This is a genomic window from Anoxybacteroides rupiense, from assembly GCF_014196195.1.
In the GTDB taxonomy this organism is placed as follows: Bacteria; Bacillota; Bacilli; order Bacillales; family Anoxybacillaceae; genus Anoxybacteroides; species Anoxybacteroides rupiense.
Window position 1 is genome coordinate 173,015 of sequence record NZ_JACIDF010000001.1, and the last position, 57,671, is coordinate 230,685.

At 43.3% G+C, this 57,671-nt stretch carries 53 protein-coding genes and 1 pseudogene; 23 read left to right on the plus strand and 31 right to left on the minus strand.

Translation table 11 applies throughout. The annotated features are described in order from the left end of the window. Positions 1 to 756: 756 nt before the first annotated feature. Both GGQ95_RS00790 and GGQ95_RS00795 read right to left on the minus strand, forming a co-directional pair. Positions 757 to 1,635, minus strand: a complete 879-nt coding sequence (locus GGQ95_RS00790; protein WP_044745422.1) for an AraC family transcriptional regulator — start codon at positions 1,633 to 1,635, stop codon at positions 757 to 759. 291 nt (positions 1,636 to 1,926) lie between these two features. Then, entirely contained in the window at positions 1,927 to 3,366 is a 1,440-nt protein-coding gene (locus GGQ95_RS00795; RefSeq protein WP_066147584.1) for an aldehyde dehydrogenase family protein, read from the minus strand. Positions 3,367 to 3,759: 393 nt separating this feature from the next. Between GGQ95_RS00795 and GGQ95_RS00800 the strand changes: the two genes are divergently transcribed. Continuing rightward, on the plus strand, positions 3,760 to 5,064 hold the full coding sequence (locus tag GGQ95_RS00800) for a globin-coupled sensor protein (protein ID WP_066147580.1): 1,305 nt from the start codon (positions 3,760 to 3,762) through the stop codon (positions 5,062 to 5,064). Positions 5,065 to 5,165: 101 nt separating this feature from the next. Here the strand turns inward: GGQ95_RS00800 and GGQ95_RS18670 are convergent, their stop codons facing one another. Together GGQ95_RS18670 and GGQ95_RS18675 are read right to left on the minus strand one after the other, a co-directional pair. Then, the gene (locus GGQ95_RS18670; protein WP_312856933.1) at positions 5,166 to 5,843 is read right to left on the minus strand and encodes a cache domain-containing protein; all 678 of its coding nucleotides are present in this window, start codon (positions 5,841 to 5,843) and stop codon (positions 5,166 to 5,168) included. After that, positions 5,840 to 6,517 carry a methyl-accepting chemotaxis protein gene (locus tag GGQ95_RS18675; RefSeq protein ID WP_312856934.1) on the minus strand — a complete coding sequence of 226 codons (678 nt, stop codon included), beginning with the start codon at positions 6,515 to 6,517 and terminating at the stop codon, positions 5,840 to 5,842. Before GGQ95_RS18675 ends, GGQ95_RS18670 begins: the two co-directional genes overlap by 4 nt. 251 nt (positions 6,518 to 6,768) lie before the next feature. Here GGQ95_RS18675 and GGQ95_RS00810 point away from each other — a divergent pair, with 251 nt between their 5' ends. Then, the gene (locus tag GGQ95_RS00810; protein ID WP_066147577.1) at positions 6,769 to 7,104 is read left to right on the plus strand and encodes a hypothetical protein; all 336 of its coding nucleotides are present in this window, start codon (positions 6,769 to 6,771) and stop codon (positions 7,102 to 7,104) included. 660 nt (positions 7,105 to 7,764) lie between these two features. Here the strand turns inward: GGQ95_RS00810 and GGQ95_RS00815 are convergent. Next, entirely contained in the window at positions 7,765 to 8,019 is a 255-nt protein-coding gene (locus GGQ95_RS00815) for a DUF1450 domain-containing protein (protein ID WP_080862000.1), read from the minus strand. A gap of 191 nt (positions 8,020 to 8,210) precedes the next feature. On the opposite strand from GGQ95_RS00815, the gene GGQ95_RS00820 reads away from it, so the two are divergent. The 6 genes from GGQ95_RS00820 to GGQ95_RS00845 all read left to right on the plus strand — a co-directional run bounded on the left by GGQ95_RS00820 (position 8,211) and on the right by GGQ95_RS00845 (position 13,964). Beyond that, complete coding sequence (locus GGQ95_RS00820) at positions 8,211 to 8,939, plus strand: amino acid ABC transporter ATP-binding protein (protein WP_044745428.1); 729 nt, start codon at positions 8,211 to 8,213, stop codon at positions 8,937 to 8,939. Positions 8,940 to 8,961: 22 nt separating this feature from the next. Continuing rightward, entirely contained in the window at positions 8,962 to 9,822 is an 861-nt protein-coding gene (locus tag GGQ95_RS00825) for a glutamate ABC transporter substrate-binding protein (protein WP_066147575.1), read from the plus strand. 207 nt (positions 9,823 to 10,029) lie between these two features. Then, entirely contained in the window at positions 10,030 to 10,683 is a 654-nt protein-coding gene (locus tag GGQ95_RS00830; protein WP_066147573.1) for an amino acid ABC transporter permease, read from the plus strand. A gap of 26 nt (positions 10,684 to 10,709) precedes the next feature. Continuing rightward, entirely contained in the window at positions 10,710 to 11,360 is a 651-nt protein-coding gene (locus GGQ95_RS00835) for an amino acid ABC transporter permease (RefSeq protein WP_066147571.1), read from the plus strand. Positions 11,361 to 11,763: 403 nt separating this feature from the next. Then, positions 11,764 to 13,035: a sensor histidine kinase gene (locus GGQ95_RS00840; protein WP_066147569.1), complete on the plus strand. Its 1,272-nt coding sequence runs from the start codon at positions 11,764 to 11,766 to the stop codon at positions 13,033 to 13,035. Continuing rightward, a complete protein-coding gene (locus GGQ95_RS00845) occupies positions 13,035 to 13,964 on the plus strand; it encodes a response regulator (protein ID WP_066147567.1) in 930 nt (309 codons plus the stop codon). Before GGQ95_RS00840 ends, GGQ95_RS00845 begins: the two co-directional genes overlap by 1 nt. A gap of 227 nt (positions 13,965 to 14,191) precedes the next feature. On the opposite strand, the gene GGQ95_RS00850 is transcribed toward GGQ95_RS00845, so the two are convergent. Genes GGQ95_RS00850 through kynU form a run of 4 tightly spaced genes read right to left on the minus strand, consistent with a single transcriptional unit; the run spans position 14,192 to position 17,632 of the window. Then, complete coding sequence (locus GGQ95_RS00850) at positions 14,192 to 14,818, minus strand: LysE family translocator (protein WP_159719688.1); 627 nt, start codon at positions 14,816 to 14,818, stop codon at positions 14,192 to 14,194. Positions 14,819 to 14,851: 33 nt separating this feature from the next. Beyond that, positions 14,852 to 15,703, minus strand: coding sequence for a tryptophan 2,3-dioxygenase (kynA, locus tag GGQ95_RS00855; protein WP_066147562.1), 852 nt, complete (start codon positions 15,701 to 15,703; stop codon positions 14,852 to 14,854). Positions 15,704 to 15,722: 19 nt separating this feature from the next. Next, positions 15,723 to 16,367 (minus strand): arylformamidase, encoded by a 645-nt coding sequence (gene kynB, locus GGQ95_RS00860; protein ID WP_044745436.1) that lies wholly within the window; start codon positions 16,365 to 16,367, stop codon positions 15,723 to 15,725. After that, a complete protein-coding gene (kynU, locus tag GGQ95_RS00865; RefSeq protein ID WP_066147558.1) occupies positions 16,364 to 17,632 on the minus strand; it encodes a kynureninase in 1,269 nt (422 codons plus the stop codon). The genes kynB and kynU overlap by 4 nt, the downstream gene beginning before the upstream one ends. A 118-nt stretch (positions 17,633 to 17,750) precedes the next feature. On the opposite strand from kynU, the gene GGQ95_RS00870 reads away from it, so the two are divergent. Together GGQ95_RS00870 and GGQ95_RS00875 are read left to right on the plus strand one after the other, a co-directional pair. After that, complete coding sequence (locus GGQ95_RS00870) at positions 17,751 to 18,356, plus strand: TetR/AcrR family transcriptional regulator (protein WP_159719687.1); 606 nt, start codon at positions 17,751 to 17,753, stop codon at positions 18,354 to 18,356. A 26-nt stretch (positions 18,357 to 18,382) separates the two neighbouring features. Next, positions 18,383 to 19,108: an NAD-dependent deacylase gene (locus GGQ95_RS00875; protein ID WP_183186231.1), complete on the plus strand. Its 726-nt coding sequence runs from the start codon at positions 18,383 to 18,385 to the stop codon at positions 19,106 to 19,108. Positions 19,109 to 19,543: 435 nt separating this feature from the next. Here GGQ95_RS00875 and GGQ95_RS00880 read toward each other — a convergent pair whose 3' ends face one another. The 10 genes and pseudogenes from GGQ95_RS00880 to GGQ95_RS00925 all read right to left on the minus strand — a co-directional run bounded on the left by GGQ95_RS00880 (position 19,544) and on the right by GGQ95_RS00925 (position 32,957). Then, positions 19,544 to 20,896: an aspartate aminotransferase family protein gene (locus GGQ95_RS00880; RefSeq protein ID WP_183186232.1), complete on the minus strand. Its 1,353-nt coding sequence runs from the start codon at positions 20,894 to 20,896 to the stop codon at positions 19,544 to 19,546. A 24-nt stretch (positions 20,897 to 20,920) separates the two neighbouring features. Further along, on the minus strand, positions 20,921 to 22,387 hold the full coding sequence (locus GGQ95_RS00885) for a CoA-acylating methylmalonate-semialdehyde dehydrogenase (RefSeq protein ID WP_183186233.1): 1,467 nt from the start codon (positions 22,385 to 22,387) through the stop codon (positions 20,921 to 20,923). 280 nt (positions 22,388 to 22,667) lie between these two features. After that, positions 22,668 to 24,251, minus strand: coding sequence for a PucR family transcriptional regulator (locus tag GGQ95_RS00890; protein ID WP_183186234.1), 1,584 nt, complete (start codon positions 24,249 to 24,251; stop codon positions 22,668 to 22,670). 249 nt (positions 24,252 to 24,500) lie between these two features. Beyond that, positions 24,501 to 24,677, minus strand: a pseudogene (locus GGQ95_RS00895) (zinc ribbon domain-containing protein); the annotation flags it as partial. 203 nt (positions 24,678 to 24,880) lie between these two features. Further along, positions 24,881 to 25,114, minus strand: coding sequence for a hypothetical protein (locus GGQ95_RS00900; RefSeq protein WP_183186235.1), 234 nt, complete (start codon positions 25,112 to 25,114; stop codon positions 24,881 to 24,883). Positions 25,115 to 25,188: 74 nt separating this feature from the next. Beyond that, positions 25,189 to 26,607, minus strand: coding sequence for a dihydropyrimidinase (gene hydA / locus GGQ95_RS00905; protein WP_159719682.1), 1,419 nt, complete (start codon positions 26,605 to 26,607; stop codon positions 25,189 to 25,191). Between the two features lie 24 nt (positions 26,608 to 26,631). Continuing rightward, entirely contained in the window at positions 26,632 to 27,915 is a 1,284-nt protein-coding gene (preA, locus tag GGQ95_RS00910; RefSeq protein ID WP_183186236.1) for an NAD-dependent dihydropyrimidine dehydrogenase subunit PreA, read from the minus strand. 19 nt (positions 27,916 to 27,934) lie between these two features. Then, positions 27,935 to 29,290 (minus strand): NAD(P)-dependent oxidoreductase, encoded by a 1,356-nt coding sequence (locus GGQ95_RS00915; RefSeq protein WP_183186237.1) that lies wholly within the window; start codon positions 29,288 to 29,290, stop codon positions 27,935 to 27,937. A 554-nt stretch (positions 29,291 to 29,844) separates the two neighbouring features. After that, positions 29,845 to 30,291: a DMT family transporter gene (locus tag GGQ95_RS00920; RefSeq protein WP_066147538.1), complete on the minus strand. Its 447-nt coding sequence runs from the start codon at positions 30,289 to 30,291 to the stop codon at positions 29,845 to 29,847. Positions 30,292 to 30,842: 551 nt separating this feature from the next. Beyond that, entirely contained in the window at positions 30,843 to 32,957 is a 2,115-nt protein-coding gene (locus tag GGQ95_RS00925; RefSeq protein ID WP_066147536.1) for a GDYXXLXY domain-containing protein, read from the minus strand. 381 nt (positions 32,958 to 33,338) lie between these two features. Here GGQ95_RS00925 and GGQ95_RS00930 point away from each other — a divergent pair, with 381 nt between their 5' ends. Then, positions 33,339 to 34,268: an NAD-dependent epimerase/dehydratase family protein gene (locus GGQ95_RS00930; RefSeq protein WP_044745449.1), complete on the plus strand. Its 930-nt coding sequence runs from the start codon at positions 33,339 to 33,341 to the stop codon at positions 34,266 to 34,268. A gap of 251 nt (positions 34,269 to 34,519) precedes the next feature. On the opposite strand, the gene GGQ95_RS00935 is transcribed toward GGQ95_RS00930, so the two are convergent. Together GGQ95_RS00935 and gltB are read right to left on the minus strand one after the other, a co-directional pair. Next, the gene (locus GGQ95_RS00935) at positions 34,520 to 36,001 is read right to left on the minus strand and encodes a glutamate synthase subunit beta (protein WP_159719679.1); all 1,482 of its coding nucleotides are present in this window, start codon (positions 35,999 to 36,001) and stop codon (positions 34,520 to 34,522) included. A 40-nt stretch (positions 36,002 to 36,041) separates the two neighbouring features. Continuing rightward, positions 36,042 to 40,604, minus strand: a complete 4,563-nt coding sequence (gltB, locus tag GGQ95_RS00940; protein WP_183186238.1) for a glutamate synthase large subunit — start codon at positions 40,602 to 40,604, stop codon at positions 36,042 to 36,044. 132 nt (positions 40,605 to 40,736) lie between these two features. On the opposite strand from gltB, the gene gltC reads away from it, so the two are divergent. From gltC to GGQ95_RS00955, 3 genes are all read left to right on the plus strand, one after another. Then, a complete protein-coding gene (gltC, locus tag GGQ95_RS00945; RefSeq protein ID WP_066147528.1) occupies positions 40,737 to 41,639 on the plus strand; it encodes a glutamate biosynthesis transcriptional regulator GltC in 903 nt (300 codons plus the stop codon). 50 nt (positions 41,640 to 41,689) lie between these two features. Next, the gene (locus GGQ95_RS00950) at positions 41,690 to 41,845 is read left to right on the plus strand and encodes a hypothetical protein (protein ID WP_156450500.1); all 156 of its coding nucleotides are present in this window, start codon (positions 41,690 to 41,692) and stop codon (positions 41,843 to 41,845) included. 823 nt (positions 41,846 to 42,668) lie between these two features. Next, entirely contained in the window at positions 42,669 to 44,048 is a 1,380-nt protein-coding gene (locus GGQ95_RS00955; protein WP_066147526.1) for an amino acid permease, read from the plus strand. 91 nt (positions 44,049 to 44,139) lie between these two features. Here the strand turns inward: GGQ95_RS00955 and GGQ95_RS00960 are convergent, their stop codons facing one another. The 3 genes from GGQ95_RS00960 to GGQ95_RS00970 form a co-directional block, all read right to left on the minus strand. Then, the gene (locus GGQ95_RS00960; protein ID WP_183186239.1) at positions 44,140 to 45,489 is read right to left on the minus strand and encodes a GntP family permease; all 1,350 of its coding nucleotides are present in this window, start codon (positions 45,487 to 45,489) and stop codon (positions 44,140 to 44,142) included. Positions 45,490 to 45,593: 104 nt separating this feature from the next. Further along, positions 45,594 to 47,144: a gluconokinase gene (locus tag GGQ95_RS00965; protein WP_183186240.1), complete on the minus strand. Its 1,551-nt coding sequence runs from the start codon at positions 47,142 to 47,144 to the stop codon at positions 45,594 to 45,596. Positions 47,145 to 47,412: 268 nt separating this feature from the next. Then, positions 47,413 to 48,435, minus strand: a complete 1,023-nt coding sequence (locus GGQ95_RS00970; protein ID WP_044745456.1) for a LacI family DNA-binding transcriptional regulator — start codon at positions 48,433 to 48,435, stop codon at positions 47,413 to 47,415. Positions 48,436 to 48,929: 494 nt separating this feature from the next. On the opposite strand from GGQ95_RS00970, the gene GGQ95_RS00975 reads away from it, so the two are divergent. Next, positions 48,930 to 49,856, plus strand: coding sequence for a bifunctional helix-turn-helix transcriptional regulator/GNAT family N-acetyltransferase (locus tag GGQ95_RS00975; protein WP_044745457.1), 927 nt, complete (start codon positions 48,930 to 48,932; stop codon positions 49,854 to 49,856). Between the two features lie 164 nt (positions 49,857 to 50,020). On the opposite strand, the gene GGQ95_RS18535 is transcribed toward GGQ95_RS00975, so the two are convergent. Next, positions 50,021 to 50,143, minus strand: a complete 123-nt coding sequence (locus GGQ95_RS18535) for a hypothetical protein (protein ID WP_255357496.1) — start codon at positions 50,141 to 50,143, stop codon at positions 50,021 to 50,023. Between the two features lie 87 nt (positions 50,144 to 50,230). Here GGQ95_RS18535 and GGQ95_RS00980 point away from each other — a divergent pair, with 87 nt between their 5' ends. From GGQ95_RS00980 to GGQ95_RS18765, 4 genes are all read left to right on the plus strand, one after another. Next, positions 50,231 to 51,208 carry a LacI family DNA-binding transcriptional regulator gene (locus GGQ95_RS00980; protein WP_044745458.1) on the plus strand — a complete coding sequence of 326 codons (978 nt, stop codon included), beginning with the start codon at positions 50,231 to 50,233 and terminating at the stop codon, positions 51,206 to 51,208. 374 nt (positions 51,209 to 51,582) lie between these two features. After that, positions 51,583 to 51,900, plus strand: a complete 318-nt coding sequence (locus GGQ95_RS00985) for a hypothetical protein (protein WP_183186241.1) — start codon at positions 51,583 to 51,585, stop codon at positions 51,898 to 51,900. An 18-nt stretch (positions 51,901 to 51,918) separates the two neighbouring features. Further along, positions 51,919 to 52,239 carry a hypothetical protein gene (locus GGQ95_RS18760; protein ID WP_376768700.1) on the plus strand — a complete coding sequence of 107 codons (321 nt, stop codon included), beginning with the start codon at positions 51,919 to 51,921 and terminating at the stop codon, positions 52,237 to 52,239. After that, positions 52,215 to 52,571: a transposase gene (locus tag GGQ95_RS18765; RefSeq protein ID WP_376768701.1), complete on the plus strand. Its 357-nt coding sequence runs from the start codon at positions 52,215 to 52,217 to the stop codon at positions 52,569 to 52,571. The genes GGQ95_RS18760 and GGQ95_RS18765 overlap by 25 nt, the downstream gene beginning before the upstream one ends. Here GGQ95_RS18765 and GGQ95_RS00995 read toward each other — a convergent pair. Beyond that, positions 52,540 to 53,133 carry a hypothetical protein gene (locus GGQ95_RS00995; RefSeq protein WP_183186243.1) on the minus strand — a complete coding sequence of 198 codons (594 nt, stop codon included), beginning with the start codon at positions 53,131 to 53,133 and terminating at the stop codon, positions 52,540 to 52,542. The genes GGQ95_RS18765 and GGQ95_RS00995 overlap by 32 nt on opposite strands. A 37-nt stretch (positions 53,134 to 53,170) precedes the next feature. Continuing rightward, positions 53,171 to 53,704: a matrixin family metalloprotease gene (locus tag GGQ95_RS01000; protein WP_183186244.1), complete on the minus strand. Its 534-nt coding sequence runs from the start codon at positions 53,702 to 53,704 to the stop codon at positions 53,171 to 53,173. Between the two features lie 99 nt (positions 53,705 to 53,803). Here GGQ95_RS01000 and GGQ95_RS01005 point away from each other — a divergent pair, with 99 nt between their 5' ends. Next, entirely contained in the window at positions 53,804 to 54,169 is a 366-nt protein-coding gene (locus GGQ95_RS01005) for a hypothetical protein (RefSeq protein WP_066147516.1), read from the plus strand. Between the two features lie 322 nt (positions 54,170 to 54,491). On the opposite strand, the gene GGQ95_RS01010 is transcribed toward GGQ95_RS01005, so the two are convergent. Together GGQ95_RS01010 and GGQ95_RS01015 are read right to left on the minus strand one after the other, a co-directional pair. Continuing rightward, positions 54,492 to 54,713 carry a hypothetical protein gene (locus tag GGQ95_RS01010; protein ID WP_156450499.1) on the minus strand — a complete coding sequence of 74 codons (222 nt, stop codon included), beginning with the start codon at positions 54,711 to 54,713 and terminating at the stop codon, positions 54,492 to 54,494. After that, positions 54,692 to 54,970 carry a hypothetical protein gene (locus GGQ95_RS01015; protein ID WP_066147515.1) on the minus strand — a complete coding sequence of 93 codons (279 nt, stop codon included), beginning with the start codon at positions 54,968 to 54,970 and terminating at the stop codon, positions 54,692 to 54,694. The genes GGQ95_RS01010 and GGQ95_RS01015 overlap by 22 nt, the downstream gene beginning before the upstream one ends. Positions 54,971 to 55,180: 210 nt before the next feature. On the opposite strand from GGQ95_RS01015, the gene GGQ95_RS01020 reads away from it, so the two are divergent. Beyond that, positions 55,181 to 55,540, plus strand: coding sequence for a hypothetical protein (locus GGQ95_RS01020; RefSeq protein WP_044745462.1), 360 nt, complete (start codon positions 55,181 to 55,183; stop codon positions 55,538 to 55,540). Between the two features lie 16 nt (positions 55,541 to 55,556). Here the strand turns inward: GGQ95_RS01020 and GGQ95_RS01025 are convergent, their stop codons facing one another. Beyond that, positions 55,557 to 55,697, minus strand: coding sequence for a hypothetical protein (locus GGQ95_RS01025; RefSeq protein WP_172798639.1), 141 nt, complete (start codon positions 55,695 to 55,697; stop codon positions 55,557 to 55,559). Between the two features lie 164 nt (positions 55,698 to 55,861). Here GGQ95_RS01025 and GGQ95_RS01030 point away from each other — a divergent pair, with 164 nt between their 5' ends. Further along, positions 55,862 to 56,047, plus strand: a complete 186-nt coding sequence (locus GGQ95_RS01030) for a spore coat protein (RefSeq protein ID WP_044745463.1) — start codon at positions 55,862 to 55,864, stop codon at positions 56,045 to 56,047. A gap of 23 nt (positions 56,048 to 56,070) precedes the next feature. Beyond that, complete coding sequence (locus GGQ95_RS01035; protein ID WP_044745491.1) at positions 56,071 to 56,364, plus strand: spore coat protein; 294 nt, start codon at positions 56,071 to 56,073, stop codon at positions 56,362 to 56,364. A 381-nt stretch (positions 56,365 to 56,745) separates the two neighbouring features. Here the strand turns inward: GGQ95_RS01035 and GGQ95_RS01040 are convergent, their stop codons facing one another. Then, the gene (locus tag GGQ95_RS01040; protein WP_066147511.1) at positions 56,746 to 57,594 is read right to left on the minus strand and encodes an MBL fold metallo-hydrolase; all 849 of its coding nucleotides are present in this window, start codon (positions 57,592 to 57,594) and stop codon (positions 56,746 to 56,748) included. Positions 57,595 to 57,671 lie beyond the last annotated feature (77 nt).

A 57,671-nucleotide genomic window follows, 5' to 3' on the forward strand; every position in this document is an offset into this window, starting at 1 on the left:
TGAGCTTTTAATCTGATCTCCGGAATTCCTCCTCATATCGTTCAGATTGAAAAATCCAGATAAGTAAGGCGTTTCAATAAGGCAAAAGAGCCGTTGAAACGCTTTATAGTTGAAATTCCAAAAATATATGTATAGATAGGAAACTTTCGGTATATTTATATGGTCACAGGCTTTTATAAATGTAGCGATCAGGCGCTAAATAAACCCAAAGCAAAAATATGGTTTCGCATTCGCTTTAATTTGTACGCATCAATAAACAAAATAGAAAATTCGTCCCTTTCCGTCTCCTTATAAAACATAAAATCCACATATTTTTTGTTCGTACAATTTTATTGTACCATGAATAGAGAATAGTTAACTATTGAATTTCAAATCGTTTACGATGTAGCTTTAGGAAGAAACGTGAAGAATCCTTTTGATTTGGAGTGGCCATCTCTCAAGCAAACATATTCCGAATCAAAAAAATGAGCTGTTTAGGACAGCTCATTTTTTACATACAACTTACCGATAGGCCCAGGCGACGAAATGAAGAGAAGTTTGCGGGTTTTCCTTCATCATGCGAGTGGTAAAGGTTCGAATGCGCTGCTTTTCCACCGTATTGATGAGGCCGTTGTTTCGGCAGACGCCTGATTAAACTCCCAACGTTAACCTCAAAGCTCTGGAAATACTTTCGCTCATCAATAAAGAAAGCTGACACATTCAACGGTGATAAATTTTTCCTCATGAAAGTTTATATCGCTTATTCCCCCACTTCAATTATATGGATTTTTTTGAGATGGGAATCCATATTTCGCTCTTGAAAGTGGGCGAGTGGATATTTTTATTCTCATTCCACAAAATTTCCGGACCCTCAGCCGCTTCATAATGGGTTGAAGGAAACCATTCAGAATAAATACGTCCCCATCCTTCTTGCAATGCTTGGGGAAAAGGTCCCACTACTTCAAATACAGCCCATGTCGAGGCAGAAACCTCAAGCTTCGTTAGATGATCTGGGCATTCTTTCGTTGTCGCCACGCCAATATAATGGTCCAATTCTCCCTTCTCTTCCATTCTTCCCTCAGAAAAGTTCACAGAGGCGCTAAGCAGCCCTAAAGGTTCCACATTTGAAAGCCGCTTCAACTCATTGATTGTGTCATCATCTAAGCTTTTCCACATGGAGGCAATCTCCGGATTGACTCCATGAAAAATCAGCGGAACTCGTCTCATGATGCCAACGATGCGAAACGGTCCTTTTTCTTCAATGCGATAGTTCATTTCATTTCCTCCTCTTACAGATAACTGGAAGGTCATGGACGGATAAGCTTTCAATGAACAGCCGCCATTCCTAGCTTCCGATGGTGTGATCCCATGCAGCCCTTGAAATGCTCGGGCAAATGAATCCGGGGAGCTGTATCCATATTTCAGGGCTATATCAATAATCTTTGCCTTGCTCTCCTTGAGCTCCAAAGCGGCAAGCGTCAGACGTCGGCGCCGGATATATTCGGATAACGGAATCCCCGAAAGAAAAGAAAACATCCTTTTGAAATGGTATTCTGAGCAAAGTGCCAGCTTTGCTGCTTCTTTAAAATCAATTTCTGCCGTCAAATTGGCTTCAATGTACTTCATCGCTTCGTTCATATTCTTAAGCAAATCCATCTTGATGACCTCCTTGCCCATAGAATAACAGGAATGAAGGAACGCCGCCCGACATTTCGTGCCCAATCATGCAGGGAGCTTCCCGGATGGATCCATTGTCCCCTTTTCGCCGCAGACACGGCTGATCATGTTCAGAGCCGCCAAAATCGATCGAGCTTCGCTGCTTTTTTCCCATGTTTATAATATGGGAGCCAATACAAGCATTCATTCAAACCTGCTATCAAGCAAGCTGTCCTACCGCTTTTTAAGCAAAAAAACTGTGCCGTCTAAAAGAAACGGCACGGTTGCTCCTTACTGATTGCGATTGAAAATCACAAGTTTTAACTCTGTCATTTCTTCGATTGCATAGCGGATGCCTTCACGGCCAAATCCGCTTTCCTTGACGCCTCCATATGGCATATGATCCACCCGGAACGTCGGAATATCATTGACAAGCACTCCGCCGACATGCAGCTTTTCTGCTGCTTTCCACGCGACATGGACATTATCTGTATAGATGCCGGCTTGCAAACCGTAACGTGAATCATTGACCAATTCAATCGCTTCATCAATAGATGAAACTTTATTAATCAAAACAATCGGCGCAAACACTTCATAGCACGATACTTTCAACGTAGGCGCTGCATTTAAAATGACCGTCGGCAGCAAAATATTTCCTTGCCGCTCGCCGCCGATTGCTACTGTCGCACCGCTTTGTTTCGCTTCTTCAATCCACTGCAATGACCGCTCGACATCTTGAGGTGTAATCAATGCTGAGACATCTGTACTAGCATCAAGCGGATCGCCGATTTTTAACTGCTGAGCAGCTGCAATAAATTTTTCTACAAATTCGTCATATCGTTTTTCATGAACATAGATGCGCTGAAGGGAAATACACACTTGTCCTTGGAAAGAGAAAGCCCCAAAGACACAGCGCGGGATCATCCGGTCGATGTCTGTTTGTTCATCGACAATGACGGCCGAATTCGATCCAAGCTCCAGCGTCACACGCTTAAGCCCGGCTTTATTGCGAATGCCAATCCCTACCTCTGGGCTTCCCGTAAATGTCACCATACTGACGCGCGGATCCGTGACGATCTGATCGCCTACAGTTCGGCCGCTTCCCGTTACTACATTGAGCGCTCCTTTTGGCAGTCCCGCAGCTTCAAACAGCTCAGCAATCAAATAGGACGAAAGCGGAGTTTGGCTTGCCGGCTTTAATACGACCGTATTTCCGGAGGCAAAGGCCGGTCCGAGCTTGTGCGCAACAAGATTCATTGGGAAGTTAAAAGGAGTGATCGCCCCGATGACTCCAATCGGCTCTCTCGTCGTAAATGCGATTCGGTTTTCCCCACCCGGCGCCGCATCTAACGGAATGGTTTCACCATGAATACGCTTCGCTTCCTCCGCAGCAAATTTATAGGTTTGAATGGTGCGAGCCACTTCCGCTTTTGCTGTTGTCAGCGGCTTCGCAGCTTCTGTTGCGATGATTCGCGCTGCCACCTCTGAACGCTCCTGCAAAAGTGACGCCACCTTTTCTAAAATAGCCGCTCGTTGGTAGGCTGGCATTTGCTTCATCTTTCCCCGCGCTTCATATGCAGCCGCAATCGCTAAACGAACCTCTTCCTCCGTCGCAGCTGGAATTTCGGCAAGCGCCTCGCCAGAATAAGGAGACCGCAATGTCGTATACGCTCTTGCTTCCACCCACTCCCCATCAATATATAGCTTCTTTTTTTCAAAAGTCGTTTTCATCGTACTCCCACCCTTTCCTTTTGATTGCACAAACGACAGGTTGCCTCTAACACCCTTTCCGTTCTCCTCAATAGCCATAACATGCTAACACAACCACCATTATCTTTATTCGTCTTTTTGACGGAAAAGTCCTGCTGTTGATGATTCTCCACTTCTAAGGATATAGGCAATTTTTAACCTCACATTTTCTCTTTCATCTTTTTATTCACTATTTTCAATAGGTGTTGTACAATTACAATCGAAATAAGTAAACGTTTACTTCTCAAACATCCATTCACCAATCATTGAATTCACCGTCAGGAAGCCCCGTTTGCTTATTCCTTTTGGATCATGTTTTATAGCATATTTATACTATTTTTACATTTATTATAGTTGCAAAGGGAGCGAGCACACATGAGTTTTTCAATTTTTATGAGAAAAAAGGCGCAGCCCGCCAGCACAAGCCATATCGATCCAAACGTTCCAACTAGGCTGGTCCGTCTTCAGAATCCTTCCATTAACAAGCAAATCGAAATGATTGAGCTAACCGAACGGGATCTGGCCATACTTCAAACGTTAAAGCCGTTTATTGAAGAAAAAATCGATACCATTGTCACCCGCTTCTATGATGTGCTTCAAACAGAGCCTTCACTGCTCGCTATTATTCAACAGCACAGCTCTGTTGAACAATTAAAACAAACGTTAAAGGTCCATGTCATTGAAATGTTCAGCGGAAGAATTGATGATGAGTTCATCGCGAAACGCACGCGCATTGCGATCGCCCATTTGCGCATCCAACTTCTCCCAAAATGGTATATGTGCGCCTTTCAGCAATTGCTGTTGGCTCTATTAGACGTCATTTCTCCTCATATTTCTGAGCCGCATGCGCTAATGGAGGCCACTAAATCGATGACCAAAGTACTAAGCCTTGAACAGCAAATTGTGTTAGAGGAATATGAAAAAGCAAACGAAAGAAACCGCATGCAAATGGAGCAAATAAAAAATGAAATGAAAGAACAGCTTAAAGCGATGGTTCAAGAGCTTTCCACTGTATCAAGCGAAGTCAGCTCCTCGGCTGATGGATTAACAACTCAAGCCAAGGATATTTTGCAATTTGCTAAAGAAGCCGTTCAAATTGCGGATACGAGTGAACAACAATCGGTCAAAGGCCAAGAAAAACTACAGCGCCAGCAATCAACGATTCATAATTTTCAACAGATGATGAAAAAAATTCAGACGGAAGTACATAGCCTCCAACAATCAGCTGCGAAGATCGAAAATATCAACAGCCTTGTCACGGCCATCGCCGATCAAACCAATATGCTCTCGCTTAACGCTTCGATCGAGGCTGCCCGGGCTGGAGAGCACGGAAAAGGGTTTGCGGTCGTTGCCAACGAAGTTCGCAACCTCGCCTCGCAAACAAAACAGTCGGTTTCGAGTGTAGCGGACATTTTAAACGAGCTCAACTCAAAGGTTCATACGATCTCGCAATCATTGGATGCAATGGCTTCATTAATTGCGGAAGGTACAGATGATATGGAGAAAATCAATCAATTTTTCAATGAGTTCGGCTTGTCCTTAAAGCAAATTCGTGAACAAAATCAACGTATTGATCACGAAATGAAGCAATACGTTCATGTTGTGTCAGAAATGAGCCAAGCCATCGCCGATGTCGCTGCATCTGCTGAACAGGTGGAGAAAGTGGCCTATGATCTGTAGGGAAGCCAAATCGAGGCTACCGAAAGATATGGTGCGCTCCGCCATCCGGCAGCCAAAGCCCCGATTACCCGAACCCTCGCTTCGAATAACGGGGCTTTTTCCTATATGACCGACACTGATAAATCCACACCTACTACACCGACAATTTGCTGCTGATGCAAAATAGGCGCAGAAATCGTCAGGCACGGCTTCTTCGTTAACGCTGAAATATAAACGTCTGAAATAAACGTGTTTCCTTTGCTTGCCTCGATAAACCAAGGACGTGCCTTCGCGTTGACAAGCCCTGCGGGAGGACTGGAATAAACGAAGGTCCCGTCTAAACGATTCGACCAGACCGCTTCAATATTAGAATGAGAGCGCAAAAATTCGTTCAAATATTTTTGGTGCTGCCGCTCGTCCAGTTTATATAATGGGCACGTCTGCAAAAACGTAAACAGCCGTTTTTTCGCTTCTTCGATCATTTGTTCATCAAGAGAAGCAATCGTTATCGCATGATCTTTTTTCATCATGCCTTGTAATTCATTGGAGGTTTGCTCTAAAGCTTCATTGATTCGCATGATTTGCTGGACATTTTGGTGCTGATGATCCATATCCTTTGCTACTGTCTGAGCATATTCTTTATTTGCTACCGACATATTGGAGATTTCATCAAGCAATAACGCGATTTCTTGAATGCTTTCCGTTTGTGCCTCTACCGCTTGTGTCGAATCCGATACCATGCCTGTAATTCCGCTTATCTTCCCCTTAAATGTATCAAGAATGTAAAGCACATCCGTCATTTCTTTTGAGCCATGTCTGTCGATAAAGCAATTTCTTTTTGGATCAATGATAAAATTTCCCGCGTTTGTTCAACCGCTTTTGATGTTTGTCCAGCTAAATTTCCGACTTCATTGGCTACTACCGAAAACCCTTTGCCGTGCTCCCCTGCTCGCGCCGACTCAATGTTGGCGTTTAATGCCAAAATGCTCGTTCTTTGTGAAATAGCACCGATCGTTGAAAGAATTTGATTGATTTCCTGCGATCGATTGACGAGGCTATCCATTTGCCGCAGCAGCATTTGATGACTGCTCCGAAGTTCCGCCATTTCTTCCTGTAATTTTTTGAGCGACTCCCATGAACGGGCCAGCTCTTCATAAAACAATTGGCTGCTGAAATGAATTTCTTGAGAAACAGCGGAAATTTGCACAGCCGCCGCTTCGATTTTTTTTATTTTTTCCGCCACACTTAACACATCATTCACTGTTTTTTCAAGGTGCGCCGTTAATCCAACTGTGCTTTCCTTGCTTGACGAAGATGTTTCATCGAGAGAATGGGCAGCCAGCTTCATTTGTTCAATAATTCCTTTTAACTGATCAGCTGCTACTTGGATCTGCCCCATAACATGTCGATCATCCGCTTCACCGGAATGATGTAACAAATCGTTTTCTTTCAAACGCCGCTTTAATAAAAACATACAATCTCCCCTTCGATGTTATATTTTATAACAAAATTATAACATTGATTCAAAAAACAACTGAATATTTTTTTGAATATTCTTTATTTTTTTAGTATCCATTTTCCATCACTCGATGAGCCTTTCTGTCTCACTGATGATCCACTATTCTTTTCCATACATGATTTCTCTTGATTCGTACACATTAATAACTGTTTAAACCGATTCATTGAACCGTTTGTATATATTGACGAAAGAGGAGTGTAAACAAAATGAACCTGTTACGTCTATTTAATTTCGGACGTAATCGCATGATGTGGAAGCAAGCATTACGTCTAATGGGGCGGCGAAACAATAACCGCACAGCGACTTGGAGCATTCTGAGCTTCGGTTTAGGAATGGCGTTAACGGCTGTTTTGAATAGGAGAAAAGCTCGAATCTCTGCATTTTCCCTCAAACAGCCACTTCAACAAGCCATGAATAAAATGAACAGCTTAATGAACCGAAATCGAGGAATGAAACAGCCGAGTTTAGCAACGGTGGAGCTTTCACAGGAGCTTACGCAAAACCAAACGAGCACGACGCCGACAAATAACCAACCGTCTTAGCAATCCCTCTTATTCCGCGCAAAATCTCTCCTGCCTTTTATGAAAGAGGCGGGAGATTTTTCTATACGTTATTTGATTAACCATTTGCTTCTTAACCGTTGTGATACATGCCAAAATAACCGCTTGATGACGGGAATATACTAAAAACAAATCCCCCGTCTTTGCATGGTCTAAACTCCTTCTACCCCGAGGTTTGCTGACGTTTTTCTAACTGAATTCACATGATTTTATTAAATAAACCGTTCACAGGAATCCTTTTCGTTAATGGGTTCGCAAAATCCAATAAAAAGGCTTTTCCTCCCCACGGAACTCGTTAGCCACGACACGCAAGGTGCTGATAGATAAAACTTGTAATTCATCGATATTTGAAGCAAGGGCATGCCCCATTTTCTCCGGTCGAAAGGCACATGTACAGACTTGTGTTCTGACCATGAGTTTTTATACCTTTCTCCTATCGATTATCGCCTAAGGATAATCGATGGATCGATTGCATCGCCCACCAAGTCCAATCATAAAAAAAGAACCAATACATTGGTCCTGGTTTCCATCAGCGATTCATCCTCGATACAACGCCATATAAATATGACGCTTTTTCCATCCTTCTCTCTACCCTTTTTATCGCGCCACTGCCGTCAGCTTTTAAATGAAATAGCCAATCGATCATTGCGCGGATTTTGCACGAATTTTCCGCCAATCTTGAATCAGGCGCTGCTGAACTTCGCCGTACAATTCATCCACCGTGCTGCATCTTACCATTTCTTTATCAATTAATGCAAACGGACAGCGTTTGCATGTCTTGCATTTTCCTAAACAGTCTTTGCGCTTAATTTTAATGTTTTTATAGGTATCTTTTAAAAACACATAAAGCTGTTTTGATTCAAACTTATTTTTCTTACAAAAACAGATCTTCTTCATTTCTGCCTTCCAAACCTCCACAATGATAAAAATTATCATTTTCATCTACTCTAATAATACCAAAAAATTTTCATCGCGAAACAACAAAATTATTTTTTCTCGTTGTTTTTTGTAGATTTCAGTAGATTGTTCTTTATAGTTTATTCAGAAAAAAATAAATTTTTCAAAATCGTTTTAAAGGGGGGAAATCATTGATTCATTTTCGTCAAGTGAACAAACATTACGGCAGCTTCCACGTTCTAAAAGATATCAATCTTTCCATTGAACAAGGAGAAGTTGTCGTCATTATCGGTCCATCTGGCTCAGGAAAAAGCACCTTAGTCCGCTGCATTAATCGTCTTGAAACGATCACAAGCGGCGAATTAATCGTCGACGGTGTGAAGGTGAATGACAAGAATGTCGACATTAATAAGCTTCGCCGCAATATCGGCATGGTCTTCCAACATTTTAACTTATACCCGCATAAAACTGTATTGCAAAATATTACGCTCGCACCTATTAAAGTTTTAGGCGTTTCAGAAAAAGAAGCAAAAGAAACAGCTATGTATTATCTCGAAAAAGTGGGGATTCCAGATAAAGCAAACGCTTATCCCGCTGAATTATCCGGCGGTCAGCAGCAGCGGGTCGCCATTGCCAGGGGCCTCGCCATGAAGCCGAAAATTATGCTGTTTGACGAACCGACATCAGCGCTGGATCCCGAAACCATTGGCGAAGTGCTAGATGTAATGAAAACATTGGCTACAGAAGGAATGACCATGGTCGTTGTTACGCACGAGATGGGGTTTGCTCGTGAAGTGGCAGACCGAATTGTCTTTATGGACAAAGGACAAATTCTCGAAGAGGCCTCGCCGGGAGAATTCTTTGCCCACCCGCGCGAGGAGCGAGCCCGCTTGTTTCTGAGCCGTATTCTTAGTCATTAGATAACAAATAGGGGGAATTTTTATGAAAGCCAAAAGAATGTGGAAAAAAGGAATCGGACTTGTATTGGCAGCCATACTCTGTTTATTCGCTTTAGCCGGCTGCAACAGCAGTGAAACAGCATCCACAGACAGCAAAGGAGACGGATCGAAGCAAACAGAATCAGCTCAAAGCACCCTAGACAAGATTAAAGAAAGAGGAAAGCTCGTCGTCGGAGTAAAATATGATTTGAATCTTTTTGGGTTAAAAAATCCAGAAACTGGTGAAGTAGAAGGTTTTGATATTGACATCGCCAAGGGTCTCGCCAAAAAAATTCTCGGTGATGAAAATAAAATTGAATTAAAAGAAGTAACATCGAAAACGCGAATTCCGATGTTAAATAATGGAGAAATTGATGCCATCATCGCTACGATGACGATTACAGAAGACCGGAAAAAGGAAGTCGATTTTTCTGATGTTTATTTTATGGCTGGACAATCCTTGCTTGTCAAAAAGAACAGTAAGATTAATGGAATAAAAGATATCAAAAAAGGAGTTACCGTTTTAACCGCAAAAGGGTCCACTTCTGCGCAAAATATTCGCGCCAAGGCTCCAGAAGCAACCGTCTTAGAGTTTGAAAATTATGCGGAAGCCTTTACAGCATTAAAAGCTGGACAAGGCGATGCCCTCACAACCGATAATGCATTGCTTTTTGGCATGGCGAAACAGGATCCGAATTTCCGGGTTGTGGATGAGACATTTTCTGAAGAGCCTTACGGAATTGCTGTGCGCAAAGGAGACAAAGAGTTTGTCGATCTCATTAACGAATATTTGCGCGAAATTAAGGAGAATGGCGAATACGATAAAATCTATGAAAAATGGATTGGAGAAAAGCCAAAGCAATAATAGCCATTTGAACGGATGAGCGGGCATATTCCGCTCATCTGCTATTCTATAGAAAGACCATTGGGAAACGGAGCGAATGAAGACAACAACCAGAGGTAAGCCACAAACTCTCCTTCTGCCACGCGAATTGTGCGACAAAAGCCTAGCTTGCCATCTATTCGCATATCAAAAACAACCTTGTATCAAGCATAACGAGGAGGTGCAATCATGCCTGATTATTCAATTTTAATCGAACATTGGGATCTGTATATGCAAGGGTTTCTTCATACGATAAAATCCAGTGTTCTTGCCCTAATCGGCAGTTTACTTATTGGAACGGTGATGGCCATCTTTCGCATTGCGCCGGTGCGTCCATTGAATTGGATTGGAGCGGCATATGTTGAATTTATTCGCAATATCCCGCTCATTTTAATTGTATTTGTATTTTTCGTCGGGTTGCCGGCTCTTGGCATTCGTTTGGACTCCTTCACCGCCGGAACATTGGGATTAACCGTTTACACAGCTGCCTTTATCGCCGAAGTCATCCGTGCCGGGATTCTTTCTGTGCCAAAAGGACAGATGGAAGCCGCACGATCATCGGGATTAACTTATTTGCAAGCCATGTGGCATGTGATTTTGCCTCAAGCTATTAAAATTGTCATACCGCCTATGGGCAACCAATTTATCAATCTCGTTAAAAACTCTTCTGTTCTAGGCGTTATTGCAGGGTTAGATCTGATGTATTTTGGTGATTTAATTTCCTCCGAAACGTTTGTCACTTTTGACGTCTATATTTTTGTTGCCATGTTTTATCTAGTGTTAACCATTCCGCTTAGCTTAGGCGTTGGCGCGCTCGAACGCCGCTTAGCAAGAAGTCGATAAGATGATAGAAAAAGGTGGGGTGAGAAATGGACTTTATCGGCGCCTATTCTCCAGTTCATTTTAAATTTTTACTTGAAGGATTTGCCGTCACGCTTGAAGTAGCTTTTATTTCTATTGCGCTTAGCTTTGCGATCGGCATTATCGTTGGGATATTGCGTTATGGGCAGATTCCTGTCGTTTCCCACATTCTCGCAATCCTAGTTGAGGTCATCCGCAACTTGCCGTTATTATTGATTATTTTCTTTACTTATTTCGCTCTTCCTGAGATCGGCTTTAAGCTCGATAAGCTTTATGCCGCGATTTTGGCGCTTGTTATCTTCGAATCAGCTATGCTATCAGAAATTGTGAGAAGCGGATTAAATTCCATTGAAAAAGGGCAAATTGAGGCAGCGAGATCATCAGGGCTGACGTATTTGCAAACGCTATGGCATATTGTCCTTCCCCAAGCGTTAAGACGCATGGTGCCGCCCATTGTCGGACAATTTATTTCTTTATTGAAGGATACATCGCTAGCTGTTGTGATTGCCCTTCCTGAATTAATGAATCATGCTCAAATCATTAACGGAAGAAATGTCAATTATGTCATTCCGATCTTCTTGCTCGTCGCCATCATGTATTTTGTCGTGAATTATTCATTATCACTGCTTTCGCGAAAGCTTGAATATAAGCACCGATAAATAAAAGAAAGGATGAAGAATCAGGAGTGCTGATCATCCAGTAAAACTCAATGAACCGTACTGGATTCCTTGCTTTTTTGCTGAAGTAAACAAGCGGGTTTGCTTGCCTACCGGGCATGCTATAGGCATGCCCTTCAACCATAGATTCACAGACATCGTTCGTTCAATCTTTAAATTTATACGGCCGACTTCTCCACTCTTCTCCCATCGGAAACGTTTTCTGTCACTCGAAATGCTGAGCATAAAAAAGACGATTCTTCATCCTATGAAACAGATTGGAAAATCCATTTAGTTTTATATAAAATATAATGATAAGAAATCCATACATTTTCTTAATACCCTTTTATTGTATAATAATATGATAGAATGGGAGAAGATTTCCTGATAGACAGAGGGGAACACGATGCGTGAACGAATTTTAACCTTATTGCTTCTCATCTCTGCTACAGCTTTTCTTGGAGAGATGAAAGTAAATCCATTTTCCAGTTCTTTCCGATTTTCTTTAGGAAGTGTCGCTTTTTTCTTTGGACTTGTTTGGCTTCGTACGATTCCTCTATGTCTGACTGGCTTTTGTGTTGGGGTGTTTGTCACCGCCTTTCGCGTAATGATTGATTGGTTAACCAAACAGCAGCCATTGGCTGATAGTTTATTGATTCATTTGCCTGCAGGCATTTATTACATTTTCTTTGCTTGGCTTGTATATATGACAAAATTCCGCCAGCATCTGGACCACCCTATCCACGTCGGAGTGCTTGGGGCAGCGATTGATTTTACAGCTAATATCGTAGAACTGTTCATTCGTCAGCTGCTTGGTGAATCTTTCACCATCGCACACGAAACCGTTTTTATGCTGCTTTTGTTTGCAATTTTGCGAAGCTTCTGCGTAATAGGACTATATAACATTTTAACCATTCAGCATATGCGGGCTTTAGGGGAAGCGCGAAGACAAGAGCTGGAACGCCTTGTCATGATTAATACAAGCCTTTATGAAGAAGCATTCTATCTGCGAAAATCGATGAGCCATTTAGAGGAGATTACGCACAAAAGTTATGAGCTGTATACACAGTTGATGGAGTCTAAACAGGCCGAGCCAGGCACCGCCCTGTATATCGCTGAACATATTCACGAAGTTAAAAAGGACTCGCAGCGAATTTTGGCCGGATTGTCTGATCTGATTAGCCAAGAACAAGCAGAATTGAATTTGCCGATCAAGGAGCTTTGCCGCATGGTCATTCGCACTAACCAAAAATACGCAGAACTTCTCGGCAAATCGATTCATTTTCATGAAGCATGTGACATCGATTTACCGACCTATCATGTATACGCCCTTCTTTCTGTCCTAAACAATTTAGTCGCCAATGCCGTCGAGGCGGTGCCAGATTCCGGATGGGTCTCTCTTCATGTGCAATTTGAGCACAATGAACTGGTGTTTCGCGTAACTGACTCAGGTCCTGGAATTCCCGATGAGGATCGGGATTGGATTTTTCAGCCGGGATTTACGACAAAATATGATGAAAATGGCAACCCTTCCAACGGGATTGGATTGACCCACGCGCAAGAAATTGTTCATAGCTTTAAGGGGCACATACAACTGACATTTGACGAGCACAACCGAACACAATTTCAAGTCAGAATTCCAGGCAGTCAGCTGCTGCGAAAGGAGGAAGCCGTGTGATGTCCCTTCGTTTTTTTCTTATTGAAGATGATGCTGTTGTCCGAAAAATGCTAGAAAAAATAATTGTAGAAAGCGGACTTGGCGAAGTGGTAGGTCAAGCGGAGGATGGCTTGCATGTATCAATCGATCAGCTCTATGCCGTCGATGTTATTTTGATTGATCTTTTGATGCCGGGCTTAGATGGGATACAAACCATCAAAAAATTAAAAGCGCAAGGATTTACCGGTCCTTTTATTATGATTTCACAAGTAGAACATAAAGAAATGATCGGACAGGCTTATCTTTGCGGAATTGATACGTACATCCACAAGCCGATTAATCGATATGAGGTCATTTCGGTTCTCAGACGCGTAGCCGACTATATGGCGGCTGTTTCTTCCCTGAATTCGATCCGCCGTTTATTGCACACTTTGGATCAGAGCAAAAAACATGACATGTATCCTTCTCCGCCGCAGCATACGGCTCATTATGAAAAAGTGAGCTTGGAGCAAAAAATTGAACAACTCCTTTTAACATTAGGAATTGCTGGCGAATCGGGCGCAGCCGATTTGCTGCACATTATGCAATGGTTTGCTGAAGCGGAACATAAAGGAGCGACTATGCATGATTTGCCACCGTTAAAAGAGCTATATCGGCAAATTATCAAGCGGCTGCACGGCTCAGAAGAGGAGCCATCCCTTCAAAAAGAAATTAAAGCGATGGAGCAACGGGTTCGCCGAATGATTTTTCAAGCTTTTACCCATTTATCCTCACTCGGATTAACCGACTATACAAACCCTACCTTCGAGCATTTTGCGCCGCGTTTATTTGATTTCAAGCAAATTCGCCTTCGCATGAAGGAGCTGGAAGCCGGTAAAAAAACAACGAAATGCCGGATTAACGTAAAGAAATTTTTATCCGCTTTTTATATCGAAGTAAAAGGAGCATAGGCGTCTATGCTCCTAAGCAGATAGCCAAAACCCATTTTGACTTTAGCTATCATCCGAAGTTTCAAAAACGCTTGGCGGATAAGAAACGCAACTGAATGCAGGCACAAATGAAATGAAACCAAGACGTTCATAAACGATCGAGCGAGTTCAGTGACACAGGAAAAAGCAGTGATCCCCCCTTCCTCTAAAACTCTAAAGCAAATGCCATTTTAATAGTTAACATAATATTAATTATGTTTGCTAAATGCGATTTGTATTCCAATAGCCCCCAATAATACCGCCTTGACCCGATTGATTCGCTTGGCGATCGATGAATGGGCAAGCAACACATGCCGCAGTTTTTCAGCCCCCACACTGACAGCGACAAAAATAACAAGAGCTTGGATCAGAAAGATCAGCCCCAAGATGAACATTTGCAGCGCTGCATGCCCTATCGATTTATTGACGAACTGTGGCAACAGCGCTAAAAAGAATAGCGAGACCTTCGGGTTTAATAAATTCATCAAAATGCCCTTTTTGTATAGAGCTTTGTATTCTAAAGATTGCTGGTTATCTAAATGAAAGCCTTCTTGCTTTTCGCGCCACGCCTGCCACGCCAAATAGAGCAAATAAGCAGCACCGGCATATTTTACAACAGCGAATGCTAGAGCCGATTGATAAATCAATGCCGAAACGCCAAGCGTAGCGGCTGTTATATGGACAATGAGTCCCGAGCATAGACCAAACGCTGTGGCTATTCCCGCTTTCTTATTTTGTGAAAGGCTTTGAGCGATCACAAATAAAATATCCGGTCCCGGCATAAGCGTCAATAAAACGGCGAATCCTAAAAAAGATAGGATCAACGTCAAATCCACATTCCCCACTCCTTTTCTAATCGCTCCCCCTGCTTATAATTTTGTGCGAATATTCCATAATTCAGGGAAGAAGCGATGATCAAGCACTTTCTTTAAATACGTGACACCCGATGAACCTCCTGTCCCTATTTTGTGCCCGATAATGCGTTCCACTGTTTTCATATGCCGGAACCGCCATTGCTGAAGCCAATCTTCAATATCAACGAGCTTTTCAGCCAGCTGATATAATTCCCAATATTGGTCCACCTTTTTATATACATCTAACCAAGCGGCTTCCACCGTCGAATCTTCTTGATACGGCTCTGAATAATCCCGGTCCAAAAGGGATGGATTAATCGCAAATCCAGCGCGGGCCAGCGCCTTTAAGGCGACATCGTAGATGCTTGGAGCATATAGCGCTTCTTTTAGCTCCTCATACAAAACTGGATCCTTCTCGTAAATTTTTAAAATATAGTCCGTTTTGTAACCAAGAGCGAACTCAATCATGCGATATTGGTAAGACTGAAAGCCGGACGCCTGTCCTAATTGATCGCGAAACTCCATATATTCGGATGGAGTCAATGTCGCCAGTACGTCCCAGGCATGAATGATTTGCGACTGAATTTTCGACACTCTCGCCAGCATTTTAAAGGCTGGATCCATTTCATTCCGTTCAATGGCTTGAATCGCTGCTTTTAGTTCGTGAAGAATCAGTTTCATCCATAATTCACTCACTTGGTGAATGATAATAAATAACATTTCATCATGGTGATCGGACAGACGCTTTTGGCTTGATAGAAGCGCATTCAACTGCAAATAATCACCATAGGTCATTTTATTTAAAAAATCCGTATGAATGCCTTTTTCCGCCGCTAGCTTTTGATTTCTTTCTGATGAACTGTGCATGATAGAACCCCCTTCTTATCTATGTTGCCATCGGCTTAATAACTGCGCGCACCGGGCTTCCGTCAGCATCCTTTAACGGAAGCGGCAATGCGATAAGCTCATAGTCGCCGCATTCGACATGGTCAAGCATTACATTTTCTAAAATATGCACACCGTTTTTGGCAAATGAATGGTGCGTCTTAAGATCTTTGCTGTCAAGCGGATCGACTGACGGAACATCCACTCCAAGCAACACAATCCCTTTCTCTTTGAAAAACGGGCCTAAATCTGGATCAAGCAGCGGAATCGACTCAGGAAACCGCTCTGGCTGGTTCGGAACATTCGTTTTTAATAATAGACGCTGAACGCCGGAAAGATCGAAGGATTGCAGCACAGCACTATTAATAATGGAGAATGGTGATACATCAATCACACGCGCCGGTCCAATAAAAACATCGATCGCCAAATCGATTATTTTTTGACCATGATCGTCAAAATGAAACGGTGCATCGACATGTGTGCCAATATGGACGCTTGTTGTCATTTTTCCGATATTGACTGAACCCGTTTGTTCTTTTGTAAAAGATACCTCATACGCAAATGGTGTGTCCCCCGGCCAATGAGCAATCGAATGAGAAAGCGGCTGTGAAATATCGATCCATGAAGAGGAGGTTTTTTTTGTCATGCCACCACTCCCCGTTCGTTCGGAAATTTTTTATGCTTTTCTTTCTCCATAATCTCCTTTAAAATATGAACTGCTTGCCAAACATCTTCATACGTGTTGTATAATGCGACCGGAGCCAAACGAATCCCATTCGGCTTACGAAAATCAGGAATGACCCCTTCTGCCTTCAACGCTTGGCAAATTCTCGCCGCTTCTGGATGCTCTAAATAAACATGTCCTCCTCTGCGCTTATCTTCTCTTGGATTCCCTATCATAAATTCGTAGTTTGCCAATTCACGCTCGATCAGCGCCATCATATACTCGGTGAGACGCAATGATTTTTGGCGAATATTCTCCATCCCGACCTCGCAAAATAGAGAAAGAGAGCCAATCAGAGGAGCAGTGCTTAAAATATGCGGTGTGCCGATTTGAAAAGCGCCAGCATGCTCTTCAGGAGTCAGATCCGGCTCCATATCAAACTGCTTGTTTTTCTTTGAGCTAAACCAGCCGCTTAATCCAGGCTCTCTCCCAAAATGCCTTTCGTGAACATACAGAGCCGCCACACATCCTGGGCCGCCGTTCAAATATTTGTAATTGCACCAAAAAGCAAAGTCGACTCCCCAGTCATGGAGCTGATGCGGAATGGCGCCGACGGAATGACATAAATCAAATCCGATCATAATTCCACGTTTATGCGCTTCTTCTGTGAGCGTTTTCATGTCAAAAAGCTGGCCGCTGCGATAAAGAACACTTGGCAGTACAATGAGAGCAATCTCCTCTGTCATCGCTTCAATCAAATCGGCCTCCTCGATGGTTTTTCCATCCCTGCTTTTGACGAGCACGAGATGCTCCTTCGGGTCGTATCCTTTTAGCTTAAGTTGGCTCTTTAATGCATAAATATCCGATGGAAACGTCAGTTCATCGGCTAAAATTTTCGTTCTTGCAGCTGTCGGTTGATAAAATGTAGCCACAAGCTGATGAAGGTTAACCGTCGTGGAACCTGTAACCACCACTTCCTCCGGTTTGCAGCCAACAAGATAAGCCATGCGCTCTCCCAATGCTTCTGATAAATAAAACCATGGATGGTGTCCGTTTGTCCACCCGTCAATGCCGTATGATTTCCATGAATCTAGAATTTCCAGCAATGACCGTTCCGCGCGTTGTGAAAGCAAGCCAAGTGAATTGCCATCCAAATAGATCGTGCCTTCCTGAAGATAAAATTCCTTTCGATACGATGCCAACTTATCTAGTCGATCAAGCTGGCGTGCTTCCTCTCGTGAATACATTTTCCCACCGCCTTGTTTGTTGTGTTTGAATTTTCTATATTTTTAGTTAAAATATATAGGTAAGTTGACACAATGTCAATGACAGATTATCACCAACATACAGAAAGGAAGATAAGCGATGAAAAAGCTTTCTTCAAGACAGCTTCAAGCAATGGAAACAAGACAAAAAATTATCGCTGCATCCTACGACGTATTTTTAGAAAACGGATTTCAGAAAGCCACCATTTCGCAAATTATCCAAAAAGCAAATGTGGGCTATGGAACAGCGTATGTGTATTTTAAAAACAAGGATGACATTTTTGTTGAAATGATGGAAAAAACGATGAGAAAATTTTACGAAGTAGCGGAAATCCCGTTTGCTCCCCGAACAAAAGAAGAAGCCCGCCATCTCATTGAGCATCAAGTCCGCCTTTTTTTACAATTGGCCATCCAGGAGCAGCGGCTGCTTCAGCTAATGAAAGAAGCGATCGGCATTTCCGATTTAGTCGCGAAAAAATGGAAAGCAATCCGCGAACAATTTATCACCCGCATCGCACAGGATGTTGCCTATTCGCAGGCAAACGGACTAGCAAAATCACATTTGCAGCCAAGTTTGGTCGCACGAGGTTGGTTTTACGCTAACGAAATGTATATGTGGGAATTAACCGAACAAGAGGTTCCTTTTTCATTGGAAGATGCCGTTTATCATTTAACAGAAATGTACACAAACGGCATATACGAATAATACGTTTTCACAAGAAGGTGAAATAGATGCTTTTAGCAAAGCTAATGCTTGATTCAAAGCATACAGTCATATTGACCGGGGCAGGAATGTCAACAGAAAGCGGATTGCCCGATTTCCGCTCCGTACAGACAGGATTATGGCAACAAAAGGATCCACAGCGCTTAGCAAGTACGCATGCGCTTCAATATCACCGAGAGGACTTTATCTCCTTTTATCAATACCGCATTCGCACGCTCCGGCAATGTCAACCCCATGCTGGTCATCGTATTCTCGCTGACTGGGAAGCACGTGGGCTTATTCAAACTGTCATCACCCAAAATGTCGACGGATTTCATCAGCAGGCCGGCAGCCGAAAGGTCATCGAACTTCACGGTTCACTTCGGACGGTCCGTTGTGCGCGCTGTAATCAGTCTGATGAAAGCGAGGCTTATCTTGATGATACCTTTTCCTGCACATGCGGCGGCTTTTTGCGCCCCTCCGTCGTTCTGTTTGGCGAAGCGCTGCCGGCGGAAGCGGTAGAACAAGCATGGCGCGCCGCCGAGCAAGCCAAACTGTTCATCGTGCTCGGTTCTTCCTTGCAAGTATCGCCCGCTAATCAGTTGCCGCTCATCGCCAAACGAAACGGCGCCCAACTCGTCATCGTCAACCTAGAGCCGACCGAACTGGACGAATGGGCCGATCTTGTCATCCAAAATCGAAAAATCGGCGATGTACTGGCAGAGACGGATCGGGAGTTGGAACAAAGGATATAAACAACAGAGCGTGGCCTCTATTCTATAAAGAGGACACGTTCATCCTTTTCCTTTTGGCGATCGATGCCTAACTCCACTTTTCTCGTTCGAACTGCTAAGCAATCGTTTTGCCATTTCAATATATCAAAGCGATTAGTCATCGCGATCACTATTTTTCCTTCATGATAACACTCCATAATATTCATAGCATGAACCTATCCAAACCAACAACGGTATCGTCACCTTATAGCAATGTCTTTCAATCCATAGTTTTCTATACCAGTCTAAATCATCTGTCTTTTTGCAATATCACATGGTTAATTAATCGAGTATCATCATGATCCACATTCATCCACTACCCGGCTCACGGTAACCATATCGGTGATCAACAAAAAACATAGGGCCCATTCATATGAATGAGACCTGTGTGGATACACAATGAATCATATAGATAGACTACTTTATTTCTTCAAGCGCCTCTGTTAATGTTTGCACTAAAAAGGCAACATCTTCGCTTTCAATCGTCAAAGGAGGCGACAATGTTAACACATTATTAAAGCCAGCTACCGTCACACCGTTTTTGCCAATCAACAAGCCGTTGTTTTTGCAAATATTGATGGCTTGATTGACAAGCGACACATCCAGCGGTTCTTTTGTACCTTTATCTTTCACCAGCTCAATCCCAATCAGCAAGCCCCTGCCACGGACGTCGCCGACATAAGGATGGTTTTGCAGTTTATGCTTCAACTCATTCAACAGCTGCTCGCCAACTTCGCGGGATCGGTCAAATAAACGCTCCTTTTCCATAATTTCTAAATTTTTTAAGGCAAGGGCGCATGCGGCCGGATTTCCGCCAAACGTATTTATATGACGGAAATAATCATATTCCTCTTCCCCTTTGAATGCCTCATAAATTTCTTTGCGGACCGCAGTGGCCGATAGCGGCAAGTAAGCGCTTGTAATTCCTTTCGCCATGGTGATGATATCCGGTTTCACTCCATCATGCATAAAGCCAAACGGTTTGCCTGTTCGGCCGAACCCGCATATCACTTCATCGACAATCAGCAAAGCTCCGTGCTTTTCACACACTTCCTTCACCGCTTTCATATAGCCATCCGGCGGAATGAGCACTCCCCCGCCTGTGATCATCGGTTCCATGATGACGGCGGCGATGGTTTCACTTAATTCCCATGTCATCACTTGATCAATCGCTTGAACGGATTTTAAATTGCGCGGATTTTCCGCTGTCTCGTTATCACGGTAGCAATCGGGAGGAGCGACATGAATAAAGCCCGGTGCCAAAGGTTCGTATTTATATTTGCGCTGCGCCTGTCCAGTAGCCGCGAGTGCTCCCATCGAGTTTCCATGATACGCCCGATAACGGGAAATAATTTTATAGCGGCTATGCTCGCCTTTTTGCTGATGATATTGCCGTGCCATTTTAAAGGCGGTTTCATTGGCCTCGGAGCCGCTGTTAGAGAAGAAAATGACATATTCGTCTCCTAGCAGCTCGTTCAATTTCTCTCCCAGTTCAACTGCCGGTGCATGGCTTTGCGTCATCGGAAAATAAGCAAGCTTCTTTAGCTGCTCATAAGCGGCTTCTGCTAACTCCTCGCGACCGTAACCGACATTAACGCACCAAAGCCCGGCCATGGCATCTAAATATTTTTTTCCGGTATGATCGGTTACCCAGCATCCCTTTGCTTCCTCGACAATCAATGTTGACTTAGGATTGTACGGCTTCATGGCATGCCATATATATCGACCATCTTTTTCCAATAAATGTTGGCTTTGATCTGTTTGAACCATTCTGTTCCCTTCCTTCTGTGAAAATTAAAAATCAAATCGGGAGGTAATCATTTTTTTTCGTGTATAGAAATTCACGCCATCTTTTCCGTTGACATGAAGATCGCCATAAAATGAATCCTTCCATCCTGAAAATGGGAAAAAGGCCATCGTCGCTGGCACACCGACATTAATTCCTAACATTCCGGCATCTGCTTCTTCGCGAAATTGACGGACGGCTTTTGCATCCTTTGTATAAATGGTCGCTCCATTTCCATAGCGGGATTGGCGGATATATTCAAGCGCTTTATCTAAATCAGCCGCGCGCAGCAAGCTAAGGACAGGGGCAAAAATTTCTTCTTTGGCAATTGTCATTGTTGGCGTTACATGATCAAAAATCGTTGGCCCGAGGAAATTCCCTTCCGAAAGCTCCGCCATTTCTTTTCGTCCGTCGCGAATCAGCACAGCGCCTTCTTCCACTCCTTTTTCGATGTAACCAAGCACTTTCTCCCGATGTGATTGGCGAATGACCGGGGTCAGCAACACGTCCTCATCCATTCCATTGCCGATCACCAGTTCATCCGCTTGCTTTTTTAACGTTTGGACAAACCGTTCATTCTCTCCTACCACCACGACGGCACTGCACGCCATGCAGCGCTGGCCTGCACTTCCGAAAGCGGAGTTGATGATATGCTGCGCAGCAAGCTCAACATTGGCATCGGGCATCACAATATGGTGGTTTTTCGCCCCGGAAAGAGCCTGTACGCGTTTGCCTCTTGCAGCCGATTGCTCATACACATATTTGGCTACAGGCTGGGAACCGACAAAGGAAATAGCCCGAATATCTTCATGGGCAATCAGCGCGTTGACCACATCGTGGGCGCCGTGCACAATATTTAAAACCCCTTCTGGCGCACCGGCTTGCGTAAATAACTCGGCTAATTTATTCGCTAAAATGGGCGTGCGCTCGGAAGGCTTTAGCACAAATGTATTTCCGCAGGCAATCGCCAATGGAAACATCCAAAGCGGTACCATCATCGGAAAATTGAACGGTGTAATTCCCCCGACAACTCCTAACGGATAGCGAAGCATTTCCGAATCAATGTCTTCCGCAATTTCTGCAAGCGTCTCGCCCATCATTAAAGTCGGAGCCCCCGCGGCAAACTCGACGCATTCAATTCCGCGTTGAACCTCGCCATACGCTTCTTTATATGCTTTTCCGTTCTCTTGCACGATCAGCCTTGCCAATTCTTCATGATGCTCCGTCAACAAATGGTGGAACTTAAACATGATGCGCGCCCGTTTTGGAACAGGAGTGTTCTTCCATGAAGCAAACGCCTTTTTCGCCGCTTGTACGGCACGCTCCACATCTTCTTTTGTAGAAATCGGAACTCTAGCCAGCACTTCCCCTGTCGCCGGATTCGGTACTTCCAGCGTTTCCGCTCCGCTCGAATCTACCCACTTTCCATTAATGAAATTTTTTAAAACAGTGGTTTCGTTTCTAACCAAAGCCATGGCGTTCCCTCCTATTGATTGATGGTGCGAAATATTCATTGATCGCCGCGTTGATGAACCAAAAGATTCGTTGCGGTCGCTTAGCGGCTGGACTTCCTGCTTCCTTAAATAAAAGAGCGGATCATCAACACTCGTCATTCATTTCCATTATCGCTTAGTTCGTTGACGCATTCATTAGACATAATGTAAAAAGTGCGTTCGTTCCCATTCCACAATATGACAACTACTTAGACTTTATGACGCAAAATGAAAAACTCTCCTGCTGTTTCAGGAGAGTTTTTCATTCATTGCCGGCTGCCAAATATTCATAGGCCTGAATCATAAACTCGATAGCAAGCCGCTTCTCAGGATTCATAAAATCAGCTCCTAGTAGCGATTCTAGCTTTTGAATGCGATGATAAAGCGTTTGTCTGACGACATATAAACGTTTGGCCGTTTCTTTTTTCGAACCATTGCAGGCCAAATAAACTTTTAATGTTTCCATCAGCTTGCCATTATACTTTTTGTCATATTGAATCACCGGCTCCAGATATTCCATCATCATTTCATGCAGATCACCGTCCTTGTGGATAAGAGAAATAATTCTAGCTAAATGTAAATCTTCATAAAAACAGCTTTTTGTTTTTTGAGAAAGCTGCTGCTGGATTTTGCTTGTTTCAAGAGCGGTTTGATAGCTTTTATGAATAAGTGCAAGACTTTCCGTGAATTTTCCGACACTAAAAAAAAAGCACGGCATGTTTTTCATATTGGCAAATTCGGAGTCCATCAAGCGCTGAATTCCCGTTTGCATCCGCTGCTTCCATGTTTTCACGCTTCGTTTATCCACTAAAATAAACACGATGCTGCCGCGCATCTCAATCGGGAAGGATTGGAACCCCTGCTGTTCCAGCATCGTGCGAAAGAGCAACTTGAAATAAGTCATATCAAAAGCGGAATGCTGCTTTAATGATTTAAATTTACAAATACAGACACAGCCGCCTTTTGGCTTTAGCTCAACATCATGGTCAGCTAAATAATCCAAAATCGTTTGCACGCTATGTTCGCCCTCCAGCCACCCTTTTAGCCATTCTTGCTCCCTTGCTCTTTTCTTCTCTTCAACATATAAATCGCGCAGCAAATACTGGGCGAGCGCCGTCGCCGTTCGATCTAAAATCAGCAAGTCAAACTCGCTAATATCCCGGTCTGTAGAAATCATCGACAGCTCCGCATATTCATGGCTAAAAAGCTGGATCGACTGGGAGGCCGATTTTTTCGTTGGCTGAGCCACTTGTTTGAGCCATAGCTGTTTTTTTGCTTCACAGCACTCCGGAACAAATTCAACTTCCTTGCCATGCATGCGAAAGAGAATTTGATGACCTAAATACCGATGCAAATATTTTAAAATTTCATTGTAATGCTCAATAGATAAAAGTTTTTGATTTAACTGCTGGGAATAAGCTTCTAAGTTGGAGATCATTTGATAGTGTTGATTAATCAAATAGGCGTGGATATCTTGAGTAATTTCAACGAATGGAACTTCTTTCAAAAAAAGGATGATTGGAAAGTGGTGCTCGTTCGCTAGCTGAATCACTTCTGGCGGGATGGATGACGTGTAGGTTCCGATTTCGATGCATAACCCGGAGGCGTCGCTTTCAATCAATTGCTCCACAAAGGAAAGGAATAACTCTCCATTTTCTTTCCATCCTACACCCGTAGATAAAATAAGTTCTTTTCCATTTAATAGTTTATGAATCTTCGTCACTTCCACCACATGTACCCATTTGACCGTCCGGTGCAATCCTTGATGTCCTGCAATGACTTGAGTATGCTCAAAGTGCTTTCTGTTTAATACGTCCAAAACAGTAAATTGAAAATGCTCGTGCACTCCTTCCCCTCCTCTATCAACGGAGATTGTCCCATCACACTAAATAATTATTCACCGCAAACAAATCGATTCCTCCTTTTTATTCATGCAAATCTCAGATATGTACATCGTGTAATGGCTGCCTTTGAACCACTCCCACTTTTGCTTTGATTCCTGCGCTTCCACTTCTTATGAAAGGAGAATGAGTAGGCAATCCTCATAGTTCCTACGGTTTCATTGTCCAAACAAGACAACAATCGAAATCCTTCTTTATGGAATGTTTTTGCTTGCGTTTAAATCTCTAGCGTGATGTGTTCTGTAAGATGGGCCTATCCATTCACGAAGATTGAGATTCTTAACATCTTTGCTTTGGTATCCACAGTACGAACATAGAGTATTGGATCTCGATACCTTTGCCTTCTCCTTTAAAATCCATTTTATTTTATACCATTCGCCTTTCCATCGGACGATTCGAGTAAGAAGAAACAGCGCAAGAAAACATGATATCCCCTCTAGTAAGAAAAACTAAATAACTAGATGCAAAAATAAAGGTAGACAAAGTCAAAATGACTTTGTCTACCTTTCGCCTTTTCGCTGATTGTCATAAAGATTTGGAAAGACTGCTTCTCTCCTTGGCTGTCAAAAGCTCATTAGGACGATCGCTTCATTTGCTGAATCAGCAAAGAAGAAACATATTTTCTGGCGTCGGCCGTTTGAATGTGCAATGTTTGCAAAGGCTGTTTTAGCTCAGAAGCAGCCGGAGTTGGCAGCGCAAATTCTATAAACGCGCCGCTTAAATTTTCATGAACACGCTTGATCACATACCCTCGACGAAGCAATGCATCCATTCGCTCGCGCTCCACCAGAAACTCTTGATAAGACACCGTATCTCCTCCTTTATATCTACCATCTAGCCAAACAGCAGGACCGTAAGTCCTCTCTCTTGTGGTCTATTCTATTAAATAGTTAATTTCTTGTTTTCGTTTAGAACGGTGTATTTTCCATACTTCTCCCGTTTTAAATATTGGCCATAGCCTGGTTTCCCGACAAAGACTTTGTCCCGTACAACAAACTCACCTCTTGAAAGCACTGATATTGGCTCTCCTGCCACTTTCATTCCTTCAAACGGGTTATAGTCAACGGCCATATGATGAGTTTCAGCGGAAATCACCCGTTCCACATTCGGATCAAAAATGACCAAGTCGGCGTCAGAGCCAACAGCGATCGTTCCTTTTTTCGGAAATAATCCAAACAGCTTCGCGATTCTCGTCGATGTAATGTCGACAAACTGGTTGAGGGTGATTCGTCCTTTCTTTACACCTTCACTAAATAAAATGCTGAGTCGATCTTCAATGATGGGACCTCCGTTTGGTATTTTCGTAAAGTCGTCTCTTCCCAGTTCCTTCTGTCCTTTAAAATCAAATGAGCATTGATCGGATCCCAAGGTTTGCAGTTGTCCATTTTTTAAGGCATTCCATAACACTTCTTGATGCCATTTTTCTCGAAGCGGCGGTGACCATACATATTTAGCCCCCTCAAAGTTCGGTTTTTCTAAATATGACTGGTCTAGCACCAAATATTGTGGACATGTTTCCCCCCACACATTTAATCCTTTATTGCGCGCTTCGGCGATTTTTTCGACTGCTTGTGCACAAGACACATGGACAACATAAAGCTGCGAGTCGGCCAGCTGCGTCAGCTGACAAGCGCGGCCTGTCGCTTCTCCTTCCAATTCCGGGGGCCGAGTAAGCGCATGATAAATGGGCTCTGTGTGGCCTTCAGCGAGCGCTTGCTTTGTTAAATAATCAATCACATCTCCATTTTCGGCATGGACCATGACGAGAGCGCCAAGCTGTTTGGCGGCAGAAAGCGTTCTGTACAAAGTGCCGTCGTCTGCTTGGAACACGTTTTTGTAGGCCATAAATACTTTAAAAGATGTAATCCCCTCTTCTTCGATCACCTTTGGCAATTCGCTTAATACATCATCATTGATTTCGCTAATCATCAAATGGAAGCCATAATCAATGACGGCTTTGCCTTTCGCTTTGTTGTGCCAGGTTTCAATGGCCTTCGCCAGCGGCTCCCCTTTATTCGTTAAACAAAAGTCAATCACCGTCGTTGTTCCGCCAAATGCCGCGGCAATCGTTCCCGATTGAAAATCATCCTTTGTCACTGTCCCGCCAAACGGCATATCTAAATGAGTATGCGGATCAATTCCTCCCGGAAAAACATAGCAACCTTTTGCATCAATGATTTCAGCATCATGCGGACTTACATGTTCGCCAATCGCCGCAATTTTTCCATCTTCAATTAGCACATCTGCATGATAAACATCCGCTGCCGTTACAATCGTTCCATTTTTTATCAGCTTTTTCATAAAAATATTTCCTCCTTGTGTTCTTTACTTGGCTTCCGCATTGGAAACTGTTAATGCACTGATCGCCGCTTGGCGTTCGTTCCATGTCATCGGCGGGCACTCCCTTGGAAGTTCGACCATATCAATCGCGCCGTCAACAGGACAGACAAGCGAACATAAATTGCATCCTACACAATCTTCCTCCCGCACTTTTAAATACTCACGGCCAGTGGCGTCAGCAAGGCGATCGATGCATTGGTGGGATGCATCTTCACAAGCGATATAGCATTTATTACAATTAATGCACACATCGGTGTTAATACGGGCAGCTACTTTATAGTTCAAATCAAGATTGCCCCAATCCGAATATCGGTGAACGGCTTTGCCGACAAGATCCATTACCGAAGCAATCCCTTTGCTGTCAAGATAATGCTGGAGCCCTTCCACCATGTCCTCGATAATGCGGAAGCCATGATGCATCACCGCCGTGCACACTTGCACTCCCGTTGCTCCCATCAGCATAAATTCTACGGCTTCCTTCCAGCTCGATACCCCGCCCATTCCGGAAATTGGCACATTAATTCGCGGGTGGCGAGCACATTCAGCTACCATATTTAGGGCGATCGGCTTCACTGCTGGACCGCAATAACCGCCATGCGCCCCTTTCCCTGCGACATGCGGAATGATATGCCACGTATCCAAATCGACCCCCATTAAGCTGTTGATTGTATTGATCATGCTGATGGCATCAGCTCCTCCTTGAACAGCGGCCTCCGCTGTTGCTGTAATATCCGTAATATTAGGGGTTAATTTGACAATAACCGGTTTTTCCGCGACCTCTTTGACCCAATATGTCTGCTTTTCTACTAACTCTGGTACCTGCCCCGATGCTGATCCCATTCCGCGTTCCGCCATTCCGTGCGGACAGCCGAAGTTTAATTCAAATCCATCCACTCCCACATCCTGTACTCTTTTCACAATTTCATGCCATTTTTCCCTTTTTGGCTCGACCATAAGAGAAGCGATAATGGCATGGTTAGGAAATCGTTTTTTTGTTTCATAAATTTCCTTTAAGTTCACCTCAAGCGGACGATCCGTAATCAATTCAATGTTATTAAACCCCGCGATCCGTTGACCGTTGAAGCTGATGGCTGCAAACCGCGACGATACATTTAAAATCGGTTCTCCAAGTGTTTTCCAAACGGCTCCGCCCCATCCGGCTTCAAATGCTCGTTGCACCTGGTATCCCGAGTTCGTCGGCGGCGCAGACGCCAACCAGAACGGGTTAGGAGACTTGATCCCCGCTAAATTCATGCTTAAGTCGGCCATTGTTGTATTCCCCCTTCATTTAAGCCGTCTCGCTTATGTGCTTTTCTAAATATTGATGAATCGCATAAGCAGCCTCTTTTCCTTGCTGCGCAGCTGTGACTACCATCGCTTCACCTTGTCCTTTGCCGAAAACGATATCGCCGCAAGCAAATATTTTTGGATGGGAGGTTTGGTAGCTTCCCTGACGAATCCGAACAACTCCAGCATCGTGCTCTAATCCAAACTCCGTGAGTAGCTCCAGGTGCCGCATCTGGCCAATCGCCTTAATCACGGCATCTACCTGCATGATAAATTCCGATCCTTCAATCGGAACCGGACGCCGCCGCCCATCTTGATCCGGCTCCCCTAATTGCATGCGGATGCATTCGATATGAGTGACTCTTCCTTTCTCATCGCCGATGATTCGTTTAGGAGCCGTCAGCCAACGAAACTCGACTCCTTCCTGTTTGGCAAATTCGTATTCAAAATCATAAGCTGTCATCTCTTCCTTTGTACGGCGATATAAAATCTTTACGTTTTCCGCCCCTAGCCGTACCGAACATGTCGCCCCGTCAATCGCTGTATTTCCGGCACCAATGACAATAACCTTTTTCCCTACCAACCGATCCGTTAACGGCTTGGTTTTCGTTTCTTTAATGAGTTCAATCGCGTCATACACCCCTTCTAAATCCTCTCCTTCAATCCCCAGCATCGGAACTGTCCCCATCCCCGCAGCCAAAACAACCGCATCATAGCTTTCTAAAATTTCGTTTGCGGTTATATCTTTTCCTACCTTTGTATTCGTCCGAATGTCCACACCTAAACGCTTGACTTGGTGAACTTCCCACAATGGCACGCGCTGCGGAAGACGGAATGAAACAATCCCATACGTATTTAACCCACCGGCTTCCTTTTCTGCTTCAAAGATCGTCACACTGTACCCCATAAGCGCCAGCTCCCTAGCTGCTGACAATCCTGCTGGTCCGCCACCAACGACCGCTACCGCCCTACCGTTTGTTCTTCCTGCTTGAAATAGCGGTTCGTCATTTTGTATGGCCCAATCTGTCGCATACCGCTGCAAGTTTCCGATCATAATCGGCTTTGTCGAATGGTTCAGAACACAGGCTCCTTCGCATAGCTCCTCTGTCGGACATACTCTCGCGCAGCTTGCGCCTACAGGATTTGACAGCATAATAGTCTTTGCTGCCCCTTTCAGATTCCCTGATGCAATCTTTTTGATGAAGGCAGGAATATCAATTCCTGTCGGGCAAGCCTGAATACAGGGAGCATCGTAGCAATATAAGCAGCGATTCGCTTCCTCAATCGCCTCCCGCTGGGTCAATCCAGACGCGGCTTCTTGAAAGTTTTTCGATAAATCGAATGAGGATTGATTCATGGCACACAGCCTCCTTATCATTTTTTATTTTAAAAAAGGGAATAGAGCTAAAACCCTAATCCCTTCAAAAAACAATGTCTGCCTATCTAGGAGCGCTGCTAGATCTCCACTGTTTATTATTTGCCTTTGCTAAGGCTACATACAAGATTCCTAGATATAGAAATCTATTGAGCAACTTCGCCCTTCTTTCAGTAAAACAACTGGATTTGTGTTCACTCCTTTGCTACGGCAAACGAGGCTATGGCTGTCTTCATGCTCAAGTTTCCAAATTAGCCTAGCGAAAAAAGAAACGCTTTTCTAACCATGGCGTCAATCGTACATGTCCATCTGTACTTTTTAGCATGAGAAAAGCGGTGGATGAGCTCTGCCTTATAATCTATGAGACATACCTATATTTCATTCCTTATGATTGGGTTAAACCCAGAATCTTTTTGTTATTAACAGAAAAATTAAAATATTTAAACATATTTTACTTGGTAGCGTTAAGCTTTTCATTATACATTTTGTTAAATAAAGAAGTTTGTTCATTATTCAACATGTCCATTTGATTCCTTTTACGATGCTGCATTGCCGCGATAAATAAAAAAGAGAGCGGCTAGCATAAACAATAGCCCAAAAAGCCGATTCATATTCATCGGAATTTTAGGTACGCCAAATAAACCAAAATGATCAATGACCATACTAATAACAAGTTGTCCAACGATAGCAGCCAAAATAGCAGCTGCTGCCCCTACTTTTGGAACGGAAATAATCGTAATCGTCACAAAAACGGCCCCTAATAAACCTCCTAATAAATTCCATTTAGGAACTTGAAGCAACTGCACCAACTGTCCTTTGCCAAAAAATAAAGCGACAAACGTTAAAAATAAGGTACCGACAAAAAAGGAAGTAAAGGCTCCTTCCAGACTCCCTATTTTCTTTCCAAGGCTTCCGTTGATCGGCGCTTGAAGCCCTGCTAGCATTCCACCTACTAAAGATAATAAAATATACAACCATTTCATACTTCTTTCTCCCTTTCATTCACGTTTGTACAAACGATATCAAATGTTGTATGGCTATAACGGTTTTAAGCATTATTTCACAGCAAGCTGACATCAACCTCTCCCACCTACACTTCGCTTAGAGGTGGGAGACTTCTCGGTGAATGTGTTAAAAATGCTTGCCAGACAAGGAGCACAAATCAAATAAAAAAGTGCATGCGCAGACGAGCTAGACTAGTGCCTATGATTGAAAGCATTTGTCGGCAATCTGAATTCGATCGTTTAACATTTGTTTGGATATGAAGTTGAGAACGTTTTTCCGCGGTCGGGCGAACCAAACAATACGGCTCACAGACGCCCTTATTGGTCTGCTGTCCGGCACTCTGTCACGCTTTGGCATAACGAAAACCAGCATGTTTTCCTCCCGATTGCAGCTCTCCAAAATGATGTGTTCCATCCTTCCGATGTCGTTAAATCCGCATAGAGGGTACGATAAACTCTTTCCTCCTTTCTCCTCATTACATCGTCAAATAAGTGGTAAGAAAAAAACATTCGGGGTTTCCCGAACGCTTTTAACGGTCACTAACACTCTCTAGCAAAGCATCGCCCGCTTGACTTACTCGGACATAGGCGTAACGAGCTCGCTGCTGCAGTTCTATTCCTGTTTTTTCTGGAACAAAAAAGGATTCAATTCCATAAATGATCGTATCTCCTTGCCACTTCCCATTGATGATGACTTCGCCCTTTTTCCGGATATACGACAAATCCTTTTTCCCGTTCATAACATATACGCGTGCAAAGCGGTAAACTCCTGCCTCATCTTTTTGCAAAATGAGTTGAACCTTTCCGTTCCCGCTCATTCCTTGAATCTGCGAAATTTCATAGCGCAGGCGAACATAATCACCCTGGAGTAAAGAGCGCGGATCCATCGGCATGAGCTCCAGCTTTACCACTTCTCCATTTCGCAAAAGCCTTTCTTTATCAAATACGGTATAGCCGATAAAAACGATTTGCAGCGCGATGATCATAAGCAAAGGAATCCATTTGCTGCGAACCCAACTTACTTGTTCGTTTGGCAGAAGATGTTTCTTTTTTTCTAAAAATATTGTACCTGCCAGCACGAGAATTCCAAAAATCAACAGACTTATGGCTTTGTCGAGAAGGCTCCATGCAAATTCGTAATATTTTAAAACAAGAAATAGCCACAAATAAAACCAAGCAATCCCTAATCCAATGGGCTCCTGTTGCTTCGATTGAAAAGCGATCCATCCTGCTGTGATGAATATCAATAAAAGATTCGCCAATACCACCCAAAGATCAAGAGCAAAAAAATCCATACTTGTTAATAATAAAAGAGACCCCATGCCTATAAAGAGAGACAAACGCTGAGTATGCTTCCGCTGGTGGGATGCCATATATAAAAACGCATTCAACAGGACAACGAATAAAAGAGCAAGGCGCAGCTTGTCGCTCCATTCTTCGACAATGAGCATTCCGAAAGCAGATAATGCTACATGAGTAAGGAGCTTAATCCCCGTTTTTTCTGATTTAAAGTATCCAACAAGCAGGACCAGAAAATAGGTTGTGACAATCCAAATGGAAATATCCATGGATGCAATCACACCAACTCCATAACCGATCGCAAGCAGCGTGCAGCGAACTACATCATTCCAGCTTTGCATAAGCATCCCTGGCAAAACAAACGCTCCGACGGATAAAGCAAATAATAGATTTGACGAGAAATGATGGGTCCAAAGCGAAAAAAGGCCCATAATACTTGAAATGGCAATAATGGAAGCAACGGCTGTGACAATAGCCTGAAACACAGCTAAAAAAGTGGTTCCAGCGTTTTCTTCCATTGCCCAATTTCTTAACCTTTTCAGCAAAAACAGACTTCCATAAACAATCCCCGCCGCCAACAGCAGACCTGCAAGCAAAACACCTTCTTGAAAATGCCGGGCCACAAATCGGAAATATTGGACAATCAAAAATCCTCCTGCAAATAAACTTGTGATAAGGACATAGGAGCGATGCTTAACAATCGCGAAAAAATAATAAAGAAACACGAGCAAAAGCAATGAATACACATAAGGCCACCACGTAAAGCTGCCTTCAGTCAAACCGGATCCGACAATCAAGAACAACCATCCTTGCATGGCCACATACAAAAGATAGGAAACAAAAGAAGAACGGTGGAGAAAAAAAACAGCTCCATTCACAGCTGCAAACACAAGCAGAAATAAAAAGGATACCCACTGATCTCTTTCAGTCTGATAAGAGGACGGAAAATAATAAAACCAAAAGGTTAGTTGCAGCAGCACAGCACTTAAGACGCGAAAGGGCTCATAACGAGTGATGAGCGCAAATACAGCACTTGGTATAAACCAAATGAAGAAAAGCCAAAAGCTATCCGCATGTGAATTATAAATTTGTCCTATCAGCGCAACAGAAACCCCAAATCCAATGGCTCCTGCCACAAACAGCCATTGGCTCAAAAAATCGTGGCGATTCATGACATAAGCCAACAAAATACTGATGCCATACAATAAACACATAACCCCTATACTTACTACTATCTTTTCCAATCGATCAAATCCTTGCCAATTAGCAGCAAAAAAATAAATAACAGAAGCCATCATCAGCCCGATTCCCATAAAATACCCGGCCTTTACAAGACGAAGGTTCATTGTCTCGCCTCTCTTTCTTCATTTATCATGGCTACATACCTTTCTTGACTCAGGTGTGTTGATGATCCAATAAAAACCAATTGACATTGTTTGAGGGAAGAGGCAGAAATCTTGTATCTAGCTAGATCATTTCATATTTTCAGTAAAATAATGGAGCATCAACACTTGTGTTCTTGATTTTATTATACCATAATGACACATATAAACCTTGTCCATTTATTGGGGTGCGACCTTCTTTTCCGCATAACCATACATTCGTTCCAATCATTTACAAGCAATCCTCAATACGTTATAATAAATTAACAGCATTTTAATTTTTTTCCTATCATAAACAATTATTAGAACAATGATTCTTCTCTAATCAGTCAAGGGAGTGAAACAATGAAAACGGCCGTTGTGTTTGGCGCTACTGGGGGAATGGGAAGCGCATTAGTCGAAGCCCTTATCAAACGTAAAATATATGTGATAGCGGTAGCCCGTTCAAAACCAACATTATTAGATAAACAGCAAAACTGGGGAAACCTCACAAGCATCCTGCCCGGCGATGCTATGAATCTCGAGGATGTCGAAGCCGCCGTAGCAAAAGGAGACATGGTCTTTCATGCTATCAATCTTCCCTATCAACATTGGGATCCTAATCTAGCGATTATTCTTTCAAACATTTTAGAAGCGTGCCGAATCTACAATAAACCGTTTGTTTACGTAGATAATATTTATTCATATGGTTTGCAATCTCAAAAAACAACCGAAGCGTCTCCTAAAAAACCGCATACAAAAAAAGGCAAACTGCGGTTAAAGCTGTTGGAGCAAATTGAACAATCTAGCATTCCATACCTAATCGCCCATTTTCCTGATTTTTACGGCCCCAACGCAGGAAACACCCTTCTTCATTTTACATTTCAGCAAATGCTAAAAAGGAAAATGGCTTTTTATGTTGGCGATCCTTCCATTCAAAGAGAATTTATTTACATTAAAGATGGAGCAGAAGCATTAGTAGAATTATCGCTGCGTCATGATTGTTTTTATCAATCATGGAATATACCAGGAGCCGGAACGATTTCCGGAAAAGAAATCGCTGAAATTGCCGGAGGCTATTTAAACGCTAACATCCGCATCAAACCCATCTACAAATGGATGATTCAACTTGTCGGGATGTTTAATCCCTTTATGAGAGAATATGCAGAAATGATGTATTTAAACGAAAAGCCGGTCATATTAGACGGCGGCAAATATGAAAAAACCGTCGGTCCGATTCCGCAAACTCCTTATGCAGTCGGCATTAAAGAAACGTTAAAGCATATGCAATCGTAGTTTTCTTCTATAACCAAACTCTTTATGAACCTCTCCCGCCTCCCCTTCGTTTCAAAACGGGAGATTTCTCGATAGATAAGTTCAAGGGAAGATGGGGCGGATGAACTAGAAACGAACACCGCCATCTGCTTGTTCGTTCGAACATTATCGTTTTTAGATTGGATTTATAGACTTGTGATTTAGGCACTCGACTATAAAAAACGGAAGGGACCTTGAAGATCTCTTCCGCTTTTTTAACATCATCTATACAATTACGGTAAATAGGTCACTCCCATTAAGAAACGGTCCACTTCTCTTGCTGCTTCCCGACCTTCATGAATGGCCCATACGACTAAGCTTTGACCGCGTCTCGCATCACCTGCAGCAAACACTCCCTCTACATTGGTTGTATATTGACCATAAGGAGCCTTCACTTTTTGATTGACGGTTTCGACGCCAAATTGCTGTAAAAGAGGCTGTTCAGTGCCTTCAAAGCCAATAGCAATAAACACTAAATCACACGGCCACACTTGTTCAGTCCCAGGAATTTCTTTAAATACCGCTCTTCCGCTTTCATCTGTGATTTTTTCCATTTGAATCGTATGCAGCTCTTTGACTTTGCCCTGTTCATCCCCAACAATTTTTTTCGTTTGAATGCAGTACTGCCGAGGATCTGCACCAAATTTCACTTTTGCTTCTTCATAGGCGTAGTCTAATGTAAACACAAGAGGAAACTGCGGCCAAGGATTATTTTCAGCGCGCTGTTGCGGTAAGGCCGGATGCTTGCCAAACTGAACGACGCTTTTACATTTCTGTCTTAGCGCCGTAGCCACACAGTCCGCCCCCGTATCTCCGCCGCCAATGACAATCACATGCTTATCGCGCGCATCAATCAAACCGTCATCGGTAAAGTTGGAATCAAGCAGGCTTTTGGTCGTTAATGTTAGATAGTCCATAGCAAAATGGATGCCTTCAAGCTCTCGGCCTTCAATGACCAGATCGCGTTGCTTTTGAGCGCCTGTACATAAAACGACCGCATCGTATTGTGAACGCAGTTCATCAGCTGTGATGTCTCTTCCTATCTCCGTATTCGTGATAAATGAAATTCCCTCTTCTTCTAAAAGGCGGACTCTTCGTTCCACGACTTCTTTTTCAAGCTTCATGTTTGGAATGCCATACATCAATAAACCACCGATGCGATCTGCTCGCTCATAAACCGTAACGGAATGCCCGGCTTGGTTTAACTGATCGGCGCAGGCTAGACCCGCCGGCCCCGATCCGACAATCGCCACCTTTTTCCCTGTCCGTTTTTTCGGAATCCTTGGCTGAATCCATCCTTCGGCAAACCCTTTATCAATAATAGCGCGTTCAATGCCTTTAATTGCCACAGCTGGATCTGAAATCGCCACCGTACAGGACCCTTCACACGGCGCAGGACATACCCTTCCTGTAAACTCTGGGAAATTATTTGTTTTTAAAAGGCGGTCTAATGCCTCCTTCCATCGGCCGCGGTAAACAAGATCATTCCATTCCGGAATCAAGTTATGAATCGGACATCCAGAGGTTAATCCGTTCCATTCCATGCCCATATGGCAGAAAGGGGTCCCGCAATCCATACAGCGGGCACCTTGTCTTGCCAACGTTTCATCAGAAAACGGAAATGTATATTCCTTCCAATCATCTAAGCGGGAAAGTGGCTGACGCTTCACTTCTTCTTCGCGCGCATACTCCATAAAGCCTGTTGCTTTGCCCATTGTCATTCCCCCTCCTTTTCCGCTGTGCAGAGGCTATCGCCTATTTTGCGATCGCCTCTAAATTTGCATGCTGAATGTCAATCGACTTTTTTTGCTTTGCCACCACTTCGAATGCCGTCAAAAGCGCTTTTTCCTTCGAGAGACCTGAACGTTCCATTTCTTCGATTGTTTCTATCATTAATTTGTAGTTTTTCGGGATGACTTTGATAAATTTCGCGACAAATTCCTCCCAATGAGCCAATACATGAGCGGCTCTTGGACTGCCGGTATATTGATAATGCTTCGTCATCATTTCTCGTACCCGCTTGATTTCTTCTTCATTTTCCAGCTTCTCAAACAATACCATTTCCTTGTTCGCTGTACGCATAAATTGTTCCGCGTAATCGGCCAATACATAGGCGATACCGCCAGACATTCCCGCCGCAAAATTTTTACCGACGGCCCCCAGTATGACAACACGCCCTCCTGTCATATATTCACAGCCATGATCGCCGATTCCTTCGACAACCGCATTCACGCCGCTATTTCTTACGCAGAATCGCTCTCCTGCCCGTCCGCGAATATAGGCTTCGCCGCTAGTGGCCCCATAAAACGCGACATTCCCGACTATAACGTTATCACCCGAAGAGAAAGCGGCTTCCTCTGGCGGAAGAACAATCACTTTTCCTCCAGAAAGCCCTTTTCCAATATAGTCATTGGCGTCACCGGTCAAGGTCATTGTCATTCCTGTTGGCACAAATGCCGCAAAGCTTTGACCAGCAGATCCATAAAAATGGAAGCGTATAGTATCTTCAGGAAGCCCTTCTTCGCCATAGCGCTTCGATATTTCGCTGCCGACAATCGCTCCAACTGTGCGATGGATATTTCGGATAGAAAGATGCTTCTCTGCTGGCTCCCCATTCTCTAGCGCTGAAGCAGCAACCGGCAACAGCTCATGACAATCAAGCGACTCTTCGATTTTATGGTATTGCGGTCGCGCAAAAGTACGCGGTCCATCCACTTGATAGAGCAATCGAGATAGATCAAGATGCTTGGCTTTCCAATGCTGCTTCATACGATCGCTCACTTTTAATACATCGACGCGTCCAACCATTTCATCGATGGTCCGAAAACCGAGCTCTGCCATCATTTCTCTTACTTCTTGAGCGATGAAATACATAAAATTCACAACATGCTCTGGTTTTCCCATAAATTTTTCGCGCAGCTCCGGATTTTGCGTAGCCACCCCAACCGGACATGTATCTAAATGACAGACTCTCATCATGATACAGCCGAGAACCACCAGCGGCGCTGTAGCAAATCCAAATTCTTCAGCACCGAAAAGAGCAGCCATCACCACATCGCGACCTGTCATCAGCTTGCCGTCTGTTTCCAAAACAACGCGGTCGCGCAGACCATTTAACATGAGCGTTTGATGCGTTTCAGCAAGCCCCAGCTCCCACGGAAGGCCTGCATGCTTAATACTTGTTTTCGGCGACGCTCCTGTACCGCCATCATAGCCGCTAATAACAATGACATCGGCCGCCCCTTTAGCCACACCTGCCGCAATCGTTCCCACTCCAGCCTTCGAAACAAGTTTGACGCTAATACGCGCTTTTCGATTCGCGTTTTTTAAGTCATAAATAAGCTGAGCTAAGTCTTCGATTGAATAAATATCATGATGTGGAGGTGGAGAGATTAGCTCAACTCCCGGCGTAGAACCGCGAACCTTGCCGATCCAAGGATACACTTTGTTTCCTGGCAGTTGTCCTCCTTCGCCAGGCTTTGCTCCTTGTGCCATTTTGATTTGCAGCTCATCCGCATGAACCAAATAATGGCTTTTCACCCCAAAACGGCCTGAAGCGATTTGTTTAATGGCGCTTTTACGAAGATCGCCATTTTCATCAAGAACGTATCGGCTTGGGTCCTCTCCGCCTTCGCCGCTATTGCTTTTCCCGCCAATGCGGTTCATCGCGATCGCCAGCGCTTCATGAGCTTCCTGGCTCAATGAGCCATAGGACATCGCTCCTGTTTTAAAGCGGCGCACGATCGACTCTACCGGCTCTACTTCTTCGATTGGAACCGGTTTTCTCGTTTTATCAAATTCGAACAAATTTCGCAAAAATGTCATGCGTTCTTCATTTGCCATTTTGCTATATTCCTTAAAGAGCTGATAGTCGTTTTTTCGGCAAGCCCATTGAAGCGTATGAATCGTCTTTGGATTAAACGCATGATGCTCACCGTTTCTTCGCCACTGGAACTCGCTGCCCGAATCCAGTGTCGCTTCCCGTTCCGTTGACTGGAATGCTCGCTCATGGCGCAATTTCGTTTCTAATGCAATCTCATTTAGCCCGATTCCACCGATTTGTGAGGCGGTTCCAGTAAAATACTGATTTATCACTTCTTCGCCGATGCCGACCGCTTCAAAAATTTGTGCTCCCCGATAACTTTGCACAGTCGAAATCCCCATTTTCGACATAACCTTGACCACACCATCTGTCGCTGCTTTTTTATATTTGCTCACCGCATCCTTGTAAGAATAAGCAAGCACTTCTTTTTGGATCGCGTCGCGAATCGTTTCTAAAGCCAAATAAGGATTCACTGCATCAGCCCCATATCCGATCAAGGCCGCAAAATGATGAACCTCTCGCGCTTCCCCGCATTCGATGATAATGCTTGCATTCGTGCGCGTTCCTTTGCGAATTAAATGCTGATGAAGTGCACTCACCGCCAAAAGCGGCGGAATAGCGATATGCTGCTCATCCATGCCGCGATCAGAGAGAATAAGAAGCGTTTTTCCTTCTCTTATGGCAGCATCCGCCGCTTCACAAAGCTGATCGAGTGCCTGTTTTAAATGATCTGTGAATAATGACGGCAGCACAGCACAGCGAAACTCTGGGTACGGATTCGCTTTAAGCGCAGCAAGCTCTTCATTCAAAAGAATCGGAGAGTCTAAGCGGATGCGGCGGGCCGCTGATGCATCCGGATGAAGAATATTTCCTTCTTTTCCGAGGAGTGTCATCGTGGAGGTGACGATGTATTCACGAAGCGAATCGATCGGCGGATTCGTCACTTGCGCAAACAACTGCTTAAAGTAGTTAAACAAGCTTTGCGGCTGATCTGATAACACCGCAAGCGGCGTGTCATTCCCCATAGCTCCGACAGGATCCTTCCCATCTTTGATCATTGTGAAAATCGTCTTTTCCACATCTTCGTGTGTATAGCCAAACGCCTTCTGCTTGACAACCAGCTCCTCCACCTGCTCCATTTGCTCTGGAATTGGCAAGTCTTCCAACGATATCAACTGTTCTTGAAGCCATTGCCGATACGGCTGCTCTTTGGCAATTTCTGCTTTGACCTCCTCATCGGAAATAATTCTTCCCTCTTCCAAATCGATTAACAGCATTTTTCCTGGGCTCAGACGATCTTTATACAAAATGTTTTCCGGTTCTAATTCAATCACTCCTACTTCTGACGAAAGAACGATGTAATCATCTTTTGTGACATAATAACGGGCTGGTCTCAACCCATTGCGATCTAAAATCGCCCCGATCTGTTTCCCGTCTGTAAACACAATGGCGGTAGGTCCATCCCACGGCTCCATTAAACAGCTATAATATTCATAAAATGCTTTTTTCTCGTCATCCATCTCATGATCCCAAAACCACGGCTCTGGAATCAGCATCATCGCCGCATGTGCCGGCTTTTTGCCCGCTAGAACAAAAAATTCAAATGCGTTATCTAAAATGGATGAGTCGCTGCCATTCATATCTAAAATCGGAGTGATTTTCGCTAAATCATCGCCAAAAAGCTCGGAGACAAATTGTTTTTCTCGCGCTGCCATCCAATTGATATTCCCGCGCAACGTGTTAATCTCACCATTATGAATCAAATAACGGTTTGGATGGGCTCTTTCCCAGCTTGGGAACGTATTGGTGCTGAAGCGAGAATGCACAAGGGCAAAGGCCGATTGAAACCGTTCGTCTTGAAGATCAACATAGAACTCATCAAGCTGATCCGGAGTTAACAAGCCTTTATAAACAATGGTGCGGCTCGATAAGCTAGCAAAATAAAATTCGCTGTCAGAAATCAGCTTTTCCGCTTGCTTGCGTATGATATACAGCTTTCTTTCAAAAGCAAGCTGATCGACAAGATCACGGCTCGCTTCAATAAATACTTGGCGGATGTACGGCTTTGTCTGCTCAGCCTGTTTTCCGAGTTTTCTGATATCCACAGGTACCGTCCGCCATCCTAATAATGTTTGTCCTTCATTTTGAATGATCTCATTAATTTTATGTTCATAATCGATCCGCTCCTGCTCGTTTTCCGGCAAAAATACCATCCCAACACCATATCTCCCTTTTTCAGGAAGGTGCATTTTCCCACAAACCTGTCGAAAATAATCGTGCGGAATTTGTACCATAATGCCGGCGCCGTCTCCTGTTTCTGGATCGCTTCCTTGCCCGCCGCGATGCTCAAGCTGGCGCAGCATATGAAGTCCTTTTTTTACAATATCATGGGATGGCTTTCCTTTAAGATGGGCATATAAGCCGATGCCACATGCGTCATGTTCAAATTCAGGACGGTAGAGACCTTGTGCTTGCGGTAATCCGTAATGTTTCATTTGTCTTCTCCCCCATTCCTTTTACCGATAAAGTCTGTTATTGTAATTTTAGTTTCCAAAAATGATATAAACAATATATAATTCAGATTAAATCAATCTCATTTTGAGATAAATGAGAAGGAGAGAACAAAAATGGAGCTAAGGCAGCTAAAATACTTTGTTGAAGTCGCCAAGCGCGAACACGTATCAGAAACCGCTGAAGTGCTTCATGTCGCCCAATCCGCCATCAGCCGCCAAATCGCTAATTTAGAGGCTGAGCTCGGCGTCCAACTGTTTGAACGGGACGGGAGAAATGTGAGGCTTACTCCGGTTGGCCGTTACTTTCTTCCGCATGCCGAAACGGTGCTGCGAGCAGTCGACCATGCCAAGCAGCAAATCGATGAATATTTAGATCCAGAGCAAGGAACAATTAAAATTGGCTTCCCTTCTAGCTTGGCAAGTCACACCATGCCAATGGTGATCTCCGCCTTCAAAGAGCGGCATCCAAACGTAAAATTTCATTTGCGTCAAGGATCTTATCGATTTTTAATTGAAGCCGTGAAAAAAAGAGAGATCGATCTTGCCTTCCTCGGACCTGTCCCGACCGAGGAAAAAGGAATCAAAAAAGAGATTCTATTTATTGAATCTTTTGCCGTGCTGCTGCCGCAAAATCACCGGTTTGCCAAAAAAGAAAGCCTGCTGCTGAATGAACTGCGCCACGAGCCGTTTGTTACTTTTCCAGCCGGTTACATTTTGCATAAAATTGTGCTTGATGCTTGTAAGCAGGCTGGATTTTCGCCAATCATCTCATCTGAGGGAGAAGATTTAGATGCCATTAAAGGGCTTGTGTCTGCCGGCATTGGCGTCACCCTGCTTCCTGAGAATACATTTTATGATACAATGCCGCGCTTTACCGTGAAAATTCCGATTTCCATGCCTGACGTCAAACGAAATGTCGGCATTATTCTTTCTGATTATCACGAGCCGGCGCCATCTGTGAAAGTATTTTATGAGTTTGTGAAGCAATTTTTCTCCGTTTTAGAGCGATATAAATAATGATAGAAAATTACAAAAAATGCTATAATAAACATAAGGAGGTGTTGAGAATGGAACTTTTTGTCGGAGCAGTTCTTTTGTTGTCTGGAGCGGTTGTCATCATGAACTTTTTAGGAAGCTCTCCTAGCCTAAAAAAACGTGATGAACACAATCAAAGCAAACCAATGGATGATTCGATCTATCCATCCCATCCATCAGGCCTGTAAACGAACCTAACCACACCTATAAGAAGACCCATTCCAAAGCAGAATCCCCATTTTTTCAACGGTCGGAAGAAAGCCTCCGACCGTTGAAAAGGCGCAAACTTCATATCAAATGTTTCATCTATACCATGTTTCTCACTATTTTCATGACGGTGCCCGCCATACACTTGGAAAGGGAGCGAACGGACTCTAAAAAAATCGATACAACCTCCAAGCTCCTGACCTGAAAAGTTCTATTTCTCCACAAAGATAAAAGATTCTTTCCATCCCCCCGTAATCATGACATTTTTTCAACATGTAAGATCTAAGCATAAATATAATATAGAAGCTAACTATATAAAGATTGAACGAATCCCATCTGTAAAAAACGCGATTGCAAGGCCAGTCAGCCACTTGCCTTTTCGTTGCACCTGCACATGACGAAAACAACCGTCGCACTCCATATCCATGCCACCGCTACTATATATAAAACCAATCACCTTCCCGTTTTTTAAATGCTTGCTTTTATCGTATTTTATTTTTATATAGATGTCCGTTCATTCTCAGGATCCACACACGATTTTCTGTGATGCTTTTGGTTCATTGTCGCTTTTCATTTATGTCCATTTTTTAATGCCGATTTATATGGTTGCATGTGACGCTCAACTAGCACCATTGGTATCTCTATCCTTCTATTGACAAAGCAAATCAAACTATTATATTCTAGTAACATATTTTTTACTTAAACGCATAAAAGCATAAAAGCGTTTAAGTATTAAAGTTATAGAAAAATTTCTTGAAACTATCGCTTATTTTTTCAGCAAAAGAGAAGAAAGGAAGGAACAGCATGGAAAATCGTCAGCAAGACTTAAAGCGGGGACTGCTGCCTAGGCATGTCCAATTTATTGCTTTAGCTGGAATGATTGGCACCGGCATCTTTAAAGGCAGTTCAGACACGCTATCAATCGCGGGACCTGGGGTTGTTTTTGCTTATTTATTAGGGGGCTTGCTTTTATTTATCGTCATGTCGGCATTAGCGGAAATGGCCATCGCCCATCCAAACTCAAATGTTCAGCACCTGATAGATAAGGCGTTTGGCTTTCATGTCTCTTTTATTGCGGGCTGGCTCTACTGGATCAACTGGACGATTGTTATCATCGTTGAAATTTTAGCAGCAGGTAGCTTTCTGCAATATTGGTTTCCAGCCATTCCGCTATGGCTTTTAAGCTTGCTTTGCGCCAGCTTCATTTTCGCCATTAACTTTGTTCAAGTGAAATATTATGGAGAAATTGAGTTTTGGTTTGCCGCCATTAAAATTTTGGCGTTAACCGCCTTTATTGTTTTGGGCTGTTTGCTGTTAACAAACATCATCCCAGGACAAACAATCGATGCGCTCTCTCATTACACGGATCACGGCGGCTTTTTCCCTCACGGAATAACAGGGGTGCTAAGTGCCCTCTTAGTGGTGATGTTCTCATATGGCGGTGCGGAGTTAATCGGCGTCGCCGTGACAGAAACAAAAAATGCGGAACAAGTGCTGCCAAAAGTAGTGAAAGGAACGATGTGGCGAGTGATTTTGTTTTATATGCTCCCTATGCTTATTATTTGCGGTTTAATGCCGTGGGATAAAGTGACAGGCGAAAACAGTCCATTTGTCCAAGTATTAGATATGACCGGGTTGCCAGGAGCGGCCCATATTATGAACTTTGTTTTAGTGACAGCTGTTCTATCAGCGGCGAACTCGGGAGTATATGCAACTTCGAGAATGTTATATTCAATGGCACAAAACGGCGAAGCGCCAAAAGCTTTATTAAAAGTAAATAAGCAAGGGGTACCCATTATTGGGCTCACGATTGCAGCCATCTGTATTATCATCGGTTTATTTTTGGCTTATATCGCTCCCGGACAAATTATCAGTTATTTAATGAGCATTCCTGGATTTACTGTTCTTTTATTGTGGATCGGTATTTGCTTGGCCCAGTTAAAGCTGCGGTTTCGTTATCAACAAATCCCGGCATTTCATGTCAAGGGATTCCCGTACTTAACTAGTTTTGCCGCATTGTCTTTATCTTCCATTTTCATTTCTTTTCTGTTTAATCAAAACAATTGGATCGGTTCAGCGGTTTGCCTTGTAACGCTTTGTCTGCTTATTTTATTCTCTTTTATAGTCAAAGCAAAGACGAAACAGCCCAACAAACCAAACAACCGCTCGGCCGCCAATCTTTAAAAAATGAACCACTTGAACAGCAAGAGGCCAGTCATTGACTGGCCTCTTCATTATGCCATTCCCTTTAGAGTCCGGCTTGTTTATAGGTAAGTTAAACAATCAGATTTAATAATGCGAGCAATCCTAATGCTACCACCGAAATGATGGTCTCAAGAGCGGTCCACGTCATCAGCGTCTCTTTGACGGTCATGCCAAAATATTCCTTAATCATCCAGAATCCCGAGTCATTGACATGTGACAAAATGAGGGAGCCAGCGCCTGTCGCCAGCACAAGAAGCTCCATATTAGTTCCTGGAATACTGGAAGCAATCGGCGCCACAATGCCGGCAGCAGTCATCATGGAAACTGTAGCCGATCCTGTGGCAATGCGAATAAGCGCCGCAATCCCCCAGCCTAGCAATAGCGGCGAAATATGCGAATGCTGAGCCGCTTCCGCAATTTGTGTGCCGATTCCCGAATCAAGCAACACCTTGTTAAATGCTCCGCCAGCGCCAATGACAAGCAAAATATTGGCCACGGGACCAAGGCAGTCGTTCGCTAGCTTTAACACTTTATCACGCTTCCATCCGCGTGCATATCCAAGGCTAAAGAAAGAGTAAACGGTTGCAATCAATAAAGCAACGATCGGGTCGCCAATAAAGCGGATCACCTTCGCGGCTTCTGTCTCCTGGTCGAAGGCAACATTGGCGATCGAGGCCATCAACATTAAAAGAACTGGCAGCAAAATCGTAAACAGTGTGTTTGCGAAGCTTGGAAGTTCCTTCGCTTCATGATGCAGCACCAACTGCTCAGCCATTTCATCCGGCACTTTCTTATGCAGGCGCGCACCGATCCATTTTCCAAACAACGGCCCTGCAATAATGGCTGTTGGTAATCCAACAATGAATGAATACAAAATGGTTAAGCCAACATCTGCTTGAAAGATGCCAACCGCAGCCATCGCAGCCGGGTGCGGCGGAACGAGCCCATGTACAACCGATAATCCCGCAACAAGCGGAACACCAACGGTAATAAGCGAGATGCCCGTTTCCATGGCAATCGTAAATACAAGCGGAACTAATAGCACAAATCCCACTTGGAAAAATACCGGAATCCCCACTAAAAAAGCGACAACCATCATAGCCCAATGCACTCTTTTTTGTCCAAAGCGCTGAATGAGCGTCTTGGCAATTCGTTCTGCCCCTCCTGACTCTGCCATCATTTTTCCGAGCATCGTTCCAAGCGCTAACACAATCGCCAAAAATCCAAGAGTGTTGCCAAGCCCTGCTTTAATCGAATCAATAATACCAGGCACTTCATCGGAAGGAGCAATGAGGGGCATCCCCATCGCTAGACCAACACCAACTGCGGTCAATATTAACGCAACAAACGGATGAAGCTTTGCAACAGTAATTAAAAGAAGCAAAATGACAATCGCCGCAATCACAATAACCATTCCCATCCCCTTATCCTCCTGTTCAACTAAATCGGTTTAGTTTCGATGAATCATAAAGAATGCACCTATTCGGCTTAGGTTTGATCATCCGATCGTTGTCAACATCTATCCTATTTTCGTGAATATTTTGCTTGAAATGCGCTAAGAGCGCCAAATTCATCTTTCAATCGCTGGTACAACCGCTCATATAAATCAAATAGTTCCAAATAAACCGCTGTATTTTTCTCGTTCGGAACATGGGTCGCTTGAATATGAACCCACTGCTTAACCTCTTCCAATGACGAAAGGTCGCCAAGCGCATAAAGCGCCATAACCGCCGCTCCCAGCGCTGACGCTTCGTGCGTTTCCGGAACAAGCAGCTCTTTCCCCAGCATATCGGAGAGCATTTGCCGCCAAAATGCCGATTTTGCAAACCCGCCTGATACGCGTATCTCCGACAGCGAACCGGTCACATCGCGGATGGCTAGAACGACAGAAAGGATGCTCAGACACACGCCCTCCATCACCGCACGAATAAAATGCTCGCGCTTATGATGAAGACTAATTCCAAAGAAGGTTCCTCGCGCCTTCGCATTCCAATATGGCGCCCGTTCTCCCGAGAGAAACGGAAGAAATACTAACCCTTCTGAGCCTGCCGGGACGGTTTCGGCATACTGTGTCAAAAGATCATATGGATCCATTCCCAGCTTTTTAGCCACCTCTCGTTCCTGACCGCCAAACTCATCGCGCAGCCATCTTAACAAAATTCCTCCATTATTAGTTGGCCCGCCGACGATCCAATGATGATCGGTCAGCGCATAACAAAATGTCCGCCCTCTTAAATCTGTTTTTGGCACAGAGGAAATCGTACGTACAGCACCGCTTGTCCCGATCGTAATCGCCGCTTCTCCAGGAGAAACGGCCCCTACTCCAACGTTGGCAAGTACCCCGTCACTCGCCCCGATCACGGCAGGGATTCCTTGGTCTACTCCCATTTGTTCTGCCCATTCTTTTTTCATTCCTTGCAAAATATAAGTTACTGGAACAGGGCGGGATAAATGCTGTTTCGTCACTCCGAGCAAATGTAGAACACCGTCGTCCCAGTCCAATGTGTCAAGATGGAAAAGCCCGGTTGCGGAGGCGGTCGAATAATCTACAACGTATTGTTCATATAGCCGATAAATAACATATTCCTTAATCGATACAAATTTATGGGCCTGCCGAAATAATGGCGGCTGCTCTTCTTTCATCCAAAGCAATTTAGGCAAAGGAGACATCGGATGGACAGGAGTTCCTGTCCGTTGATAAATCTCTAATCCTTTCATTTCATCCAACAGCCTCTCCGACTGCGCAGCGCTTCGATTATCTGCCCAGATTAAACAGCGCGTCAAAGGAATCCCTTGTTCATCTAGGGCAATCAGCGAATGCATCGCCGCGCTAAATCCTAAAGCTTTAACTTGAGCAGGCCGAATACCCGCTTTTTTTATGGCAGCGTTTACACTTCGGACAACGGCAGAAAAAATGAGGTCAGGATCCTGCTCTGCCCAGCCAGGATGCGGCTGTATAATAGGATAATCAAATGAAGCGGATGAAACGACTTGGCTAAATTTGCCAAACACCACCGCTTTTGTACTTGTTGTGCCAATATCGACTCCGATGACGACATTTCTGCTGTTGTTCACGGTCACCCGCTCCTTTTTCTTGTCTGTTCTCTATAAGATGGATTGGTTTAAAAATATCTGTATGCATCCGTATAAGGAAAACAACCGTCAAAAACGGTTGAAGCTCCATCACGCAAATGTTCGCCTGTGAAGTTACATCCACATAGCAATGATAGAATGACAGATTTTTTCCACTGCTTCGTGGGATCACAAGTTAATAACCATATTAAGATCAAAATGCCTGATCAGCCCCACACATACTCGATTGCTTCCATTTGTCCTCAGGTTGTCATAGGTTTGAATGCCATGACACAGACTGGCGTTTTTTTAGCACGGGCTCCAATCGTAAAATTTGCGGCTCTTTTTCTTCATGGCTGCGCTCTATCTTTTGAAACAACCGTTCCGCTGCTTTCCTTCCCATTTCAAACGCTGGTTGGGCAATTGTCGTTAAAGTTGGGGTATAAATGGAAGCAAACGGTACATCGTCAATGCTAATAAGAGCGATGTCATACGGAATGCGGAGCTGATTTTCTTGAACAAAATGAAGTACCTCCATCAATGTTAAATCATTAATCGCAAACAACGCTTGTGGCGGACAGCCAGACCGAAAAAGCTTCGTCAGCCCTTCCTTGATGCAAGGGATCTCCAGATTCACGATGTACTCATCCATTACCTGTAGTCCTCTCGCCTTTACAGCTAGCTTAAAGCCTTCCACCCTCTCCGTTCTTGGAATGTTATACGATACAAGCGGAGGGGTTACGATTCCAATCCGTTCGTATCCTACATCAGCCAAATGATCCACCGCAAGTTTAGCTGCTTTATAGTTATCCAAGAGAACCGCATCCACAGGCAGATCTGGAACCGTGCGATCGACAAATACAAGCGGAAACGATTCATTGACCATCTTTTCATACCATTCATAGTTTCTTCCTGTCGGAAAAATAATTAATCCATCAACCTGCTTGGCTCTTAGCATTTCAATATACTTTTTTTCTTTCTCCGGATCATCATCGGTGTTGCATACAATGACATGAAAATCCCGTTCTTGACATACGTCTTCAATCGCCCGAAGCACCTGTGTTGTTAGCATATGTAAAATATTAAAAACAATGACACCGATCGTAGAAGTAGATTTTTGCTTTAGGCTCCGTGCGACAAAGTTCGGTTGATAGCCAAGTTCTTCAATCGCTTGCGCAATACGTTTTTTCGTCTCTTCACTCATATATTCATAACGCTTATTTAAATACTGGGAAACTGTACTTTTGGAAACATTCGCTGCTTTCGCCACGTCGGCCATTGTAATTTTTTGCAAGGATATCCCTACTTTCCTGATACTAAATCGATTTAGTAAACAAGCAAACAAACAAATTATTTTATAAACCGGTTTAGTTAAATTATATATCATTTGAAAGCGCTTTTACAACTACTTTTTCGCCAACTGAAGATACAGAGTATAGAAACTCATACAGACAGAGCGCATTAGACAAACCTTTGTCAGGCGAATACGTGATTTTGCTTTTTTTCAATCAATCGAATGATCCCCCTATTACCGAAAAAACGATTTTTTATAGAACACCATCCGGCGATGAACCGAAACAATCACACGTCTCCTAAGTCGAATACGATAAAAAACCATTTAAGTCTAATCTATTTTATTTGATGAACCTATCTCACTAAATGATTGGATAGATCAGGCTTTTGCCTCAAACAGAACATAGACTGGCCGTTTTTTAGATATATAATTGACTAAAGCAATATAATCAAATAAAATATTTGACAAAATCAAATAAATTAGGAGGCACTCGTATGATTTTTGAGGAACGAATCAATGCTGTCCGTCATTTTAATCGGTTTATCACAAGACAAATTGGTGCATTACAAGAAGGATTATTACATAGCCCCTATTCCCTTACAGAATCTAGAATATTATTTGAAATTGCTAATCATAGCCAAATCACCGCCTCAGATTTGACTAGGCAGTTAGGATTAGATCCAGGCTATTTAAGCCGGATTTTAACACGATTAGAAGAACAGGGAGTTATTTATAAAGAGCGATCAGAAACCGATGGAAGGCAACGAATTTTAAAGCTTACTTCAGAAGGAAAAGCGGTTTTTTCCTTGCTCAACCAACGTTCATATGATGAAGTATCTGAATTCCTAAGTGAATTATCAGATATTGAACAGCAACAGCTCATTCACGCTATGCAAACGATTGAAGGAATACTTACTAAAAATCGCAGGTTTAAATTCTCTGGACCGTACTTTTTACGACAACACGAGCCAGGCGATATGGGGTGGATCGTTCATAAGCACGGGGCACTCTACGCGAAGGAGTATGGATGGAATGAGCAGTTTGAAGCGCTGGTTGCTCAAATTGTTGCCGATTTTATTAACCATTATAATCCTGATAAAGAACGGTGCTGGATCGCCGAGATGAACGGCGACATTGTCGGTTCTGTAATGGTGGTACACGAAAGTGACGCCATTGCCAAATTGCGTTTGCTCTTAGTTGATCCGCAGGCGCGCGGATTGGGGCTTGGTACACATCTTGTTCAAGAATGCATTCGCTTTGCTAAACGAAAAGAGTACCAAAAGCTTGTCCTTTGGACCAACAGCGTTCTTATAGCTGCAAGACATATTTATCAAAAACTTGGATTTACGCTTGTAGCCGAAGAAAAGCATCACAGCTTTGGCCATGAGCTGATCGGGGAGACTTGGGAATTAGAGCTTTAACACATGGACGAAGAGATCTCCTACGTCTCAGCAACATAGCGATGAAAGAGGGATTTTTCATCAAGCAGACGTTCTATGTTGTTTCTCCTCCTGCTTCCGTTTTCTTTTTTATCATCTAAATCAGAAACAAAGCGTTCCCTGAAAGAAGATAGGGAACGCTTTGTTTAGCGGAAAAACGCATGAAAAGGATCTTCCTCTTCTTGTTTGGGTGCTTCTCGTAAGGCTAAGTGCGCGCCGGCTAGCTCTACAGCACATAAAACGATATAAAACAAAAATCCTAGCAACATGATTTCCTCCTTTATGCTATGGTTAAAATGACAATAATTTATGAAATGCGTTTCAATGCAATAGTTTTTTTGAGGGAAGGGAAGACAATGGCAAACATTCGAGAAATCGCTAAACTAGCAGGAGTTTCTGTCGCTACGGTATCGCGTGTATTAAATCATTATCCTTATGTAAAGGAAGAAAAACGGCAAGCGGTCTGGAAAGCGGTCGAGAAGTTAAACTATACAAAAAATATCAATGCTGTTCATTTAGCCAAAGGAAAAACATCGATTATCGGCGTGATTCTGCCGTATGTCAACCACCCATACTTCAGTTCAATTGTGGACGGTATTTCACAAGAGGCGCTCCGCCACGGTTATCATCTTCTTCTATTTCAGACGAATTATGACGTGCAAAAGGAACTGGAAGCACTTGAGATGCTGCGAGTGAAACAAGTCGATGGACTGATTATTTGTTCCCGCACAATTAGTTGGGAGATGCTTAAGCTGTATCAAGAAGACGGTCCGATCATCTTATGCGAAGATACCACGGGCTGCGAAATGTCGTCCGTGTCCATCGATCATTATGAGGCATTTATGTTGGGGATGAACTATTTGATTGCAAAGGGGCATCGAAAAATTGGCTATTGTATCGGCCGGACGTCAGGCACAAATAGTGAACGGCGAGACGCTGCTTATCGGGATGCCTTACAAAATATCGATACAGTTCCAAGAGAAGAATGGATTTTTGATCGTTGTCTCGAAATCGCGGACGGGGCGCGCGTTGTCAAGGCTCTTCTTTCGATGGAAGACAAGCCGACTGCGCTGCTTGTCGCAAGCGATCAAGTGGCAGCTGGAATCGTGTTATGGGGGCAAAAAAATGGTTTGCAGGTACCAGAAAACTTGGCGATTGTCAGTTTTGACAATCATCCGATCGCTGAAGCGCTCGGCATCACCACAGTGGACTTGCCGTTGTTATCGATGGGGCAAAAAGCGTTCCAACTCATACATGACTGTTTCATCGGCAAAACAACGACCAACCAAAATGAGCAATTGCCTGTCCGCCTTATCGAACGGTTCTCGGTGTAGAATAGCGTTCAGCAGCGCCTCCTTATAAACGTAACCATCTGGAATCCGCTTTGGGTGGTCTTGGGCTTGCTTATTCTCTCTTGATTCTTTTACGTTATGGTTCAACGAGCATAGCGGATTATGGATGATAGGAAAGGGAGTATCACAATGAGCTCTTTGCTTCAACTTACACTTTCAGCTATGAACCTCCCCCACCTCCACTCTGTTTAGAGGAGGGAGACTTCTTGGGGGGATGGTGTTAAATGTATCGTAAAATGTTTCAATGCTGATCTCTTGGAGCAATCGCAAATCTTCAAGGTTGCATTAAATCAACGGAGAAATTGGAAGCAACATTAAAAGAAAAAATTTAAGAAACACTTGAGCACATTCATGAATTGACACAATTAGAAGCTGGAACAGGAGAAAAGGAAACCGAGCATCATTTAGAGACAGTCACTAAGGAGATAGAAGAAAAAGTTGAAACGCTAACAGAGGAAATAGAAAAGGAAACAGAGACAAAGATTCGTAGGAAAAAGCGCCAAGAATGTAGGAAATGGAAGAAACTTTTAAATCTGATTCGGGAAAATTTCTTACCACGACTAGCTACATACAAGGAACAGAACGAAATCTTTGGCGACCGTAACAGTTATTCCAAAACAGGCAAAGACGCCACCTTCATGTGCATGAAAGAAGATCATATGAAAAACGGTTAGCTCAAGCCAGGGTATAACGTGCAAATGGGGACAGAGAATCAGTTTATCTTGTTTTATATGATTCACCAACGACCTACAGACACTCGTTGTTTGATCCCACATTTGGAAAAACTGGCGGCTACTTCTTTACCGATGCCCAAAACCATCATCGCGGATGCAGGATATGGAAGTGAAGAAAACTATGTATATGCGATTAGCCTCGATTGGATTTTCTCATTCCTTATGGATCCTATGTACAAGAACAGACACGCAAAGACAAAAAGGAGATCCAAAACGCGAAAAACTGGATCTATTGTGAGCAAGATGATGGTTTTATTTGCCCGAATGGAAGGAAAGTAACATTTAACAAAAAGAATCCATCTGGTTATGAACAAAGCTTCAAAATATACGAATGTGAAGATTGTACAGATTGTCCATTAAAAGCGAAATGCACGAAGGCGAAGGGTAATCGTCAAATTCACTGGAATACCGTCTTCGAAGAAATGAAAGCGAAGGCAAAAACAACCCTTGAATGTGAAGAGAAAGCCGCAAGCTACTTTCGGAGAAAAATCGAAAAAATACAAAAGCAAGTGGAGAAAAACGGCTTGTTTTTCTCCACTTGTTTCATTTTAGGGACTTATCAGACAGCCTCTTTTTCTTCTATTTACTATACTTCTTTCTGGCTTCTTTAAAGATGGACGAAATTTCAGAAAGATGGGAATCCTCCAACCCCCCTTCAGAATAGATCTCTAAATCCGTGTTGTCGAGAGGAATTTTTCCAAATGTTACGCCTCTTGTGGCGAAAAGCCCGTCTTGCTCTACAAGGAAAAGCAAATAGTCTTTTCCATTTTTCATTTCTTCGTATCCGTTGACTGTATGAATAACACCATTATATTCAAATGACATTTCACCTATTGTTATTTTGCTGTTCACCTTGATTTTCTCATTATTCTCTTCATTTTTTATGACCTTTTTAATTAAAAACTCCGATTCTGTCCATCCTGAAACAAGATCAGGATTTACTTTGGACTTCCTAACTTGCGTACTAAGTTTTCCAACTTTTTTACCAATAACAATAATAGGACTTTTCTGTTCAAGTCCATTTAGCGATTCGAAGCTATCCGTCTTAGCATGATCAGATATGATTTTCTTTTCTATTGGCTTTGAAGATGATGAATGAGGGTCTTCTGCAATATAGTGACTAGCGATAGAAAGTGTTAAGACAGCAGTCGACGCTATAATCATTTTTTTCATTGGTTTTATCCCCACTTTTACCTTTTAATTTAATAGTTTAATAGCGTGCCGCTATTCCCGCTTTATCGTCTGACAAAGGGTAATCTTTGTTGTTAAAGCCAAATTCACGCATTACTGAAATACTATCATTAGCCTTTTGTGTGTGAGCCAGTCCTAAGGCATGTCCCACTTCATGGACAATTGTTTCTCTTTCTTGAATTTCATTGAGTTCAAACCATTTTTTGTAGATCATAATATGTCCTTTTGTGCCTAAAAAGTATCTTCCGTAAACATCGCCACTATAGTAATCTCCATATTCAATCTTGATGTCTGCTCCACCTGGTAAGCTCGCTCTTGTGGTAAATTCAATTTCTGGTAGCGCATCCCATTTATTAACCGATTCAATAACTTCGGTCCATTTGCCACTATAATTTTGAAACGCACCATCCACCCAGTAAAAAATATCCTTTGGGTAAGGTACTTTTGGACAATCGTCTTTAGAAAATAGAACATAAGCATGGGCGGTGCTACCGGCAAAAAACGAGAAAACTAGGCCGATAGAGAGTAAAGGGGCTACAAGTTTCTTTTTCATTTTATAACTCCTTTCCTATAATTTGTTTATATTGTATAATTGTATCATAAATTAGAGGTTTAGTATACCAAAAATACCAAATTTATAGGAGTGTATAAAATGAGATTTAAATTCATTGTTTTATTGATACTTTCGTTAAGCTTTTTATCAGCCTGTAAAGATGATTATGAAACAAAACAAGCCATTCTAAAGGAAAAATACAATTCTGTTATTAACCAAGTCATTAAATTAGAAAATGAGAGGTTGAAACGAGAGAATAAACCTGAAATAACCAGAGAAGAAACAGGTATTGTAGTTTATAATAAGGGAACATTAATTTGGCTTCTATATTATGTGGATTCAAAAGAAGTAACAGCGACCTATCAAAAAGAAAATAATAAGTATGTCTTACTTCCTGTCAATGAAGCTTCTAATAAGATTGAGAAATCAAATAAAGATTATGTAGAAAACCTAGGTGCAAAATAAAGAGATATAGATTATCAACAAAGAGTCGATTCTTTGAGGAACCGACTCTTTGTTTTTTTATGCATATTTATCTCGATTAGCTTTGATGTCAAAAATTCCTCCCTCTGCAAATGTTGATATATCAAGATTTCTCGGTCTCTCAGCGGTATACCCCAAACATTCCATGGTACGCTTCGCGGATCGAAACATTGATATCGCCCGCTTCATCGATTGGCAAATCGCATACGGGGTGAACGGCTTATGGCAGTAGCACAATTCGTGATCACCATCCACCCGAGTTTCACCCCTTCTTTTCACTGTTTATTCTGCTCTGGCCGTCAGCTTATATCCTTCTGGAATGCGGTGAAGCGCTGTCACCAGCTATAGAAGTAAAATCGGAACCGCCAAAGCAAAACCGCACAAAAATAAACAAGCCGATCATCCCTCCTAGCACGCCGAGCGGCATGAGCCCGTGGGGAATAAAGCGGTTGCTCGAATTGACCCGCCCTAATAAATGGTTCAGCGTAATCGATTGCCGCAAACTCACTTGCGCAATGAAATACACAATGCGGCCGACGCTCGATAAAAATGAGCCGGCAAATATAAACGGAAAAGACCAACGCCTCGAGAACGGCTGTCGTCTCGCTCTGTCCATCCAAACGCGAAAAATAAGTTGAACAAGAAAAATGGCAATGTGCCTAACGCTTGCAATATTCCCATCTCCATTGAATTAGCTTGCAAAAAAGAAACGGGGCCGTAATTGGAATAGCCAGCAGCGAAATTTGCAAGCCAAAAAGCCCAACGGCTTGGCTGAACCAACATTAATGAATTTTCCTATTCATCGAAGGTGTTTCTTCCCTGATTATTATTGAAATATGAATAACAAACGTGGCACCACACATTCTCCTTCAATGGAAATTTTGTTGCCAAAAAAATAAATTTAAGCATGAGAATTTCAACAATTCCCTCGTATAGATGCGGCAGTTCCGAGCATACTAACCGATAACAATATAAATGAATAAGGTGAATGGGATGCTAGAGAATTGGAAACATTGGATTAAGCAAGCGGCCAACGCTATTGAAGATTGGTTCGAACAAGAAGAGCGGTCGTTTGCGGATATTGCGCATTTTATACGCTGTCATCCTGACACGTCTGTCACGGAACAAACATGGCTCGGTCTGACGTACCGCTTTTATTCGCTTCATCTCAAGCACGTCTCGTTCTCGATGGAAGCGAGAAAAAAGGGGACAAACGAAGAACACATTTTATTTCTTTCCGTGTGCCGCCCCTTAAAGGCGCCGATCGTGTATCGTTCTTATGACGAACAAGGCGACCTGTACCGAGTCATCCACGTTCCGCCGCTCACGCAACAAGCCGCATCCCGGCCATAACGTGATGCGGCTTGTTTCAACCTTTAATGCCTTGCAGCCATTCTTGATAACATTCGGCACACAACGCTTTTTCTTGTTCTTCATCCGCTGTATAGAAGGATACATAATGAACTTGGTCAGCGCATTCGCTTTGGCAGTAAAAACACGTTTCGTCCATCTCCAAATCCCCCTTTGCCCATTATTAGCGTGAGCACACGGGAATTTTTTTGCGTGTAAACTGCTCCCCATTCTCTTGGTGAAAGCGCCTTTTATTTTTGAAAAAATTACGCTAATATACATGTTCACCATGCACACAATAGGTTTCGGAAGGTGGTGAAAGAGATGAGAGCAACAGGTGTTCATGAAATTTTGGAGCTTCATGAGCTTCTTATGTTGAAAAACGTCTGTCTTGCAAAAAGTAAGGTGATGCAGACGATGGCCACAGATCCTGAGCTTCAATCATTAATTCGCCAAGATATTGAAACAACCCAACAACAAATCGTTGATTTACAATCTCTTCTATCCTAACGCCAAAAGAGGTGATGTAGATGATGCAACAACCAACTGGTGGCTCTCAGCCTTTAAATGATCAATTAATCGCCATCGATCTTCTTATTAGCATAAAGAATGGAATTAAAAGCTACGCAGTAGCCATTACAGAATCCGATACTCCCGAGGTGCGCAACATCCTTAAACAACATTTAAATGATGCCATTCAATTTCACGAAAAAGTGAGTCAATATACGATTAATAAAGGCTATTACCATCCAATAAATGTTCAAGAACAGTTGCGTGTTGACATGCAAGTGACCCAGCAAATCACACAAGCGAATCAACTGCAATAAACTCATCAGGATTCAGTTAAACGCTGAATCCTGATGAGTTTAGTTGTTCTATCTTGTCATTCCCATGCCTCTCTGTTCATAAATCCCCAGACAAATCCATTCGTCGCCAACGGAAGAATGGAAAAATACTGCTTTAATGAACCTCTCCCACCTAAACTCGATTAAAAGGTGAAAGACTTCTTGATAGATGATGTTAAAATTCCATTCATTCATCTTCATTGATGGATGCCTGTTTTTTATGGATCTATTTTCATGCCTGCTAAAAACCATCATCCCAACCACTCAAACGAACTTCTCAAATCTCCTTGCCCCGGAAAGAATCGAAAAAATAATACGATCCTCTTCTCCCTTATCATCTGTCACAGACTATCCTCTGCTTCTTTACTGAATATATTTACCATAATCAGGGACCGCTATATGATCGAAATCTCTGACTAACTGGATCAATCCTGCACGGAGCTGCTCTCCAGTTACTGGTTTTCCGTGTCCTGTAACAGCTACTTCTGGATGCAGAGTTGCCAATTTACGAACAGACTCTTTTGCCTTCTCCCAATCATTTGTAAAATAACGCGGCGGTCCACTAAACTCTAGCTTCTGCGTCAGCACTTTAAACAGTTGATCCTGACGAACAGTAACAAATGCATCTCCAGCAATGAGCGCGCGGTCTTTTTCACGAAACAATGATATATGTCCAGGGGTATGACCAGGGGTATGAATCCAGCGAAATTCAGGCATATGAGGAACCATTCCTCCACTTGGAAGTGGTTGAACACTGCTTCCTAAATCGATAGGTTCATTCGGAAAAAGGGCGGATACCTTTGCGATCATCCCTCCCTCTACTGACGAATCAGGCGCAGGATAGCTTTTTTTCCCTGTTAAATAAGGCAGTTCAGCTGGATGAGCATAAACCGGGATGCGCCAATATCGGATCAGTTCAATCACAGCTCCGACGTGATCAAAATGTCCATGAGTCAAAATGATCGCCTTAGGGCGGCTATTCGAACCAAAACGCTTTTCGGCTGCAGCGATAATCTCATCAGCTGAACGAGGCATTCCCGCATCTACAAGTATAAAATCAGCGGCATTAGGAAGACCGATCAAGCAAATATTCACAATCTGAACGGTATAGCAATATAAATCTGGCAATATTTCTGTTCCTGTTCCATGAGCAACCGATATAGCCGGAATAAAGGTATAGTCGCTTCCGTAGTGATTTTCTTCTATCTTCATATCCATTCCCTCCTTCAATGATACTATCCCACTTTTTTTGCCGCCTATTCTGATATAAGAAAATATTCCTAAAACAC

Coding starts and splice junctions, on each gene's coding strand:
- GGQ95_RS00790 (WP_044745422.1), bottom strand. CDS start 1,635: ATGGATTTGCTTAAGAATATGAACGAAGCGATGAAGTACATTGAAGCC.
- GGQ95_RS00795 (WP_066147584.1), bottom strand. CDS start 3,366: ATGAAAACGACTTTTGAAAAAAAGAAGCTATATATTGATGGGGAGTGG.
- GGQ95_RS00800 (WP_066147580.1), top strand. CDS start 3,760: ATGAGTTTTTCAATTTTTATGAGAAAAAAGGCGCAGCCCGCCAGCACA.
- GGQ95_RS18670 (WP_312856933.1), bottom strand. CDS start 5,843: ATGACGGATGTGCTTTACATTCTTGATACATTTAAGGGGAAGATAAGC.
- GGQ95_RS18675 (WP_312856934.1), bottom strand. CDS start 6,517: ATGTTTTTATTAAAGCGGCGTTTGAAAGAAAACGATTTGTTACATCAT.
- GGQ95_RS00810 (WP_066147577.1), top strand. CDS start 6,769: ATGAACCTGTTACGTCTATTTAATTTCGGACGTAATCGCATGATGTGG.
- GGQ95_RS00815 (WP_080862000.1), bottom strand. CDS start 8,019: ATGAAGAAGATCTGTTTTTGTAAGAAAAATAAGTTTGAATCAAAACAG.
- GGQ95_RS00825 (WP_066147575.1), top strand. CDS start 8,962: ATGAAAGCCAAAAGAATGTGGAAAAAAGGAATCGGACTTGTATTGGCA.
- GGQ95_RS00830 (WP_066147573.1), top strand. CDS start 10,030: ATGCCTGATTATTCAATTTTAATCGAACATTGGGATCTGTATATGCAA.
- GGQ95_RS00835 (WP_066147571.1), top strand. CDS start 10,710: ATGGACTTTATCGGCGCCTATTCTCCAGTTCATTTTAAATTTTTACTT.
- GGQ95_RS00840 (WP_066147569.1), top strand. CDS start 11,764: ATGCGTGAACGAATTTTAACCTTATTGCTTCTCATCTCTGCTACAGCT.
- GGQ95_RS00845 (WP_066147567.1), top strand. CDS start 13,035: ATGTCCCTTCGTTTTTTTCTTATTGAAGATGATGCTGTTGTCCGAAAA.
- kynA (WP_066147562.1), bottom strand. CDS start 15,703: ATGCACAGTTCATCAGAAAGAAATCAAAAGCTAGCGGCGGAAAAAGGC.
- kynB (WP_044745436.1), bottom strand. CDS start 16,367: ATGACAAAAAAAACCTCCTCTTCATGGATCGATATTTCACAGCCGCTT.
- kynU (WP_066147558.1), bottom strand. CDS start 17,632: ATGTATTCACGAGAGGAAGCACGCCAGCTTGATCGACTAGATAAGTTG.
- GGQ95_RS00870 (WP_159719687.1), top strand. CDS start 17,751: ATGAAAAAGCTTTCTTCAAGACAGCTTCAAGCAATGGAAACAAGACAA.
- GGQ95_RS00875 (WP_183186231.1), top strand. CDS start 18,383: ATGCTTTTAGCAAAGCTAATGCTTGATTCAAAGCATACAGTCATATTG.
- GGQ95_RS00880 (WP_183186232.1), bottom strand. CDS start 20,896: ATGGTTCAAACAGATCAAAGCCAACATTTATTGGAAAAAGATGGTCGA.
- GGQ95_RS00885 (WP_183186233.1), bottom strand. CDS start 22,387: ATGGCTTTGGTTAGAAACGAAACCACTGTTTTAAAAAATTTCATTAAT.
- hydA (WP_159719682.1), bottom strand. CDS start 26,607: ATGAAAAAGCTGATAAAAAATGGAACGATTGTAACGGCAGCGGATGTT.
- preA (WP_183186236.1), bottom strand. CDS start 27,915: ATGGCCGACTTAAGCATGAATTTAGCGGGGATCAAGTCTCCTAACCCG.
- GGQ95_RS00915 (WP_183186237.1), bottom strand. CDS start 29,290: ATGAATCAATCCTCATTCGATTTATCGAAAAACTTTCAAGAAGCCGCG.
- GGQ95_RS00920 (WP_066147538.1), bottom strand. CDS start 30,291: ATGAAATGGTTGTATATTTTATTATCTTTAGTAGGTGGAATGCTAGCA.
- GGQ95_RS00925 (WP_066147536.1), bottom strand. CDS start 32,957: ATGAACCTTCGTCTTGTAAAGGCCGGGTATTTTATGGGAATCGGGCTG.
- GGQ95_RS00930 (WP_044745449.1), top strand. CDS start 33,339: ATGAAAACGGCCGTTGTGTTTGGCGCTACTGGGGGAATGGGAAGCGCA.
- GGQ95_RS00935 (WP_159719679.1), bottom strand. CDS start 36,001: ATGGGCAAAGCAACAGGCTTTATGGAGTATGCGCGCGAAGAAGAAGTG.
- gltB (WP_183186238.1), bottom strand. CDS start 40,604: ATGAAACATTACGGATTACCGCAAGCACAAGGTCTCTACCGTCCTGAA.
- gltC (WP_066147528.1), top strand. CDS start 40,737: ATGGAGCTAAGGCAGCTAAAATACTTTGTTGAAGTCGCCAAGCGCGAA.
- GGQ95_RS00950 (WP_156450500.1), top strand. CDS start 41,690: ATGGAACTTTTTGTCGGAGCAGTTCTTTTGTTGTCTGGAGCGGTTGTC.
- GGQ95_RS00955 (WP_066147526.1), top strand. CDS start 42,669: ATGGAAAATCGTCAGCAAGACTTAAAGCGGGGACTGCTGCCTAGGCAT.
- GGQ95_RS00960 (WP_183186239.1), bottom strand. CDS start 45,489: ATGGGAATGGTTATTGTGATTGCGGCGATTGTCATTTTGCTTCTTTTA.
- GGQ95_RS00975 (WP_044745457.1), top strand. CDS start 48,930: ATGATTTTTGAGGAACGAATCAATGCTGTCCGTCATTTTAATCGGTTT.
- GGQ95_RS18535 (WP_255357496.1), bottom strand. CDS start 50,143: ATGTTGCTAGGATTTTTGTTTTATATCGTTTTATGTGCTGTAGAGCTA.
- GGQ95_RS00980 (WP_044745458.1), top strand. CDS start 50,231: ATGGCAAACATTCGAGAAATCGCTAAACTAGCAGGAGTTTCTGTCGCT.
- GGQ95_RS00995 (WP_183186243.1), bottom strand. CDS start 53,133: ATGAAAAAAATGATTATAGCGTCGACTGCTGTCTTAACACTTTCTATC.
- GGQ95_RS01000 (WP_183186244.1), bottom strand. CDS start 53,704: ATGAAAAAGAAACTTGTAGCCCCTTTACTCTCTATCGGCCTAGTTTTC.
- GGQ95_RS01005 (WP_066147516.1), top strand. CDS start 53,804: ATGAGATTTAAATTCATTGTTTTATTGATACTTTCGTTAAGCTTTTTA.
- GGQ95_RS01015 (WP_066147515.1), bottom strand. CDS start 54,970: ATGTTGGTTCAGCCAAGCCGTTGGGCTTTTTGGCTTGCAAATTTCGCT.
- GGQ95_RS01020 (WP_044745462.1), top strand. CDS start 55,181: ATGCTAGAGAATTGGAAACATTGGATTAAGCAAGCGGCCAACGCTATT.
- GGQ95_RS01025 (WP_172798639.1), bottom strand. CDS start 55,697: ATGGACGAAACGTGTTTTTACTGCCAAAGCGAATGCGCTGACCAAGTT.
- GGQ95_RS01030 (WP_044745463.1), top strand. CDS start 55,862: ATGAGAGCAACAGGTGTTCATGAAATTTTGGAGCTTCATGAGCTTCTT.
- GGQ95_RS01035 (WP_044745491.1), top strand. CDS start 56,071: ATGCAACAACCAACTGGTGGCTCTCAGCCTTTAAATGATCAATTAATC.
- GGQ95_RS01040 (WP_066147511.1), bottom strand. CDS start 57,594: ATGAAGATAGAAGAAAATCACTACGGAAGCGACTATACCTTTATTCCG.